Raw genomic sequence first — 56443 nt, 5'->3', positions numbered from 1 at the left:
GGTGAGGATCTCGTGCGCGGGCGCGTGCGGCCGTACGACCGTGCCGCGGGCCGCGTACTCGCCCGAGCCGTACTCGTAGATGTAGTCGCCGAGGTGCAGCCAGGCGTCCAGGTCGGAGCGGGCCGCGAGATGGCGGTACGCCGCGAAGTGACCGGCCTCCCAGTTGGCGCAGGAGACCACACCGAAACGGAGGTTCGCGACGGCCGCGTCGGCGGCGGGCGCGGTGCGGGTGCGGGCGACGGGGGAGTCGGTGCCGCCGGCGGAGAAGCGGAAGTAGTAGTCCGTGGCCGGTTTCAGGCCGCGCACATCGGCCTTCACCGTGTGGTCCAAGGCGGCGGTCGCGGTGACCGAGCCCTTGGCGACGATGCTCGTCAGCGCCCGGTCCGTGGCGACGACCCACTCGACCTCGGTGTCCGGGCCGGTCCCCGAGCCGGGTATCGCCTCCGGGGTGGGTGTCACCCGGGTCCACAGCAGGATGCCGTCGGGCAGCGGGTCGCCGGAGGCCACGCCGTGCAGGAAGGCGGGCGCGGCGGAGGCGGCACGGGCGGGCAGGGCGGCGGCCAGCGGGCCGGCCAGCACAGCCGTCGCCGCCGCGGCCTTGACGACCGTACGGCGGCGAGGGGCAAGGGAGTTCGCCTCGTGGGCGAGGTCGGAAGCAGCTCTGTATCGACTGGTCACGACCGATCAGGTTACTGATCGGTATGCGCCACAGCGGGCGAACCGGCAAAAGTTCGCCCGCTGTTGGGTTTCCGGTGGGGTGCGCCGGGGACGGCCCCGGCGCACCGGCTCAGCCCTTGAGCGCCTTGTCGATCGCGGTGGTGAACTCGTCCACCGTCATCGGCGCGTTCTTGCCGTCGGCGCCCGTCAGCGTCTTGCCGTCCATCTTCAGGGTCGGAGTGCCCTCGATGCCGTCCTTGTCGAAGACCTTCGACTCCTCCAGCGCCCACCGGTCGTAGGTGCCGTCCTTCACGGCCTTCTGGAAGGCCGCGTTGCCCTTCAGGGCCGGAACGGTGTCGGCGATCTTGATCAGGTAGGCGTCGTCCTTGAACTTGTCGTCCCGCTCGTTGGGGTGGTACTTCACCGAGTACAGCGCGGTCTTGTACTCAAGGAACGCCTCGGGGCTGACGTTGAGCGCGGCACCCAGGGCGCTGAGCGCGTTCTTGGAGCCCTCGCCGCCCAGACCCTTGTCGAGGAAGGTGGCGCCGACGAACTGGATCTTGTACTTGCCCTGGTCCAGGTCCTTCTTGACGTTCCCGCCGACGGCCTGCTCGAACGAGGCGCACACCGGGCAGCGCGGGTCCTCGTACATGACCAGGGTCTTGGCGGCGCTGCTCTTGCCGATGACGACGGTGGTGCCGTCCGTGCCGGTGGTGTTGGCCGGCTTGACGAGCTTGGCGTCCTTGGCGGCCTCCCAGTAGCCCGGCTTGTTGGCCTGGACGACCGCGTAGCCTATGCCGCCGGCCGCGGCGAGGACGGCCACGGCCGACACCGCGACGGTGAGCTGCCGCTTGACCTTCGCCCGCTTGGCCTCACGCTCGCGCTCGGCACGCAGCCGCTCGCGCGCCGCCGTCTTGGCCGCCTGGGTGTTCCGCTTGCTCATGGTGATGATCTCCGGGGATGACGCGCGCGCCGTCGTGCGCGCGGGAAGTGGAAGGGGACTGCCGGTGCTCGGGCGCGCGCCTGACGTGACCGTTCGGCCACGAGGGTCAGGCGAACGCCACCGGGCGGGGCGGTCCGCGTCGTCCCAGGGAGTGCGCGACCAGGGGGCCGCGGACGGCGGCCGTACGGCGGACGGGGCGCGGCAGCCGGCGGACCGGGCCGCCCGGCCGGACGGCCACCGCGGCGACGGCCAGCAGCAGCGGACGGAACGTGGTCGCGGTCACCGCCCGCACCAGCTGGGCCAGGGCCCGCTCGCCCCGGCGCAGCCAGGCGGCGGCCAGCAGGCCGACCCCCACGTGCGCGGCGAGCAGCAGCCAGGCGGTGGCGGGGTCGGCGTGGGCGAGGACCGCCGGGAGCCGGTCGGTGTCCGTGCCGGTCATCCGGGCCAGCGGGGTGCCCACGTTCGCGCGGTTGCCGCACAGCACGTCCCAGCCGACCGAGCGCAAGGGGCCCGCGACCGGGCCGCCCGCCGCGCCGTAGCAGAGGTGCTGCCCCGTGGTGAACAGGGTGTCCGCGGCCAGCTCCAGCGGGATCAGCAGCGCGGCGATCCGGCCGAAGCGCCGCTCACCGCCCGCCAGCGCGTAGGCCAGCGCGAACACGGCCACCGCGACCACGGCCACCGTGCCGGCGGGCAGCGGGACCCGCGACAGCAGCACGTGCGACGCGGAGCTGAGCGTCACGACCAGTGCCGTGAACAACGCCGCGCGCAGCGCTCTGAGGTGGGTCCCGGATATGTCCATAGCAACTCAAGAGTGTGGCACGAGCTCCGGTAAGGGACCCCTAAAGGGTCCCTGTGAGAGCTCACACGCCCAGCGGGCCCCTCACAGCCCCGGAATCCGGCCGTTGCGGAACAGGTCGACGAAGATCTGGTGGTCGGCACGGGCGCGTGCGCCGTAGCTGTGCGCGAAGTCCACCAGCAGCGGGCCGAAGTCCTCCTCGTCGGCGGCGATCGCCGCGTCGATGGCCCGCTCGGTGGAGAACGGCACCAGCGACTCGCCCGAGGTGTCGTCGGCGGCCGCGTGCATCGTGGCGGTGGCCCGGCCGAGGTCCGCGACGACGCTCGCGATCTCCTCCGGGTCGTCGATGTCGCCCCAGTCCAGGTCGACCGCGTACGGCGAGACCTCGGCGACCAGCTGTCCGGCGCCGTCCAGCTCGGTCCAGCCCAGCCACGGGTCGGCGTGCGCCTGCAGGGCGCGCTGCGAGATGACCGTGCGGTGGCCCTCGTGCTGGAAGTAGTCGCGGATCGCCGGGTCGGTGATGTGCCGCGAGACGGCCGGGGTCTGGGCCTGCTTGATGTAGATCACGACGTCGTTCTCCAGGGCGTCGCTGTGCCCCTCCAGCAGGATGTTGTACGACGGCAGACCGGCCGAGCCGATGCCGATCCCGCGCCGGCCCACGACGTCCTTGACCCGGTAGGAGTCCGGGCGGGCCAGGGAGGTCTCCGGCAGCGTCTCCAGATAGCCGTCGAAGGCGGCCAGCACCTTGTAGCGGGTGGCGGCGTCCAGCTCGATGGCGCCGCCGCCGGAGGCGAAGCGGCGCTCGAAGTCGCGGATCTCGGTCATCGACTCCAGCAGCCCGAACCGGGTCAGCGAGCGGGCGTCGCGCAGCGCGTCCAGCAGCGGGCCCTGCGCGGTGTCCAGCGTGAACGGCGGCACCTCGTCGCTCTTGGCGCCCGTGGCCAGGGCGTGGATGCGCTCGCGGTAGGCGCCCGCGTAGATCCGCACCAGCTCCGTGATCTGCTCGTCACTGAGCGCCTTCGCGTACCCGATGAGGGCGATGGAGGCGGAGAAGCGCTTCAGGTCCCAGGTGAAGGGGCCGACGTAGGCCTCGTCGAAGTCGTTGACGTTGAAGATCAGCCGACCGTTGGCGTCCATGTAGGTGCCGAAGTTCTCCGCGTGCAGATCGCCGTGGATCCACACGCGCGAGGTGCGCTCGTCGAGGTAGGGCCCGCTGAGTATCCGCTCACCGGTCCCGGTGCCCTCGGCGTCGAGGTCGTGGTAGAAGAGGCACGCCGTCCCCCGGTAGAACGCGAACGCCGAGGCCGCCATCTTGCGGAACTTCACCCGGAACGCGGCCGGGTCGGCGGCCAGGAGCTCGCCGAAGGCGGTGTCGAAGACGGCGAGGATCTCCTCGCCGCGCTGCTCGCCGTTGAGCTGGGATGCCGACATCGCTGGGTGCCTCCTGGTGCAGGTGGTGCAGTGGGTGTGCGAAGCGTCTCTGCCGCTTCCAACGGATGAAGGTACGCCCGAGTGCCCGCCCGCCCGTCACCCGGCCGCCGCCCCTCATCGGCGCGCTTCGCGCGGCAGTAATCATCTCCAGTGTCAGTCCCGAGGCATAGACTTCGACGCTGAATCCCCAACCGTCCGCCGATCCGTCGCCGAGTGTTTCCACCGGAGGGCACACAGTGTCGAAGCCGCCGTTCACGCACCTGCACGTCCACACCCAGTACTCGCTGCTGGACGGTGCCGCGCGGCTGAAGGACATGTTCAACGCGTGCAACGAGATGGGCATGACGCACATCGCCATGTCCGACCACGGCAACCTGCACGGCGCGTACGACTTCTTCCACTCCGCGAAGAAGGCCGGAATCACCCCGATCATCGGGATCGAGGCGTATGTCGCCCCCGAGTCCCGGCGCAACAAGCGCAAGATCCTCTGGGGCCAGCCGCACCAGAAGCGGGACGACGTCTCCGGTTCGGGTGGCTACACCCACAAGACGATGTGGGCCGTGAACAAGACCGGCCTGCACAACCTCTTCCGGCTCTCCTCCGACGCCTACGCCGAGGGCTGGCTGCAGAAGTGGCCCCGGATGGACAAGGAGACCATCGCCCAGTGGTCCGAGGGCATCGTCGCCTCCACCGGCTGCCCCTCCGGCGAGGTGCAGACCCGGCTGCGCCTCGGCCACTTCGACGAGGCCCTCAAGGCGGCGGCCGACTACCAGGACATCTTCGGCAAGGACCGCTACTTCCTGGAGCTGATGGACCACGGCATCGAGATCGAGCGCCGGGTCCGCGACGGCCTGCTGGAGATCGGCAAGAAGCTCGGCATCCCTCCGCTGGTCACCAACGACTCGCACTACACCTACGCGCACGAGGCCGGCGCCCACGACGCGCTGCTGTGCATCCAGACCGGCAAGAACCTCTCCGACCCGGACCGCTTCAAGTTCGACGGCACCGGCTACTACCTGAAGTCCACGGACGAGATGTACGCCATCGACTCCTCGGACGCCTGGCAGGAGGGCTGCGCCAACACGCTCCTGGTCGCCGAGATGGTCGACACCACCGGCATGTTCGAAAAGCGCGACCTCATGCCGAAGTTCGACATCCCGGAGGGCTACACCGAGGTCACCTGGTTCAAGGAGGAGGTCCGCCGCGGCATGGAGCGCCGCTACCCGGACGGCATCCCCGAGGACCGCCAGAAGCAGGCCGACTACGAGATGGACACCATCATCTCGATGGGCTTCCCCGGCTACTTCCTCGTGGTCGCCGACTTCATCATGTGGGCCAAGAAGCAGGGCATCGCGGTCGGCCCCGGCCGAGGCTCCGCGGCCGGCTCGATCGTCGCCTACGCCATGGGCATCACCGACCTCGACCCGATCCCGCACGGCCTGATCTTCGAGCGGTTCCTCAACCCCGAGCGCATCTCCATGCCCGATGTCGACATCGACTTCGACGAGCGCCGGCGCGTCGAGGTGATCCGGTACGTGACCGAGAAGTACGGCGCCGACAAGGTCGCCATGATCGGCACCTACGGCACCATCAAGGCCAAGAACGCGATCAAGGACTCCGCGCGCGTGCTGGGCTACCCGTACGCGATGGGCGACCGCATCACCAAGGCCATGCCCGCCGACGTCCTCGGCAAGGGCATCCCGCTGTCCGGCATCACCGACCCCAGCCACCCGCGCTACTCGGAGGCCGGCGAGGTCCGCTCGATGTACGAGAACGAGCCGGACGTGAAGAAGGTCATCGACACCGCGCGCGGCGTGGAGGGCCTGGTCCGGCAGATGGGTGTGCACGCGGCCGGCGTGATCATGTCCAGCGAGACCATCACCGAGCACGTCCCGGTCTGGGTGAGGCACACCGACGGCGTGACCATCACGCAGTGGGACTACCCGAGCTGTGAGTCGCTCGGCCTGCTGAAGATGGACTTCCTGGGCCTGCGCAACCTCACGATCATGGACGACGCCGTCAAGATGGTGAAGGCGAACAAGGGGATCGACATCGATCTCCTGAGCCTCCCGCTCGACGACCCGACGACCTTCGAGCTGCTCCAGCGCGGCGACACCCTCGGCGTCTTCCAGTTCGACGGCGGGCCCATGCGCTCGCTGCTGCGGCTGATGAAGCCGGACAACTTCGAAGACATCTCCGCCGTGTCGGCCCTGTACCGCCCGGGCCCGATGGGCATGAACTCCCACACCAACTACGCGCTGCGCAAGAACGGGCAGCAGGAGATCACGCCGATCCACCCGGAGCTGGAGGAGCCGCTCAAGGAGGTCCTGGACGTCACCTACGGCCTGATCGTCTACCAGGAGCAGGTGCAGAAGGCCGCCCAGATCATCGCCGGCTACTCGCTCGGCGAGGCCGACATCCTCCGCCGCGTGATGGGCAAGAAGAAGCCGGAGGAGCTGGAGAAGAACTTCGTCATCTTCCAGGCCGGCGCCCGCAAGAACGGCTACAGCGACGAGGCGATCCAGGCGCTGTGGGACGTGCTGGTGCCCTTCGCCGGCTACGCGTTCAACAAGGCGCACTCCGCCGCGTACGGCCTGGTCTCCTACTGGACCGCCTACCTCAAGGCGAACCACCCGGCCGAGTACATGGCCGCGCTGCTCACCTCGGTCAAGGACGACAAGGACAAGTCGGCCGTCTACCTCAACGAGTGCCGCCGCATGGGCATCAAGGTGCTCCCGCCGAACGTCAACGAGTCCGAGGCGAACTTCGCCGCCCAGGGCGACGACGTGATCCTCTTCGGCCTGTCCGCCGTCCGCAACGTCGGCACCAACGTCGTCGAGTCGATCATCAAGTGCCGCAAGGCCAAGGGGAAGTACACCTCCTTCCCCGACTACCTCGACAAGGTCGACGCGGTCGTCTGCAACAAGCGCACCACCGAATCGCTGATCAAGGCCGGCGCCTTCGACGAGATGGGCCACACCCGCAAGGGGCTCATGGCCCAGTACGAGCCGATGATCGACAACGTGGTCGCGGTCAAGCGCAAGGAGGCCGAGGGCCAGTTCGACCTCTTCGGCGGCATGGGCGAGGAGACGTCCAGCGAACCGGGCTTTGGACTCGACGTGCAGTTCACGGACGAGGAGTGGGACAAGACCTACCTCCTCGCCCAGGAGCGGGAGATGCTCGGTCTGTACGTCTCCGACCACCCGCTGTTCGGCCTGGAGCACATCCTGTCCGACAAGGCCGACGCGGGCATCTCCCAGCTCACCGGCGGTGAGCACGCCGACGGCGCGGTCGTGACCATCGGCGGCATCATCTCCGGCCTGCAGCGCAAGATGACCAAGCAGGGCAACGCCTGGGCCATCGCCACCGTGGAGGACCTCGCGGGCTCCATCGAGTGCATGTTCTTCCCGGCGACCTACCAGCTGGTGTCCACCCAACTCGTCGAGGACGCCGTGGTGTTCGTCAAGGGCCGGCTCGACAAGCGGGAGGACGTGCCGCGGCTGGTCGCCATGGAGCTGATGGTTCCCGACCTGTCCAACGCGGGCACCAACGCGCCCGTGGTCCTCACCATCCCGGCCACCAGGGTCACCCCGCCCATGGTCAGCCGGCTCGGTGAGATCCTCAGCCACCACAAGGGCGACAGCGAGGTCCGGATCAAGCTCCAGGGCCCGACCAAGACGACCGTGCTGCGCCTGGACCGGCACCGGGTCAAGCCGGACCCGGCCCTCTTCGGCGACCTGAAGGTGCTGCTCGGGCCGTCCTGCCTGGCGGGCTGAGCGGCACACACGCGTGAGGGGCGCACCTGGTACCGGGTGCGCCCCTCGTCGTTTCCTGGGTCACAACAGACCCGTCATGCGCATTCAGTTGTGGCCGAAGCTGCGCTTCCGCTTGCGGGTGGCCACGTCGCCGGGGGTCGCTTCCACCTCGGACTGGGACTCCGTGTCCATCGCCGGCTGCCGGGTCGCCTGCTGGCCACGCTCGGTCGGGCGCTGCTTACGATCACGGTTCTTGTTCTTGGCCATGGTGATGCCTCCTGTGGGGGATCTAGGGGCCAGGGCCGCGACCAGATTCACATAGACTGACAACAAGCGCATATCGAACAATTACCGTGCGTGACACGGACTCTGGAGCCGCGCGAACCCGAAACGCCACGCCGAAGATCGAGTTCCGGCCGTTAACCCCCGCGTGGTCGGGCAGACTCGAAGGAAGCCCGAAGCAAACCTCCCAGGAAGAGGGTGAGTCGCGTGGACCGCTGCATCGTCCTGGTGGACGCCGGGTATCTGCTGGGGGCCGCCGCCAGTCTCCTCGCCGGGGAGCCCTCCCGGTCCCGGATCACCGTCGACCACGCCGCCCTCATCCAGGGCCTGCGCGAACGCGCCGAGGCCGACACCCAGCAGCCGCTGCTGCGCATCTACTGGTTCGACGGCGCCCCCGACCGCGTCCCCCAGCCCGAACACCGCCGACTGCGCGTGATGCCCCGGGTCACCGTCCGGCTGGGCGCCCTCACCCGCAGTGACGGCCGCTGGGCGCAGAAGGGCGTGGACGCCGCCATGCACGCCGAGCTGACCGAGCTGGCCCGCAACCGCGCCTGCTCCGACATCGTCCTCGTCACCGGCGACGGCGACCTGCTGCCGGGCATGATGGCCGCCAAGGAGCACGGCGTCGCCGTCCACCTCTGGGCCGTCCAGGCAGCCGACGGCGACTACAACCAGTCCGAGGACCTGGTCGCCGAGGCCGACGAACGGCGCGTGCTGGACCGCACCTGGATCACCCGGGCCGTCCGCGCCAAGGAGCTCACCGGCATCTGCGCCCCGCCGCCCGTGCCCCGGCCCGAGATCGCCGCGATCCTCTCCGCCCCGCTGCCCGAGTCCGCGCTCGGCACCGCCGAGCGCCCCGCGCCCGAGCCCCGGCACGCCCCGGCGGCCGCCACGCAGAACGGCGCGGCGGAGCGCGGCCCCGCCGCCAAAGGCGTCCCCACCCCCAAGGACCTCGCCGAGCTGCGCGCCGGGGCGCACGCCCCCCAGCCGCCCACGAGCGCGACCCTGCGCTGGTCCTCCGACAAAGGCTGGGTCGACCGCCCCGCGGTCCCCTCCGAGCCCGCGGAGGTCGCCTCGATGCCGACCCTCGCCCAGCTCACCACCGCCGAGCAGCGCTGGGCCGACCGCGAGGAGGACATCACCACGGTCGGCGGCGACCCCTACGAGGTCGGCCAGGTCTTCGCCCGCCGCTGGATGTCCCGCCTCGGCGACCAGACCCACCTGCAGCGGCTGTCGGCCATGTACCCCCGCATCCCGCACCGCATCGACGGCGAGCTGCTGCGCTACGCCGCCCGCTTCGGCCTGCTCGCCCACAAGGACGACCAGATCGACGAACGCGACCGCTACGCCATCCGGGCGGGCTTCTGGCGCGAGATCGACGTCCCGGCAGCCGCGGAACACGCCACGGCGGGGGAGTGACCCCGCAGGGAATCGCGACGGCGCCGCAGGCAGCGGCCCCATGCCTGCGGGAGTGACCCCCGTAGGCCGACCCAACGGCGAGCAAAGGGCCCCGACCCCGTAGTCTCGTCCCTTGTGAGTACGCGCGCGGCACCCTCGGAACGACCCCTCGGCGAGGTCGTGTGCGCGGTGCGCGGACTGACCAAGACCTATCCGGCCGTGCGGCCCCGCCGCGGCACTCCCGGCACGCCCGAGCTGCGTGCCACCGACGACGTGAGCCTGGACATCCGGCGAGGCGAGATCTTCGGCCTGCTCGGCCCCAACGGCGCCGGCAAGTCCACCCTCGTACGCCAGCTCACCGGCCTGATGCGGCCCGACGCCGGCAGTGTGGAGATCCTCGGCCACGACATCGTGCGCCACCCCGAGCGCGCCGCGCGCATCCTCGCCTACCTCGGCCAGGAGTCCACCGCACTGGACGAGCTGACCGTGTCGCTGGCCGCCGAGACCACCGGCCGGCTGCGCGGACTGGACGTCCGTCAGGCACGCGCCGAGCGGGACGCGGTGCTGGACGAACTGGGCCTGGCGCCGATCGCCGCCCGCCCGCTGAAGAAGCTGTCCGGCGGCCAGCGCCGCCTCGCCTGCTTCGCCGCCGCGCTCGTCGGGGAACGTCAGCTGCTGGTCCTCGACGAGCCCACCACCGGCATGGACCCCGTGGCCCGCCGCGCGGTGTGGTCCGCCGTCGACCGCCGCCGAGCCGAACGCGGGACGACCGTCCTGCTGGTCACCCACAACGTCATCGAGGCCGAGACCGTCCTGGACCGGGTCGCCGTGCTCGACCGGGGCCGGATCATCGCCTGCGACACACCCGCCGGCCTCAAGGAACAGGTCGCCGACGAGGTGCGGGTCGAGCTGGTGTGGCGCGAGCGCGCCCCCCTCGACGTGCCCGAGGTGGCCGCGCTGCGCGACCGGGCCGCCGAGTCCGGGCGCCGCTGGACGCTCCGGCTCGCGCCCGAGGAGGCCCGCGCGGTCGTCGCCACCGTCACCGGCGGGGCCGCCTTCGCCGCCCTGGACGACTTCACGCTCGCCACGCCCAGCCTGGAGGACGTCTACTTGGCGCTCGGCGGGGCCGCACGGCAGGGGCTGGTGAAGGCGTGAGCGCACCGGCCTCGGCCCCGCGTATGGGTCCACGCGACCGCCGTACGGAGAAGGAGCAGCTCCACGTGAGTGTCGTACCCGCCGAGAGCCTGTCGGGCAGCGCCCGGGAGGTGGAACGGCCCGCCGCCCCGGCCCCGGCCGCGCTCGGGCCGCGCGCCCGGCTGTGGCCGTCGTTGGGCGCCGTGTACCGGGCACAGCTGTCCCGGGCCCGGGTCGCGCGGATCCCGCTGCTGTTCGTGGCGACCTTCCAGTCCGTCGGCATCCTGATCATGATGCGCGGGGTGGTGGACGGCGGCAGCGAGGCCGAGTCCGTCGTCGCCGGTTCCGCCGTCCTCGTCGTCGCGTTCGTCGCGCTGAACCTGCTCGCCCAGTACTTCGGGCAGCTGCGCGCCAGCGGGGGGCTCGACCACTACGCCACGCTTCCGGTGCCGCCGGCGGCGGTGGTGCTGGGCGCGGCGGCGGCGTACGCCTCCTTCACGGTGCCCGGGACGGTGGTCACCGCGGTCTTCGGCTGCGTGCTGTTCGGACTGCCGCTGACCCACCTGTGGGTGCTCGTCGCGGTGATCCCGCTCGCCGGTGCCGCGCTGTCCGGGCTCGGCGCGGCCTGCGGGCTGCTCGCCCCGCGCCCGGAACTGGCGACGCTCCTCGGCCAGTTGGGCATGTCCGCGGCGCTGCTGCTGGGCGTGCTGCCGGCCGACCGGATGCCCGAGGTCGTACGGCTGGCCCGTGACCTGCTGCCGTCCACCTACGGCGTCGAGGCCCTCGCACGCACCTTCTCGGCGCATCCCGACTGGGCGTTCGTGCTCGGCGACCTCGCCGTGTGCGCCGGGGTCGGCGTGGCGTCGCTGGCCGCCGCGACGTGGGCGTACCGTCGGGCCGCCGTCCGGTGACGCGGCGCGCGGGCGTACCTGGCACGATGTGGGGGTGACCGCACCGCTGACACCGCCCTCCGGGCCGCACAACCGCTCCTCGCACCCCGCCGGCCGGCCGTTCCCGCCTGCGGCGGACGGATACGGGTACGTGACTCCTGCGCCGCAGGACGCCGTGTACGGACAGGACGGGCCCGGGATGAAGACGGAACTGCGTGAGGCTGCGGTGGTCACCGTGGCGTCGACGGTCGCCGGTGTGCTGTTCGGGGTGCTGTGGTGGTGGCTCGCGCCGCATGTGCCGCTCGTGGGGAGCGTGGTGGACGACAGCTGGGTCGTCTACCTCAAGGACAGCGAGGGCGAGCAGGCGATCGGCGTGGACGGCACGTTCACCCTGCTGGCGCTGGGCTTCGGCGTGCTCAGCGGTGCCGCGGTGTTTCTGTGGCGGCGGCGTGGGGGTGTGCCGCTGGTGGCCGGACTGGGCCTCGGGGGCCTGCTCGGCTCGCTGGTGGCGTGGCGGCTCGGGGTCTGGCTGGGCCCGGCGGGAGACGTGATCGCGCACGCCAAGGCCGTGGGGCAGGGTGTCACGTTCTCGGCGCCGCTGAAGCTCGGAGCGAAGGGCGCGCTGCTGGCGTGGTCCCTGTCGGCCCTGGTGATACACCTCGGCCTGACAGCCCTCTTCGGCCCCCGAGACCCAGACCCCCTGGGCGGCTACGGAGTACCTCCGGCGTAGCCCGGCGTCCACTGACACCCGGCACTGCGGCGGGCCGGGGGTGGGAAGCGCAACCCGGCGCGACGGGGCGCCCGGCGTTGTTGCTGGCCGGGGGTGGGATGCGCAGCCCGGCGCGACGGGGCGCCGCTGCGCCCACCCGTGCCGCCCCAGCGGCACGACTGCCCGCAGCTACGTGGGGGTACCCCCGCCCCGGCGGGCCGCCGCAGGCATTTCGGGGCGCGGGGAACTGCGCGACCAGCCACCCACCCACCCGCAGACGAACTGAACCTACGCCCGCCCCACCGGCGCCAGCACCGCCCCCGTCAGCTTGGCCAGGTCCCCCGGGGCCAGTTCGACCTCCAGCCCCCTGCGCCCCGCCGAGACACAGATCGTCTCGAACGCGGAGGCCGACACGTCCAGCACAGTCCGCAGCCGCTTCCGCTGCCCCAGCGGCGAGATCCCACCCCGCACATACCCCGTCGTGCGCTCCGCGAGCGCCGGATCGGCCATCGTCGCCCGCTTGCCCCCCACCGCAGAGGCCAGCGCCTTGAGGTCCAGCTGCCCGGCCACCGGCACGACCGCCACCGTCAGAACGCCGTCGACGTCCGCGACCAGGGTCTTGAACACCCGCTCCGGGGAGACCCCCATCGCCTCGGCCGCCTCCTCGCCGTACGAGGGATGGTTCGGGTCGTGCTCGTAGGCGTGGACCGTGAAGTCCACCCCCGCGGCCGCCAGGGCCACCGTCGCCGGCGTCCCACCGGACTGCTGCTGCTTCTTCGACTTCTTCGCCATCTTCGCCATTTCCGGCAGTCACCAGAGATCAGTTGAGACTCGTCGGCCCGCGCGTCAGATCCGCCGCGGGCAGCGACGGCAGCGTACGAATGATCGCCGTCTCCGCGCGAAGCAGTTTCAGCTCGTCCCGCAGCCGCGACGCCGTGTCCGGCGCCTGCAGTAGCCGCTGCTTGGCCGGCGTGTCGAGCATCATCGCCGCCGCGACCAGGTACGACACCACCGACGGCTCGTCCGGCAGGTCCGCGCCGGTCGACAGCGACCGCTCCCGCGCCCCCGCCAGCCGCTTCTGGTACTGCCGGAAGGCCCGCAGCACGCCCTCGGCCAGCGCGCCGGCCTCGTCACCCGGTTCCTCGGTCAGTTCCTCGAACTCCGCGCTCAGATAGGGCCCCGAGGCGTCCACGGACAGCAGCCGCACCCGGGTCGTGCCGGTCGCCAGCACCTCGAACGTGCCGTCGGCCCGTTCCCGGATGGTCGCGGCGTCCGCGATGCAGCCCACCTTGTGGAAGGCCTTCATCGGATCCGCTCCGAAGCCGGCCGCCGGACCGCGTTCGGGCAGCGCCGTCTGGTCCGGCATGCCGGGCGCGCTGGGCGCGACCTCATGGCCGTCGCGGATCGCCACGACGGCGAACCGGCGCGGTTCGTCCTCGGGGGTCTTCAGCAGCTCGCGCATCATGGCGCGATATCGCTCCTCGAAGACGTTCAACGGGAGGACGAGCCCGGGATACAGCACCGAGTTCAGGGGGAAGAGCGGGAGCCGGACGGTGGTCACGGCGCCAAAGCCTAATGGCCGACTCGGTGCACGTGTCCGCCGCGACCGCGCTACGGACGCCGCGGCGCCGGCGCGGACCCCTCCGCGGCCGCCTCCAGCAGCTCCCCACGGACCTGCAGAAAGCGGCCCAGCGGGTCCTCCGACTCGCGCTCCCACGGGAAGGAGGTGGCGTACGGGCCGTTCAGCCGCAGCTGTTCCAGCGCGTCGGAGGGACGGTCCAGCCGAGCCAGCACATGGATCAGCAGGTTCCGGACGGGCGCCGGCCACGGGTCGGCGGGCCCGAGCAGCGCCGACAACGCGATGCCCCGGTCGGCCGCCGCGTCCAACCGCTCCCGCTCCACCCACGCGGCCCGCCCGTCGGCCAGGCAGGCGAAGGCCACCCGCAGCGGCAGCGCCTGGACGAAGGAGTCGGCCGGGGCGTCCTGCGCGGCCCGGTCGGCGAAGTCGAAGCAGGCCCGGTGGGCGTCGCGCCCGGAAGCGGCCAGATAGCGCAGCGCGGCCACATGGCAGCCGTAGTGGTGCGGGGCGCGACGCACCGCGGCCTCCCACAGCTCCTCGAAGTACCGGTGCCCGGCCCGCGCGCCCCGCGCGTGGTCCAGCGCGATGCGCCACGGCACCGGGTCGCGGTCGTCGCTGCGCGCGGCCCGGGTGATCAGCGGGCTCACCTCGCGCAGCGCCTCGGTGCGGGCCGGGGAGCGCCAGGCCCGGTCGACCGCCAGCTGGGCCTCGACGAGCAGGGCGTCGGGGGAGTGCGGGGCGGCGGCCCGCCAGGTCTCCAGCCACTCGGGGCGGGAGCGGGCGAACGCGGCGAGCCGTACGGCGTACCGGTCCCGGCGCTCCCACTCGGCGGCGGCGCGGGTGGCGCCGAGCAGTGCGGCGGCGGGCGTGTGCTCCCCGCGCGCGGCCGCGACCAGCACCGGGGCCAGCCGGGAGTCGGCCGCGTCGAGGAGCACCTCCTCGTCACCGACGTGGGGGGCGTCCGGTTCGGGCCCGGCGGAGTGCGCGGCGGTGGGGGTCATCCGGCCCGAGCGGATGAACGGCAGCAGCAGAGCCATGGTGCCGACCATTGAAAAGCCGCAGGTCCGGGCGGCGCCAGTGGCTACACGGAACCTCCCGAAAGTTGTACGTCCGAAGGTCAAGGAAGCGCAAAACGTGATTCTTTCTCAACTTATCGAACCCCTGTGCTGCGTACCGAGGGTAATCCCAGGTGGGGGCGTTCCGGCCTACCCTCGCCGCAACAGCCGGGTCGCACCGGCCGCCACAGCCGTCGCCAGCACCCAGCCGAGCAGCACCATCGCCGCGGCCAGCCACTGCCAGCCGCCGCGCAGCTGCCATTGCCCCGCCTGGCCCAGATCGATCACCGGAAGCAGCAGGTCCAGCGCGAACAGCGCAGGGTCCCACGCGGGATGCCCGTCGCGCTGGACCGGCGGGGGCCCGGCGTGCGCGAAGGCCAGCGAGCCCGCCGCCCACAGCACCGCCATCCACACCGCGGCCCGCCCCGGCCGGTAGCCGTAGGCCACCGTCCAGTCCTGGGCGTACCCCCACAGCTTCGCGGCGAGCGGCAGCGTCTCGCGGCGGCGGCGCTGCTTGGCCAGCAGCACCTCCCGGGCGTCCTCGTCCTCACCCGCGCCCCGCAGCACCGCCGCCAGGCGCTCGTACGGCTCCGGGTTGTACTCGGCGGTCGCGGCGGCCACCCAGCCCAGCCGCTCGGCCAGCGGGAACGGGCCGTGCGGCACCAGGCTCTCGTAGGTGAAGCCGCCCATCTGCAGCCGGCCCGCGCCCGGCCAGGCGCTCGCCCGGTCGATCAGGGTGACGATCCGCGCCCCCGACAGCACCACCCGCCCGAGCCGCGGCCGCTCCCCGAGGAAGCGCAGCTCCGGCGTCTGCACCCGGCGCAGCGACACCTCCTGCTCCTCGGTGAGGGTGAAGCGGGCCCGCTCGAAGTCCACCGCGTCCCCGAACCGCCCGTCGTCCAGCCGCACCCCGCCCCGGCACTCGAACGCCTGGATCCGCGTCCCCTGCGCCGGTGTCACGCCCATCAGCGCCTGGCCGATTCCCGCCGGGGTCAGATACAGCGTGCGCTCGACCGTCAGCTGCGGTGCGTTCAGCGCGTGCCGGGCGGTGGGGTTGGCCAGCCGCGCCCCGCGCAGGCTGAGTGACACCCCGACCTTCGCGCCGCGCAGGCTCAGCTCGCCGTGCGACTGCAGCAGCTCCGCCTGCAGGTCCTGGCCGACGGTCAGGCCGTCCCCGGCGATGGACCGGCCGGTGCGGTCGCGGTGCACGACCGCCTGGTTGAGCAGCAGGTCGGTGCCTATGTGCGCGTCGGTCAGCCGGATGCCCCGGTGGAACCGGCAGCGCGGCAGATGCAGATCGCCCTCGGTGTGCAGCCGTGCCGCCTCCAGCCGCGGCACGGAGCAGTTCACCAGCCGCACGGTCGTGCAGCGGGCCTCCGGCAGCCGCACCTCGTGCTCGAAGCGGCAGCCGGTCAGCTCGACGTAGGGCGCGACCGTGCCGCCCGCGAGGTCCAGCGAGCCGGTGAGCCGCACCCCGGCCAGCTTCAGCGCGGACACGCGGCCCGCGAGGGCGGGCGGCCCGTCCAGCAGCAGCCAGGCCACGATCCGCGCCCGCACCGTGCGCTCCGGCCCCCACGGATGCTCGCCGTGCGGGTCGTCGACGACCGGATCGCCGCTGCTCAGGTCGTACACGCTGCCGTTGCGGAAGGCCAGCCACATCCCGGCTTCCGCGGCGGTCAGGTCGTCCGGCAGATCGCCGGTGTCGTGGAGGCCCACCTCCTCGGTCACGGCGCTCACTTCCTCCCCGGCTACTCGCGGGTTGCGCTCTTCGTACAGGCGTTCATGCCCGGTGGGTGACCTCTCGAACACTCAAAGTGACGGTCGTCTTCCGGTCAGTCCGCGCGCCCGCGGCCCCGTGCGGTATCACGTCGTGTATCAGCCATTGATACGGCCGCACGGCGCGCATCCCGGGTCTGAGAGAATTGAGTCCGTGATCTCCCGAATCGATCTGCGCGGCGACGCCCTTCCTGAGGGCCCCGCCCTGCGTGACCTGCTGCCCCGAGCCGACTTCGACGTTCAGGCCGCCCTGGAGAAGGTGCGTCCGATCTGCGAGGCCGTGCATCATCGCGGCGACGCGGCACTGATCGACTTCGCGGAGAAATTCGACGGCGTCCGGCTGGAACAGGTCCGGGTGCCGGCCGAGGCCCTCACCAAGGCCCTCGACGAGCTCGACCCGGCCGTGCGCGCGGCCCTGGAGGAGTCCATCCGCCGCGCCCGCCTCGTCCACCGCGCGCAGCGCCGCTCCACGCACACCACCCAGGTCGTCCCCGGCGGCTCGGTCACCGAGAAGTGGGTGCCGGTCGAGCGGGTGGGCCTGTACGCGCCCGGCGGCCGGTCCGTGTACCCGTCGTCCGTGGTGATGAACGTCGTCCCGGCCCAGGAGGCCGGTGTCGAGTCCATCGCGCTCGCCTCGCCCGCCCAGGCCGAGTTCGGCGGCCTGCCGCACCCGACGATCCTGGCCGCGTGCGCGCTGCTCGGCGTCGATGAGGTGTACGCCGCGGGCGGTGCCACCGCCGTCGCGATGTTCGCCCACGGCACCGAGTCCTGCCCGCCCGCCAACATGGTCACCGGCCCCGGCAACATCTGGGTCGCCGCCGCCAAGCGCTACTACACCGGCAAGATCGGCATCGACGCCGAGGCCGGCCCGACCGAGATCGCGATCCTCGCCGACTCCACGGCCGACCCGGTGCACGTCGCCGCCGACCTGATCAGCCAGGCCGAGCACGACCCGCTGGCCGCCGCCGTGCTGGTCACCGACTCCGTGGAACTGGCCGACGCGGTCGAGCGCGAGCTGGAGCCGCAGGTCGCCGCCACCAAGCACATCGACGACCGGATCGTGCCCGCCCTCAAGGGCAAGCAGTCCGCGATCGTCCTGGTCGACGGCATCGACGAGGGCCTGCGGGTGGTCGACGCCTACGGCGCCGAGCACCTGGAGATCCAGACCGCCGGTGCCACCGAGGTCGCCGAGCGGGTGAGGAACGCCGGCGCGATCTTCATCGGCCCCTGGGCGCCCGTCTCGCTCGGCGACTACGCGGCCGGCTCCAACCACGTCCTGCCCACCGGCGGCTGCGCCTGCCACTCCTCCGGCCTGTCCGTCCAGTCCTTCCTGCGCGGCATCCACATCGTCGACTACACGAAGGACGCGCTGGCCGAGGTCGCGCACCACGTGGTGACGCTGGCGGAGGCGGAGGACCTGCCCGCGCACGGCGCGGCGATCAAGGCCCGGTTCGAGTGGAAGGTACCGGAGAGCAAGTGACGTACGGAATCGACGATCTGCCCGTACGGGACGAGCTGCGCGGCAAGTCCCCTTACGGAGCGCCCCAGCTGGACGTCCCCGTACGGCTGAACACCAACGAGAACCCCTACCCGCTGCCCGAGCCGCTGGTCGAGCGGATCGCGGAGCGGGTGCGCGAGGCGGCCCGCGACCTGAACCGCTACCCGGACCGCGACGCCGTCGAGCTGCGCACCCGGCTGGCCGAGTACCTTACCCGCACCTCCGGGTACGCGGTGGGCCTCGACAACGTGTGGGCGGCCAACGGCTCCAACGAGGTCATCCAGCAGCTGCTGCAGACCTTCGGCGGGCCCGGCCGCACCGCCATCGGCTTCGAGCCGTCGTACTCGATGCACGCGCTCATCGCGCGTGGCACCGGCACCGGCTGGATCTCCGGGCCGCGGGGCGACGACTTCACCATCGACCTCGCCGCCGCCGAGAAGGCGATCGCCGAGAACCAGCCCGACGTCGTCTTCATCACCACCCCCAACAACCCCACCGGTACGGCGGTGCCGCCGGAGACGGTGATCGCGCTGTACGAGGCCGCGCAGGCCGCCAAGCCGTCCATGGTGATCGCTGACGAGGCGTACATCGAGTTCAGCCACGGCGACTCGCTGCTGCCGCTGCTTGAGGGCCGCCCGCACCTGGTGATCTCCCGCACGATGTCGAAGGCGTTCGGCGCGGCGGGCCTGCGCCTGGGCTACCTCGCCGCGCACCCGGCCGTCGTGGACGCCGTCCAGCTGGTGCGGCTGCCGTACCACCTGTCGGCCGTCACCCAGGCGACGGCGCTGGCCGCGCTGGAGCACACCGACACGCTGCTCGGCTATGTCGAGCAGCTCAAGGCCGAACGGGACCGGCTGGTGAGCGAACTGCTCGCCCTCGGCTACGAGGTGACGGCGTCGGACGCCAACTTCGTGCAGTTCGGGCGGTTCGAGAACGCCCACGACGTCTGGCGGCGGATCCTCGACCGGGGCGTCCTGGTCCGGGACAACGGCGTACCGGGATGGCTGCGGGTCACCGCCGGCACCCCGCAGGAGAACGACGCGTTCCTCGACGCGGTCCGTGAAGTGAAGAAGGAGCTTGAGTCATGAGCCGCGTGGGACGCGTGGAGCGTACGACCAAGGAGACCTCGGTCCTCGTCGAGATAGACCTCGACGGCACCGGGAAGACCGACATCGCCACCGGCGTCGGCTTCTACGACCACATGCTCGACCAGCTCGGCCGGCACGGTCTGTTCGACCTGACCGTGAAGACCGACGGCGACCTGCACATCGACTCCCACCACACCATCGAGGACACCGCCCTCGCGCTGGGCGCCGCCTTCAAGCAGGCCCTCGGCGACAAGGTGGGCATCTACCGCTTCGGCAACTGCACCGTCCCGCTGGACGAGTCCCTCGCCCAGGTGACCGTCGACCTGTCCGGCCGCCCGTACCTGGTGCACACCGAGCCCGAGAACATGGCGCCGATGATCGGCGAGTACGACACCACGATGACCCGGCACATCCTGGAGTCGTTCGTCGCCCAGGCCCAGATCGCGCTGCACGTGCACGTGCCCTACGGCCGCAACGCGCACCACATCGTGGAGTGCCAGTTCAAGGCGCTGGCCCGGGCCCTGCGCTACGCCTCCGAGCGCGACCCGCGCGCGGCGGGCATCCTCCCGTCCACGAAGGGCGCACTGTGAACGGTCTGTCCACGATCCTGATCGTCGTCGGCCTGTTCCTGGTCGGCGGGATCATCTCCTTCGTCAAGCAGCAGATGCCGCGGAGCCTGATCGTGCTGCTGTCCATCGGCGCGGCCATGTGCCTGGTCGCGGGCGTGATGCGGCTGGAGGTGTGGAGCTGATGAGCACCCCGAAGAAGGTCGTCGTCTTCGACTACGGCTTCGGGAACGTGCGCTCCGCCGAGCGCGCCCTGGCCCGCGCGGGCGCCGACGTCGAGATCACCCGCGACTACGACAAGGCCATGAACGCCGACGGCCTGCTGGTGCCCGGCGTCGGTGCCTTCGCCGCCTGCATGACGGGGCTCAAGGAGGCGCGCGGCGACTGGGTCGTGGAGCGCCGACTGGCCGGCGGCCGCCCGGTGATGGGCATCTGCGTCGGCATGCAGATCCTCTTCGCGCGCGGCATCGAGCACGGCGTCGAGGCCGAGGGCCTGGACGAGTGGCCCGGCACCGTCGAGCCGCTGCAGGCCGAGATCGTGCCCCACATGGGCTGGAACACCGTGGACGCCCCGGCCGACTCGGAGCTGTTCGCCGGCCTGGACGCCGACGCCCGCTTCTACTTCGTGCACTCCTACGCCGTCCACGACTGGACGCTGGAGAGCAACAACCCGGTCATCGCGGCCCCCAAGGTCACCTGGGCCACGCACGGCAAGCCCTTCGTGGCCGCCGTGGAGAACGGCGCCCTGTGGGCCACGCAGTTCCACCCCGAGAAGTCCGGCGACGCCGGAGCCCAGCTCCTCACCAACTGGATCGGAACACTGTGAGCAAGCTCGAACTCCTCCCCGCCGTCGACGTCCGCGACGGCCAGGCCGTCCGCCTCGTGCACGGCGAGTCCGGCACCGAGACCTCCTACGGCTCCCCGCTGGAGGCCGCCCTGGCCTGGCAGCGCTCCGGCGCCGAGTGGCTGCACCTGGTCGACCTGGACGCCGCCTTCGGCACCGGGGACAACCGTGAGCTGATCGCCGAGGTCGCCAAGGCGATGGACATCAAGGTGGAGCTGTCCGGCGGCATCCGCGACGACGACACCCTGGCCGCCGCCCTGGCCACCGGCTGCACCCGGGTCAACCTGGGCACGGCCGCGCTGGAGACCCCGGAGTGGGTCGCCAAGGTCATCGCCGAGCACGGCGACAAGATCGCCGTCGGCCTCGACGTGCGTGGCACCACCCTGCGCGGCCGCGGCTGGACCCGCGACGGCGGCGACCTGTACGAGACGCTGGACCGCCTCAACAAGGAGGGCTGCGCCCGCTACGTCGTCACCGACATCGCCAAGGACGGCACGCTGCAGGGCCCCAACCTGGAGCTGCTGAAGAACGTGTGCGCGGCCACCGACCGGCCCGTCGTCGCCTCCGGCGGCGTGTCCTCGCTGGACGACCTGCGCGCCATCGCCGACCTGGTGCCGCTCGGTGTCGAGGGCGCCATCGTCGGGAAGGCGCTGTACGCGAAGGCGTTCACCCTGGAAGAGGCCCTGGAGGCTGTGTCGTCATGACGTCCGAAGCCGTGCGGCGGGTGCAGAGCGGAAGTCCCTGGGAGGAGAGTTTCGGTTTCGCACGCGCCGTCGCGGCGGGCGACCGTGTGCTGGTGGGCGGCACCACGTCCTTCAAGGGCAGTGTGCTGTACGGCGAGGGCGACCCGTACGAGCAGGCCAAGGTGGCGTTCACCAGCGCCCTGGAGGCGATCGCGGAGTTCGGACTCGGTCCCGAGTCGGTGCTCCGGACCCGGATGTTCCTGACCCACGCGCGCGATGTCGACGCCGTGGGCCGCGCCCACAAGGAGCTGTTCGACGCCGTGCGCCCGGTCACGACCCTGCTGGTCGTGGAGGGCTTCGTCGACCCGCGCATCCTGGTCGAAGTAGAACTTGAGGCATTCAGAGGAGCCGTGGATTCATGACCCTGGCGGTCCGAGTCATCCCCTGCCTGGACGTGGACAACGGCCGGGTCGTCAAGGGCGTCAACTTCCAGAACCTGCGCGACGCGGGCGACCCCGTCGAGATGGCCAAGGTGTACGACGCCGAAGGCGCCGACGAGCTGACGTTCCTCGACATCACCGCGTCCTCGGGCAACCGGGAGACGACCTACGACGTGGTGCGCCGCACCGCCGAGCAGGTGTTCATCCCGCTCACGGTCGGCGGCGGCGTCCGCACGGCCGAGGACGTGGACAAGCTGCTGCGGGCGGGCGCCGACAAGGTCGGTGTGAACACCGCCGCGATCGCCCGCCCGGAGCTGATCCGGGAGATCGCCGAGCGCTTCGGCCGGCAGGTGCTGGTGCTGTCGGTGGACGCCCGCCGCACCGAGTCGGGTTCGTTCGAGGTCACCACCCACGGCGGCCGCCGCGGCACCGGCATCGACGCCGTCGAGTGGGCCCACCGGGCGGCCGAGCTGGGCGCCGGCGAGATCCTGCTGAACTCGATGGACGCGGACGGCACCAAGGACGGCTACGACCTGGAGATGATCGCGGCCGTGCGCAAGCACGTCACGATCCCGGTGATCGCCTCCGGCGGCGCCGGCAAGCTCGCCGACTTCCCGCCGGCCGTCGAGGCGGGCGCGGACGCGGTGCTGGCCGCGTCGGTGTTCCACTTCGGCGACCTGCGGATCGGCGAGGTGAAGCAGACGCTGAGGGAGGCGGGCCACCCCGTCCGCTGACCCGCTCACCCGAGGAGCCCCGGCGGTACCGCGACCGGCCGGGGCTTTTTCTCGGGCCGATACGAAAGGAAAGTTGCGCAAAATATGTTGTGCAACTTTTCTTTCGCATCTAGCGTGGGAGGTATGGCGGACAAGGAGAGAGACCACCGCATCCGGGACGTGGGCACGCTCAAGGCGCTCGCCCACCCCCTGCGGATGAACCTGTACCGGGCGCTGACCATCGCCCGCACCGCGACCGCGTCCCAGCTCGCCGAACAGGTCGACGAGGCGGTGTCACTGGTCAGCTACCACCTGCGCAAACTCGCCGAGCACGGCCTCATCGAGGAAGCCGAGGCGCAGAGCGCGGACGGCCGCGAACGCTGGTGGCAGCCCGCCACCGACGGCATCACCATCCGCGACGAGGACTTCCGCGACGCCCCGGAGAAGGCCGCCGCGCACACCGCCGCCAGCCGCCTCTTCTTCGAGCAGCGCGCCGACATGTACCGGCGCTTCCTCGACGAGCGCGCCCACTGGGGCGCCGTGTGGAACACCGCCTCCGACTCCTCCGAATGGCTGCTCAAGCTCACCCCGGACGAGCTGTCCCGGCTGTCCAAGGAGATGTACGACCTCGTCCGCAAGTACGAGCAGCTCGGCCGTGCCGCCGCGGAGGCGGGTGACACGGAAGGCCGCGAGAACGTCGCGGTGCACACGTACGGCTTCCCCTTCCGCATCTGAGCTCCCGCGACCCGGGACTCTTTTCCGAGAGGACGGTCCGCGTGACCACCACCCTCGCGTCACCCGCCCGCCCGGCCGGCAGACCCGCCCACCGCGACCCCAACGTGCTGCGCTGGCTCGGCGCCTACGCCTCCTCCGCGATCGGCGACAACGTCTACTACATCGCCCTGTCCTGGGCGGCCGTCCAGACCGGCACCCCCGCCCAGGCCGGGCTGGTCACCGCCGCGAGCGCCGTGCCGCGCGCCCTGCTGATGCTCGGCGGGGGAGTGGTCGCCGACCGCTACGGGCCGCGCCGGGTCGTCCTCGGCTCCACCGCGGCCCGCAGCACCCTCGTCCTCACCGCGGCCGTCCTGCTGTTCGTCACCAGCCCCGGACTGTGGACCCTCGGTGCGGTCGCCGTCGTCTTCGGTGTCGTCGACGCCGTCTTCCTGCCCGCGGCCGGCGCGCTGCCCGGGCGGATCACCTCACGCGACCAGCTCGCCCGCGTCCAGGGCATGCGGGGCCTGGCCACCCGGCTCGCCAACGTCCTCGGCGGACCCCTCGGCGGCCTCGGCGTCGCCGTCGGCGGCACCGCCGGCGCCTTCGGACTGGCCGCGCTGCTCGTCGGGGTGTCGCTGCCGCTGCTGCTGACCGTGCGGGCCGGCGCGCTGCCGCCCGACGAGCGCCAGGAGCGGCGCGCGCCCCTGACCGAGCTGCGCGACGGGCTGCGGCACATCCGGCGCCACCCGGTGCTGCGGCCGCTGGTGATCGCCGCCGCCCTCAGCGACCTCGGCTTCGTCGGCCCGATGAACCTCGGCCTGACCCTGCTCGCCCAGCAGCGCGACTGGGGCTCCTCCGGCATGGGCTGGGTGCTCGCCGGCTTCGGCACCGGCGCGGGCGCCGCCTCCCTGCTGCTCACCTGGCGCGGCCGGATACCCCGCGCCGCGGTCGTGGCCGCCGTGACCAACCTGGTGGCCGCCTTCGCCATCGCCGCGCTCGCCCAGGTCCCGTCCGTCGCCGCCGCGGCCGGCACGGCAGCCGTCATCGGCGTCACCGCCGGACTGTCCGGCGCCCTGTGCGGAGCGCTCGTCCAGGCCCACACCGAGGCCGCCTACCTCGGCCGGGTCATGTCCGTCTCCACGATCGTCGGCTTCGGCATCGCCCCGCTCACCTTCCCCCTCGTCGGCGCGGCCGTGACTTTGTGGGGCACCGGCCCGGTGTTCACGGTGTGCGCGGCGGTCAGCGCCCTCGCCGCCGCCGTCGTCCTGGGCACCCGCGACCTGCGCCGCGCCGAACTGCCGTAGGACGGCGGGGAGGGGCCCTAGGACCCCGCGACGCCGGGATGATCCAAACGACAGGGCCTAGATGCCCAGCTCCTTCGCCGTGTGCAGCCTGGCGATCGCGTCGTCGTCGCCCTCCAGGGACACCTTCGCCGCGCTCTGCCGGCCGTACAGGAACAGCAGCAGCTCCGACGGCTCGCCCGTCGCCGTGACCACCGGTGTGCCGCGCCGGGCCACCGCCGTCTGGCCGTCCGGGCGGCGCAGCACCAGGCCCGTCGGGACGCCGCGGCCCATCAGCCGGGCCGTGCGCTCCAGCCGGGACCACAGGGCGTCCTGGAACACCGGGTCCAGCTCGCGCGCCGACCAGTCCGGCTGGGCGCGGCGGACGTCCTCCGTATGGACGTAGAACTCGATCGTGTTCGACGCCTCGTCGATCTGCTTCAGCTGGAACGGCGAGAAGCGCGGCGGTCCGGTGCGGATGAGCCGGAGCAGTTCCTCGTACGGCTTGGCGGCGAACTCCTCCATCACCTTGTCCAGGCGGGACGCCAGCGGCTTGATCAGGATGCCCCCGGCGGCGTCCGGACGGCGCTCGCGCACCACCACGTGCGCGGCGAGATCACGGGTCAGCCAGCCCTCGCACAGTGTCGGGGCCTCGGGACCGGCCGTCTCCAGGAGGTCGGCGAGCAGAAGTCGTTCACGCTTGGCGAAGGTCGACATACAGTCAGCCTACGACCACCCTGTGGACACGGCACGGGCGTTGTCACCGCCGCGCGGCACAATGGCATCCATGACCAGCGCCAACCTCGACCCGGAGATCGCCGCGCGCATCAAGCGCAGCCCCGACGGCCTCCTTCCCGCCATCGCCCAGCAGTACGACACCGGGGAGGTGCTCATGCTCGGCTGGATGGACGACGAGGCCCTGCACCGCACCCTCACCACCGGCCGCTGCACCTACTGGTCCCGCAGCCGCCAGGAGTACTGGGTCAAGGGCGACACCTCCGGGCACTTCCAATGGGTGAAGTCCGTCGCCCTGGACTGCGACGCCGACACCGTCCTGGTCAAGGTCGACCAGGTGGGGGCCGCCTGCCACACCGGCGCCCGCACCTGCTTCGACGCGGACGTGCTGCTCAAGGACGCCGGTCCCGGCGCCCCCGGCTCGGATCAGTGAGGTCGGCCGCCATGGACCTGGAGACGTTCCGCAAGCTGGCCACCGACCGGCGGGTCATCCCGGTCACCCGCAAGCTGCTCGTCGACGGCGACACACCGGTCGCGCTCTACCGCAAGCTCGCCGCCGAGCGCCCCGGCACCTTCCTGCTGGAGTCCGCGGAGAACGGCCGCTCCTGGTCGCGGTACTCCTTCGTGGGCGTGCGCAGCGACGCCACCCTCACCGCACGCGACGGGCAGGCGCACTGGCTCGGCACCCCGCCCGTCGGCGTGCCCACCGACGGCGACCCGCTGGCCGCGCTGCGCGCCACCATCGAGGCGCTGCACACCCCGCGCGACCTCGCCCACGACCTGAACCTCCCGCCCTTCACCGGCGGCATGGTCGGCTACCTCGGCTACGACATCGTCCGCCGCCTGGAGAAGATCGGCCCCGGCGAGCACGACGAGCTGAAGCTGCCCGAGCTGACCATGCTCCTGACCAGCGACCTCGCCGTGATGGACCACTGGGAGGGCTCGGTCCTGCTGATCGCCAACGCGATCAACCACAACGACCTGGACACCGGAGTCGACGAGGCCTACGCCGACGCGATCGCCCGCCTGGACGCCATGCAGGCCGACCTCTCCAGCGCCGTCGCCCAGCCGCCCGCCGTGCTGCCGCCCTCCGAGCTGCCCGAGTACACCGCCCGCTGGGGCGGGACGGACTTCCAGGCGGCCGTGGAGGACATCAAGGAGCGCATCCGGGCCGGCGAGGCCTTCCAGGTCGTCCCCTCCCAGCGCTTCGAGACGCCGTGCACGGCGAGCGCGCTGGACGTGTACCGGGTGCTGCGGGCCACCAACCCCTCGCCGTACATGTACCTGTTCCGCTTCGACGGCTTCGACGTCGTCGGCTCCTCCCCGGAGGCGCTGGTCAAGGTCGAGGACGGGCGGGCCATGGTCCACCCCATCGCCGGCACCCGGCACCGCGGCGCCACCCCGCAGGAGGACCAGGCCCTCGCCGACGAGCTGCTCGCCGACCCCAAGGAGCGCGCCGAGCACCTGATGCTCGTCGATCTCGGCCGCAATGACCTGGGCCGGGTCTGCGAGCCGGGCTCGGTGGAGGTCGTCGACTTCATGTCGATCGAGCGCTACTCGCACGTGATGCACATCGTCTCGACGGTGACCGGCCGGGTCGCCCCGGGCCGTACCGCCTTCGACGTGCTGACGGCCTGTTTCCCGGCCGGCACCCTCTCCGGCGCCCCGAAGCCGCGCGCGATGCAGATCATCGACGAACTGGAGCCGTCCCGGCGCGGCCTGTACGGGGGCTGCGTCGGCTACCTGGACTTCGCCGGCGACTCCGACACCGCCATCGCCATCCGCACCGCCCTGCTGCGCGACGGCACCGCCTACGTCCAGGCGGGCGCCGGCGTCGTCGCCGACTCCGACCCGGTCGCCGAGGACACCGAGTGCCGCAACAAGGCGGCCGCCGTGCTGCGCGCCGTGCACACCGCCAACCGGCTGGGCAAGTAGGGCACGCCCCACCACGGTGGGGTGCTTCTCACGGGACCCCGGGTGACGGTTCACCCGGGGTCCGGGCGATAGTGGAGTACGTGACTGCCGTACCTCACCCCCGTAGCGAAGCCGTCCCCGCCCGGTCGGGCCGCCGCAGCCTCGCCCTCGCCCTGATGTGCGGAGCGCTCGGCGCGGCCGTCGCGCTGCTGTCCACCCGGCAGCGCTGGGCGGAGGGCACCGCGACGGTGGCCGGCGGCGCCTTCCCGCTGACCGCCAAGGGCAGCGACGTCACCGGCGTGCCCGCGGCCCTCGCCATAGTGGGCCTGGCCGCGCTCGTCGCCGTGTTCGCCGTACGCTGCGCCGGCCGGTTCGTCGTGGCCGCGGTCCTCGCCCTGTCCGGCGCCGGGACCGTCGCCGCCGCCCTGGCCGGCGCCTCCGACGGCGGCGCCCTCGACGACAAGGCCGCGGCCGCCTCCGGCGACACCTCCGCCACCGTGGCCGCCCTCACCCACACGGCCTGGCCCTACGTCGCCGCCGCCGGCGGCGCCCTGATCCTGCTGGCCGGTCTGCTCGCCCTGCGCTACGGCCGCCTGTGGCCCGCGATGTCCGGCCGCTACGAGCGCTCCGCCGCACCCCGCCCGCGCCGCGCCGCCCGGGCCGACGACCCCGACCGCCCGGACGAGCTGTGGAAGGCTCTCGACCGCGGCGAGGACCCCACGGGCCCCGACCCGGCCTGACCCGCCCGACGGCCCACCCCGGCGTACGGCACGCGCGCGCGTACGGGACAATGGAGCCGAACACCACGTCCGTCACGGACACGTACGACACGTATACGGCAACGAGGAGCAAGCAATGGCGGGCAGCAGCCACGGACACACCCCGGCCGCCTGGACCGGTGTCATCATCGCCTTCATCGGTTTCTGCATCGCCGGCGCCTTCGTGGTGATGGCCCAGCCGGCCGGCATGTGGGCCGGTCTGGGCGTCGCCGCCCTCGGCGGTGTCGCCGGCGGCGTCATGCGCTCCATGGGCATGGGCGCCCCGAAGTCCGCGTCCGAGCCGCTGGTGATGGCCGACCGCCCCACCGCCAACCGCGAGGCGGCCGTCGCCAAGGGCTGAGCACCACCCACGTCGCCGCGAGGGGCGTCCGGGCACGCACGCGTGCCGGGGCGCCCCTCACGACGTCCTGAGGCACCGGGGAGCACAATGCGAGACGTGACCCACGCACGCCCGGGCCGGCTGGCCGCGCCCGCCCTCGTCCTGGCCGCCGTCGCGGGCGCCTTCGCCTACGTCGGCGCCGTGGACCCCAACGAGCCCGGCCACTACCCCGCCTGCCCGCTGCTGCGCCTGACCGGCCTCTACTGCCCCGGCTGCGGCGGGCTGCGCAGCGCGCACGCCGTCGTGCACGGCGACGTCACGGGCGCGCTGCACGACAACGCGCCGGCCGTGCTCGGCTATCTGGCCTTCGCCGTGCTGTGGACCGTCTGGGTGGTTCACGCCGTGCGCGGACGGCCCTTCAGGCCCGACCTCCGGCCCGCGTACCTGTGGACGCTGGGCGGGCTGCTGCTGGTCTTCACCGTTGTCCGGAACCTGCCGTTCGGCGGCTGGCTCCATCCCTGACCGATCACCGAATGTCCAGGTAGTGGGACCGGCGTCAACCGGATGCGAGGTCATGGCCCGCGGGCGGATACCATCGCAGTGACCAATGGTTCCCCCCTGGTCGCTGGAACTGTCAACCGTCTGGAAGGGGGCCGCTCGCGTGAGTGTGCTCGACGAGATCATCGACGGAGTCCGTGCCGACCTCGCGGAGCGGCAGGCGCGCGTCAGCCTCGACGAGCTCAAGGAGCGCGCGGCCAAGGCCCCCGCGGCCAAGGACGGGGTGGCCGCGCTCAAGGGCGACGGCGTCAAGGTGATCTGCGAGGTCAAGCGCTCCAGCCCCTCCAAGGGCGCGCTGGCCGCGATCGCCGACCCGGCCGGGCTCGCCGCGGACTACGAGGCGGGCGGCGCGGCCGTCATCTCCGTGCTGACCGAACAGCGCCGCTTCGGCGGCTCGCTGGCCGACCTGGAGGCCGTCCGGGCCCGGGTGGACATCCCGGTCCTGCGCAAGGACTTCATCGTCACGTCGTACCAGCTGTGGGAGGCCCGCGCGTACGGCGCCGACCTCGCGCTGCTGATCGTCGCCGCCCTCGACCAGCCGGCCCTGGAGTCGCTGATCGAGCGCGCCGTCTCCATCGGCCTCACCCCGCTGGTCGAGGTGCACGACGAGGAGGAGGTCGAGCGGGCCGTGGACGCCGGCGCCAAGGTCATCGGTGTCAACGCGCGCAACCTCAAGACCCTTGAGGTCGACCGCGGCACGTTCGAGCGGGTCGCCCCGGAGATCCCCGACCACCTGGTCAAGGTCGCCGAGTCCGGCGTCCGCGGCCCGCACGACCTGATCGCCTACGCCAACGCCGGCGCCGACGCCGTCCTGGTGGGCGAGTCCCTGGTCACCGGCAAGGACCCCAAGGCGGCCGTCGCCGACCTGGTCGCCGCTGGCGAACACCCGGCACTGCGCCACGGCCGGGGCTGAGACCCCGCTAGGCTTGCCCCGATGACGTACCAGCTGACCCTGCCGACCAGGGACCCGTACGCCCGCCTCGCGCGCGGCTGCCGTCCCCGGGGCTGCCGCGCACCCGCACGCCGGGTACACGGCCGCAGGGTCCGCTACGTCATCGGAGACGAACCCGGGCAGGTCAACGGGCGTCGATGGCAGCGCGCCCCATAGGGGCGCGGGGAACTGCGCGACAAGCCACATACGGCAGGTAGCCGACAGACGACCCGAGCCCCCACGGCGAATAGTTTTTCCCAGAACACTCACCGTGAGGTACTCGCATGCCCAGCGACTTCTTCATCCCCGACCCGCAGGGTCAGGTCCCCAACTCCGCAGGCTACTTCGGAGAGTTCGGCGGCAAGTTCATCCCGGAGGCCCTCGTGGCCGCCGTGGACGAGGTGGCCGTCGAGTACGACAAGGCCAAGAACGACCCCGAGTTCGCCAGGGAACTCGACGACCTCCTGGTCAACTACACCGGCCGCCCGTCAGCCCTGACGGAAGTCCCCCGCTTCGCCGAACACGCCGGCGGCGCCCGCGTGTTCCTCAAGCGTGAGGACCTCAACCACACCGGCTCGCACAAGATCAACAACGTGCTCGGCCAGGCCCTGCTCACCAAGCGCATGGGCAAGACCCGGGTGATCGCCGAGACCGGTGCCGGTCAGCACGGCGTCGCCACGGCCACCGCCTGCGCGCTGTTCGGCCTGGAGTGCACGATCTACATGGGTGAGATCGACACCCGGCGCCAGGCCCTCAACGTCGCCCGCATGCGCATGCTCGGCGCCGAGGTCGTGGCCGTGAAGTCCGGCAGCCGCACGCTGAAGGACGCCATCAACGAGGCGTTCCGCGACTGGGTCGCCAACGTCGACCACACCCACTACCTGTTCGGCACGGTCGCCGGTCCCCACCCCTTCCCGGCGATGGTCCGCGACTTCCACCGCGTGATCGGCGTCGAGGCCCGCCGCCAGCTCCTGGAGCGGGCCGGCCGCCTCCCCGACGCCGCGATCGCCTGCGTCGGCGGCGGCTCCAACGCCATCGGCCTCTTCCACGCCTTCATCCCCGACGAGGGCGTCCGCCTCATCGGCTGCGAGCCCGCCGGTCACGGCGTCGAGACCGGTGAGCACGCGGCCACGCTGACCGCCGGCGAGCCGGGCATCCTGCACGGTTCGCGCTCCTACGTCCTGCAGGACGAGGAGGGCCAGATCACCGAGCCGTACTCCATCTCGGCCGGTCTGGACTACCCGGGCATCGGTCCCGAGCACTCCTACCTCAAGGACTCCGGCCGCGGCGAGTACCGCGCGGTCACGGACGACGCCGCGATGCAGGCGCTGCGCCTGCTGTCGCGCACCGAGGGCATCATCCCGGCCATCGAGAGCGCCCACGCCCTCGCCGGCGCCCTGGAGGTCGGCCGTGAGCTGGGCGAGGACGGCCTGATCGTGGTCAACCTGTCCGGCCGCGGCGACAAGGACATGGACACCGCCGCGCGCTACTTCGGGCTGTACGACACGGACGCGGAGGTGGCGGCGAACGAGGCCGACACGGCGGAGATCGAGGGGGACGCCAAGTGAGCGGGAACATTCAGCTTCTGACCGACACCCTGGCCGCCGCCAAGGCCGAGGGCCGCTCCGCCCTCATCGCCTACCTGCCGGCCGGGTTCCCGACCGTGGACGGCGGCATCGAGGCGGTCAAGGCCGTCTTCGACGGCGGCGCCGACGTCGTCGAGGTGGGCCTGCCGCACAGCGACCCCGTCCTGGACGGCCCGGTCATCCAGACCGCCGACGACATCGCCCTGCGCGGCGGCGTGAAGATCGCCGACGTGATGCGGACGGTGCGCGAGGCCCACCAGGCCACCGGCAAGCCCGTCCTGGTCATGACGTACTGGAACCCCATCGACCGCTACGGCGTCGAGCGGTTCACCGCCGAGCTGGCCGAGGCCGGCGGCGCGGGCTGCATCCTGCCCGACCTGCCGGTGCAGGAGTCGGCGCTGTGGCGGGAGCACGCCGACAAGCACGGGCTCGCGACCGTGTTCGTCGTGGCGCCCAGCAGCAAGGACAAGCGGCTCGCCGAGATCACCGCGGCGGGCAGCGGCTTCGTCTACGCCGCCTCCCTGATGGGTGTCACCGGCACCCGTGAGTCGGTCGGCGCACAGGCCCAGGACCTGGTGGGCCGCACCCGCGCCACCGGCACCGGCCTGCCCGTCTGCGTCGGCCTCGGCGTGTCCAACCGCGCCCAGGCCGCCGAGGTGGCCGGCTTCGCCGACGGTGTGATCGTCGGCTCGGCCTTCGTCAAGCGGATGCTGGACGCCCCGGACCACGAGGCCGGCCTGGAGGCGGTGCGCGCCCTCGCCGGCGAGCTCGCCCAGGGCGTGCGTGGCCAGGCGTAACGGGACAGACCGCACGGCGTAACGTAACAATCCAGACATACGGTCACTCGAACGGGTGGACCTGGGACCGGGGAGGCGCAATGCGCCTCCCCGGTTCGTTCTGGGGGTGTGAGCGAGAAGAACCGTGACGGAAAGCGCACCGCCAGGGAGCGGCTGGCGGTCGAGCGCGAGAAGCAGAAAGCCGCCGAGAAGCGCAGGCGTGCCCTGATCGTCGGGGCCAGCGTCGTGTGCGTGCTCGGCCTGGCGGCGGTGATCGGCGTCGTCGCCGCGAACGCGGGCAAGGACAAGGGAAGCAGCAGCGCGGGCCCGGTCGTCGCCCCCTCGGGCGCGCAGGGCAAGGACGCCCTGGCCATCCCGGTCGGCAAGGACGGCGCCAAGTCGACGCTCGTCGTCTGGGAGGACTTCCGCTGCCCGGCCTGCCAGGCCTTCGAGGCCGCGTACAGACCGACGATCCACGAGCTCACCGGCGCCGGCCTGCTCAAGGCCGAGTACCACCTGGTCACCCTGATCGACGGCAACCTCGGCGGCAGCGGCTCCCGGCACGCCGCGAACGCCGCGGCCTGCGCCCAGGACGCGGGGAAGTTCACCGCGTACCACGACGTGCTCTACCAGAACCAGCCCAAGGAGACCGACGACGCCTACGCCCAGGACAGCAAGCTGATCGAGCTGGCAGGCAAGGTCCCCGGCCTGGACACCCCCGCCTTCCGTTCCTGCGTCGAGGACGGCAAGCACAACAGCTGGGTCGCCAAGTCCCACCAGGCGTTCCAGAAGGGCGGCTTCCAGGGCACCCCGACCGTGCTGCTCAACGGCAAGAACATCTACCAGGACCAGACGATGACCCCGGCGAAGCTGAAGCAGATGGTCCAGGAGGCCGCCAAGGGCTGAGCGAGGGCGCGGCGGCCACAGCCGGAGGCCGGGCGGCGTCCTGCGGCGTTCTCGCACGGCCCCGTTATGGACCCGTAGCCGGGCCGCCTGCCGTCGGCCGGGTCCGGCACGGTAGCGTCGACCTTGCCATGGAACTTGCCTACATTCCCAGCCCGTCGCGCGGAGTGCTGTACCTCGGGCCCATTCCGCTGCGCGGCTACGCCTTCTGCATCATCATCGGCGTCTTCGTTGCCGTCTGGCTCGGCAACAAGCGCTGGATCGCCCGCGGCGGGCGGGCCGGCACGGTCGCGGACATCGCGGTCTGGGCGGTGCCCTTCGGCCTGGTCGGCGGACGTCTGTACCACGTGATCACGGACTACGAGCTGTACTTCAGCGAGGGCCGTGACTGGGTGGACGCCTTCAAGGTCTGGGAGGGCGGCCTCGGCATCTGGGGCGCGATCGCGCTCGGCGCGCTGGGCGCGTGGATCGGCTGCCGCCGCCGGGGCATCCCGATGCCGGCGTACGCCGACGCCGTGGCCCCCGGCATCGCCCTGGCCCAGGCGATCGGCCGCTGGGGCAACTGGTTCAACCAGGAGCTGTACGGCAAGCCGACCGACCTGCCCTGGGCACTGAAGATCACGTCGTCCTCGGACGGGCGGGTGCCCGGCACCTACCACCCCACGTTCCTGTACGAGTCGCTGTGGTGCATCGGCGTCGCCCTGCTCGTCATCTGGGCCGACCGCCGCTTCAAGCTGGGGCACGGCCGGGCGTTCGCGCTGTACGTGGCCGCGTACTGCGTGGGCCGGTTCTGGACCGAGTACCTGCGCGTGGACGACGCGCACCACATCCTCGGCCTGCGCCTGAACAACTGGACCGCGCTGCTCGTGTTCCTGCTCGCGGTGCTCTACATCGTGCTGTCGGCGAAGAAGCGGCCGGGCCGCGAAGCGGTCGTCGAACCGGGGGCCGTCGCCGAGCAGGTCGGGGAGCCCACCGGCGGCGAGGGCGCCGGTGAGGGTGAGGCCGAGGGCGAGGCGGAGAGCGCCGGGAAGGACGCCGAGGCGGAGCCCGAGGACGCGGTGGACGACGAGGCGAAGGACGAGGCCGGGTCCGCGCCCAAGAAGACCTGACCCCTCACCTCATACGGCCATGAAGGGCGCCCGGAGTCTTCCGGGCGCCCTTCGCCATGCCGGGCGCTCTTCCACATGCTGAAGGCGGTCAGCGGCGGCGGGCCAGGTCCAGGGTGCGGTGGGCCGCCGTCACCGCCGCCGCGTCGATGAAGCGGCCGTCGGGCAGGGCCTGGGCGCCCTGATGGGCGGCCGCCGCCTTGAGCACCTCCTCCGCGTCCTCGATCTCCCGGGCAGTCGGCAGATAGGCCCGCTCGATCACCGGAAGCTGGCGCGGGTGGATCGCCGCGCGCCCCAGGAAACCGAGGGCGCGGCCGTGGGCGCAGCTCGCGGCGAGAGCGTCGAGGTCGCGGATGTCGGGGTGCACGGACTGGGCCGGCGGCGGCAGCCCCGCCGCCCGCGCGGCGACGACCACCCGGGAACGCGGCCAGTCCAGCCCCGCGTCCCCCCGGACCCCCAGATCGCCCCGCAGGTCGGCCTCACCCAGCGCGATGCCGCGCACGGCACGGTGGGCCGTCGCGATGGCGTGGGCGTGTTCGATGCCGAGCGCCGACTCCAGGAGGGCGTACAGCGCGGGCACGCCGCCACCGGCGGCCACCGTGCGCTCGGCGACCCGGACGATCTGCTCGGGCCCGCCGACCTTCGGCAGCCGCAGCCCCGCCGCACCGGGTAGATGGGCCAGGGCCCGCAGGTCGGCCGCCGCGAGCGGGCTGTCCAGCGCGTTGATCCGCACGTGCACCGGCACCGGCTGCGGGTCGGTGAGCAGGTCGGCGGTCGCGGCGCGGGCGTACTCCTTGCGGTCGGGGGCGACGGCGTCCTCCAGGTCGACCACGACCACGTCGGCCCCGCAGCCGAGCGCCTTGGCGACGACGTGCGGCCGGTCGCCGGGCGCGTACAGCCAGGTCAGCGGGAAACCGGTGCGCCTGACGGCGGAGGGCGGGACGCGCGGCGGACTCGTCATACGGCGCCCTCCGCGCGCAGCGCGGCCACCTCGGCCTCGGTCAGGCCCAGCTCGGTGAGGACGGCGTCGGTGTCGGCGCCGTGCGGGCGGCCGGCCCAGCGGATCGCGCCGGGCGTGGCGGACAGCCGGAACAGCACGTTCTGCATGCGCAGCGGGCCCAGCTCCGGGTCGTCCACCGTGGTGATCGTGGAGAGCGCCTGGTACTGCGGGTCGGTCATCACCTCCCGTACGTCCTGCACGGGTGCGACGGCCGCCTCCGCCTTCTCGAACGCGGCGAGCACCTCCTCCCGGGTGCGGGCGCCGATCCACCGGCCGACCGCCTCGTCGAGCACGTCGGCGTGGCGGGCGCGGCCGTCGCCGGTGGCGAACCACGGCTCGTCGATCAGCTCGGGCCGGCCCACCAGCTCCATCACCCGCTGAGCCACCGACTGCGCCGAGGTGGAGACGGCCACCCAGTCGCCGTCGGCGGTGCGGTAGGTGTTGCGCGGGGCGTTGTTGGCGGAGCGGTTGCCGGTGCGCTCCTGGACGTGGCCGAGCTGGTCGTACCAGGTGGGGTGGGGGCCGAGGACGGTCAGGATCGGCTCGATGATGGCCATGTCGACGACCTGCCCGGCGCCGGTGCGCTCCCGGGCGGCCAGCGCGGTCATCACCGCGTAGGCGGTGGCGATCCCGGCGATGGAGTCGGCCAGCCCGAACGGCGGCAGCGTCGGCGGGGCGTCCGGTTCGCCGGTGAGCGCGGCGAAGCCGCTCATCGCCTCGGCGAGGGTGCCGAATCCGGGCCGGTGGGCGTAGGGGCCGAACTGGCCGAAGGCGGTGACCCGGGCGAGCACCAGCCGGGGGTTGGCGGCGGACAGCTCCTCCCAGCCGAGGTCCCACTTCTCCAGGGTGCCGGGGCGGAAGTTCTCCACGATCACATCGGCGCCGGCGGCGAGGCGCAGCAGGGTGGTGCGGCCGCCCGGCGTGGACAGGTCGAGGGTGACGGTGCGCTTGTTGCGGCCGAGCACCTTCCACCACAGGCCGATGCCCTCCTTGGCGGGGCCGTGGCCGCGGGACGGGTCGGGTTTCGCCGGATGCTCGACCTTGATCACCTCGGCGCCGAAGTCGCCCAGCAGCGTGGCCGCGAGGGGCCCGGCGAAGAGGGTGGCGAGGTCCAGCACACGCAGGCCGGTGAGCGGGGCGGCGGTCATGGACGGGATGCCTCCAGGTGCGTGAGGTGGGCGAGCGCGTCGAAGCCGACGCCGTCGAAGCCGCGGACGGAGGTGGCGAGCCGGTTCTTCAGCGGGGCCGTGAAGCGGTCGGGCAGCGCGGCGGGGGAGCCGGCCAGGAGCCCGGCGACGCTGCCGGCCGTCGCGCCGTTGGAGTCGGTGTCCCAGCCGCCGGACACGGCACGGCAGATGGACCCGGCGAAATCGCCGTCGGCGTGGGTGAGGGCGGCGGCGGTCAGGGCGGTGTTGGGCAGGGCGTGCACCCAGTGGTGGGTGGCGGAGTACCGCGCGTGGAGGCGGTCGACGACCGTGTCGAAGCCGGTGTGCGCGTGGGCGAGTTCCACCGCGTGCCGGACCGCCCGCGCGAGCCGGGAGCCGGGCGGCACGACGGTCAGGCCGACGCGCAGACAGGAGTGGACGTCGTGCTCCCCGGTGGCGGCCGCGGCGATGACGGCCGCGGTGAACATCGCCGCGTAGACGCCGTTGGCGGTGTGCGTGAGGGTGGCGTCGCGGTGCGCCTGTGCGGCCGCCGCCGCGGGGTCGCCGGGGTTGGTCCAGCCGTGCATGTCGGCCCGGATCAGGGCGCCGATCCATTCGCGGAAGGGGTTGCGGTACCGGGCGGTCGCCGGGGGCTCGATGCCGAGCAGCAGGTTGCGCAGGGCGATCCGCTCGGCGGTGAAGACCCGGCCGGGCGGCAGCTCGTCGAGCCAGAGCGCGGCGACGTCGGCGGTGGTGAAGGCGCGGCCGTGGCGCTGCAGCAACCGCAGGTTCAGCAGCGGGTAGTCGAGGTCGTCGTCCTCGGGCATTCCCTCGATGGTCTCGGCGAGCGAGGTGGCGGCCGACCGGCGGTTCCACGGGTACGCCGCCAGGAGTTCGGCCGGCACGCCGCGGGCGGTGAACCAGGTGCTCAGCGGCCAGTTGCCGACGGCCTGGGCGAGCGCGCGGATGCCGTCGAGCGGGAGTTTCTCGACGGGCTTGCCGAGCAGGCAGCCGGCGGCCCGGCCGAGCCAGGCGGCCTCCAGGCGCTCCGGTGTGACGGCCGTACGAGGGGCCGGGGCGGGCCAGTCGGGGCACAGCCCCTTGATCCGGTCCAGGCCGGTCGGCTCGTCCAGCCGGCTGGGCAGGTCGGCGAGTTCGTCCAGCAGGTCCTCGGCCAGCTGCCGCAGATAGCGGGACGCGGGCCGTTCGGAGGCGCCCGCCCGCTCGGGGGCGTCCGGGCCGCCGGCCGCCCGCCAGCGTGCCGCGATCGCCTTCGGCTCGCGGCCGTCCAGGGCCGCCTGGCGCAGTTCGTGGCCGATCAGGTCCTCTGGCTGGACCCAGGTCAGTCGGCGCATCCGGCGCCTCCGAGCCGCGCGAACGCCTCCTCGTGGGCCCGCCGGCGCTCCACGTCCCGGCGGAACACCTCCTGGGCGACCTCGGTGAGGGTACGGGCCGGTTCCCACAGGTCCAGGCGGCTGGCCTCGGCCACCGTCTTCGCCCATTCCTCGGGGACCGGGGAGCCGAGGGCGCCGGCCAGGGCGCCCGCCATCGTCGCGATGGAGTCGCAGTCGCGGCCGTAGTTCACCGCGCCGAGCACGGCGTGCCGGTAGTCGCCGCGCGCCACCAGCAACATGCCCAGGGCGACGGGCAGTTCCTCGATCGCGTGCAGCCGGGAGGGGCGGCGGGCGCCCAGCGAGGGGGAGCGGTAGTCGGGGCCCACGGTGTCGTACGGGGCCACCGCCTCCCGCAGCGGCACCAGCGCCGACTCGAAGTCCGTGTAGTGTCCGGCCACTTCGCACACCGCCTCGATCGCCGCCCGGGTGCCGTCCTTGGCCAGCTCCAGACAGGCGCGCACCACCGACTCAGGTGTCGCGCCCGGCGCGCACGCCGCCGCCACGGCCGCGGCGAAGACACCGGCCGCCTCACGGCCGTACGACGACTGGTGGGCGCCCGCCACGTCCAGCGCCTCGGCGTACGCGCCCGCCGGGTTGGCGGCGTTGACCAGGCCGACGGGGGCCATGTACATCGCCGCGCCGCAGTTGACGAGGTTGCCGGTGCCCGCCTCGCGGGGGTCGACATGGCCGTAGTGCAGCCGGGCGACCAGCCACTTCTCCGCCAGGAAGATCCGCTGCAGGGGCAGCGCCTCGGCTTCGAGCTCCGGGATCCAGCGGGGGGTGGTCATCAGGTCCGGGACCAGGTGGTCGGCGACGGCGTAGGCGTCCAGGTGGTCGCGGACCGTGCCGTACACCCGGACCAGGGCGTGGGTCATCAGGGTGTCGTCGGTGACGTGCCCGTCGCCCTTGTGGTACGGCGCGAGGGGGCGGGCGGTGCGCCAGTCGTCGCCGTGCCAGGGGCCGACGATGCCGTGGACGCGGCCGCCGTGGCGTTCGGTGATCTGGTCGGGGGAGTAGCCCTCGACCGGGCCGCCGAGGGCGTCCCCGACGGCCGCGCCGACGAGGGCGCCGGTGATCCGGCCCTCCAGGGCCTCGTCCCCCGGGGTTTTCTCTCCTTTGGGCGTCATGCCCGAATCATCCACCCGGCAGGGCCGGTTGTGCGGCTTCCAGCGACTCGGCGAGTTCCACCAGGTCGGTGCCGGTCAGGCGGGGCAGGGCGCAGCCGGTGAGGGTGCGGCAGGCTTCGCGCCACGTCTCGGGGATCGCCTCCGCGCCACCGAGCGCGCCGGTCAGGGCGCCGGTGAGGGCCGGGGCGGAGTCGGCGACCCGGGACAGGCAGGAGGCGGCGGGCACGGCGGCGGCGATGCGTCCGCCGGCGGCGGTGGCCAGGGCGAGGGCGACGGGGACGGTCTCGGCGGCGGCGATGCCGTAGCTGTAGACGTGGTCGACGATCTGGTGTTCCAGCGGCGGCACCAGGGCGAAGGCGCTGTCGGCGTCGTGGGCGAGGGCGATCGCGTGCCGGGCGTTGCGGCCGATCTCGGTGTCCGGCGGGAGTTCGGCGAGCGCGGCGGTGACACAGGTGCCGGTGTCGGCGCCGGTGAGGGCGAGCGCGAGGGCCGCCGCCATCGCGCGGGCGCCGTGCACGCCGTCGCCGTCCTGGGTGTAGCGGGCATCGAACTCGGCGAGGTCGGCGGCGGCCCGGGGGTCGCCGATGTGGGCGGCGGCCAGCACGCAGGCGCGTACGCAGGCGGCGTCGTCGAAGTAGTGCGGGTTGTCGTGGCCGGTGGCGGGCGGGCGCAGTCCCGCGGCGAGGTTGCCGAGGCCGGCCCGCACGGAGATCCGGGCGCGCAGCGGCAGCACGGCGGACTCGATCTCGGCGGCGCGCTCGGCCGCCGCGGCGACCTCGGCGGCCACGGCGGTCCAGGTCAGGTCGATGGCGGTGCGCACCCGGCGTTCCCGGCTGAGGTCACCGAGGGCGTCGTCGTCACCGGCCCGCAGCACCGCCTCGGCGGCGAAGGCCGCCCACTCGGCGTCGTCGGAGGGGCCGAGCCGCAGCGGCTCGGGGGGCTGGTTGAGGGCGATGGGGACGGGGAGGGTGGTCGTGGCGTTCTGCTCGGCGAAGGTGTCCAGCTCCCGGGTGAGGCGCCGCGTCCACTCCGGCATCCGGGCGGCGCGGTGCCGGGCGGAGGGCCAGCCGGCGGCGTCGCCCGCGGCGAGCCCGAGGAGCAGTCCTTCGATACGGCGGCTCATGACCGGGCCTCGTTGCCGTCGTCACCGGGATCCACCGCGGGCACCAGGGGCCCGGGTGCCCGGACGCCCCGGGCGGCCGGTGCCCACCCGCCGCCCGCCTCGACGGGCTGCCCGGCCGGGGTGGGCGGTTCCTCGCGGGTGTCCGGCACGGGGGCGGTGGATTCCTCCACCGGGTCCGGCAGGGGGGCGGACGGTTCCTCCAGCGTGCCGGGCAGGGGGGCGGACGGTTCCTCCAGCGTGCCCGGCAACGAGGCGGTCGGTTCCTCCGACGTGGCCGCCATCGGGGCGGTCGGTGCCTCCCACGTGGCCGCCGCCGGCATGGTTGGTTCCACCGGCGTGTCCGGCACCGAGGCGGTCGGTGCCTCCCACGTGGCCGCCGCCGGGATGGTCGGTACCTCCCGCGTGTCCGGCACCGGGGCGGTGGGTTCCTGCCGGATGTCCGGCACGGGGACGGCCGGTCCCTCCAGCGTGTCCGGTACGAAGTCGGGCACCAGGATCCGCGTCGCGTCCGTGCCGCTCGCCGCCGGCTCCGCCGCGTCCCGTCCTGCCACCTCCCGTCCCGCCACGTCCCGCCCTGCCACCAGCAGGTCCGCCACCTCCAGCACATGCCGTCCCTTCATCGCCGGCAGGCAGCTGCCCCGGGCCGGGCCGATCGCCGACGCCCAGTCGGCCGGGATCGCGGCCACCCCCTGGGTCGCACCCGCCAGAGCGCCGGCCACCGCCGCCGTGGTGTCCGCGTCGCGGCCCATGTTGACCGCGGTGAGGACCGCGTCGCGGAACTCGCCGTCCGCCGCCGCGTACGCGCCGAAGGCGAGGGCGACCGCCTCGGGCGCGAGGTCCGTCCACGGATAGCCGCCGATGACGACGGCGGAGCGCACCGCGCGTTCCCCGCCGTGGGCGGCCGTGACGGCCCGGCGCAGCGAGCGGGCCGTCCAGGAGTCGTCCGGTACGACGGTGAGGGCGGCCGCGACCACCGCCTCCGGGCTCGCGCCCCCCATCGCCGCGGCGACCCCGGCGGCGACCGCCTGGCCGCCGTAGATGCCCTCGCCGTCATGGCTGACCGAGCCGTCGATCGCGGCGAGCCGGGCCGCCTCGGCGGGGCGTCCCGCGGCGTGCACGCCGGACACCGCCGCGCGCATGGCCAGGCCGTCGCTCCAGGCGTGCCGGTGCTGGGCGGAGATGGGTGCGGCGAGTCCCCGGCGCAGGTTCTCCAGGGTGCCGCGTTCGCTGAAACCGGCGCCCTTGAAGGGGCCCTCGGCGCGGTCGGCGATCCACTCGTGCCAGGCCGCCTCGACGTCGGCCGGGGTGAGGGCCGAGCCGTGCCGGGCGAGCAGCAGTCCGGAGAAGATCGCGTACTCGGTGTCGTCGGTGCCGGCCGGCTCGGCCGCGACGAATCCGGTGACGCGGCCCCAGCGGGCCCGGATCTCGGAGGGCTTGAGGTTCTCCGCCGGCGCCCCGAGGGCGTCCCCGACGGCCAGGCCGAGCAGGGCGCCACGGGCCCGCTCACGGATCGAGGCCATTGCGGCGTCACCTCCGGGGAGTCCCGTCCAGGGTGTGGAACCCTTTGCGCCAGGTGTGCCACGGCGGCCGTACCGTCTCGCGCCCGCGGGCCGGGTGTCACCCGGTCGGAGCGCAAAACCGCAGGTTAGCCCAGCCTTTCCTTGCTGGCGTCGAAGGAATCACCGGCGTAGATTTGGCGTTGTCGGAAATTAGAACGTGTCCAGACTTAGCTTTGCCTAAGCTTTCTTGGGGGACCGCAATGGCCATCATCGAGACCCAGGCGGCGCTGCACGAGGCGCACCGCGACAACCACACCCACCGTGACGTCAACGGAGGGTGGCTGCGCCCCGCCGTCTTCGGTGCGATGGACGGCCTGGTCTCCAACCTCGCCCTGATGACCGGTGTCGCGGGCGGTTCCGTCGGCCAGCACACCATTGTGATCACCGGGCTCGCGGGCCTGGCCGCCGGCGCCTTCTCGATGGCGGCCGGCGAGTACACTTCCGTCGCCTCCCAGCGCGAGCTGGTCGAGGCCGAACTGGACGTCGAGCGGCGCGAGCTGCGCAAGCACCCCGCCGACGAGGAGGCCGAGCTCGCCGCGCTGTACCAGGCGCGCGGCGTGGAGCCGGAGCTGGCCCGCGAGGTCGCCCGGCAGCTGTCCAAGGACCCCGAGCAGGCGCTGGAGATCCACGCCCGCGAGGAGCTCGGCATCGACCCGAGCGACCTGCCGTCGCCGCTGGTCGCGGCCGTGTCGTCGTTCGGCTCCTTCGCGCTGGGCGCCCTGCTTCCGGTCCTGCCGTATCTGCTCGGCGCCACCGCGCTGTGGCCGGCCGTGCTGCTCGCCCTGTTCGGGCTGTTCGCCTGCGGCGCGGTGGTCGCCAAGGTGACCGCGCGGACCTGGTGGTTCAGCGGTCTGCGCCAGCTCGCCCTGGGTGGTGCGGCGGCCGGTGTGACGTACGTCCTGGGCAGCCTGTTCGGAACGGCCGTAGGATGACGGGGCTGGTACTTATGCGATGGGCCGCATAAGTTCTCCATTACCCGCTGGTTTCAGTCGTATGACGGCGGGGCATGAGCCGTAAGCGCTGTGGGCAATGAGGCCTGCGGCACACCCCCGGGGCGTGCGACGACGCCCGCCCCGACCCGGACCGACGGACATCGATCTGTCCGCGTCGGTCCCCCCAAAACCTTCCGCCACGGGGCTGCGTCAACCCCCGCCCGCGCACCCGCGGCGTCCGCATGCTGGAACGGAGTATCCGGTTCCCGAGAACCGCTCCATCATGTAACCTGCACGAAATTTTGAGATCACGCAGAGGGCCAACGTCGTCCCTCGGCACCTGCACATGCCACTTGACGACGACGGGAGAGCCGATGCGTACGCCGCGCCAGCCGTCCCAGCATTCCTCGAACGACAGCGCGACCTGGTCGTTCATGGATGCTCGCCCTGCTGCGCAGGGTATGTACGACCCCCGCAACGAGCACGACGCCTGCGGCGTCGGCTTCGTCGCCACCCTCACCGGCGAGGCGTCCCACACGCTGGTCGAGCAGGCCCTGACGGTCCTGCGCAACCTGGAGCACCGCGGTGCCACCGGCTCCGAGCCCGACTCGGGCGACGGCGCCGGCATCCTCTCCCAGGTCCCGGACGCGTTCTTCCGCGAGGTGGCCGGATTCGAGCTGCCCGAGGCCGGCGCCTACGCCGTCGGCATCGCGTTCCTGCCCGAGGACGGCACCGCCGACGCCGTCTCGAAGATCGAGACGATCGCCTCCGAGGAGGAGCTGACCGTCCTCGGCTGGCGCGAGGTCCCGGTCGCCCCGGAGCTGCTCGGCGCCACCGCCCGCTCCACCATGCCGGTCTTCCGCCAGCTCTTCGTCACCGACGGAGCCTCCACGGGCATCGCCCTGGACCGCAAGGCGTTCGTGCTGCGCAAGCGCGCCGAGCGCGAGGTCGGCGTCTACTTCCCGTCGCTGTCCGCCCGGACGATCGTCTACAAGGGCATGCTGACCACCGGCCAGCTGGAGCCCTTCTTCCCGGACCTGTCCGACCGCCGCTTCGGCTCCGCGATCGCGCTGGTGCACTCCCGGTTCTCCACGAACACCTTCCCGTCGTGGCCGCTCGCGCACCCCTACCGCTTCGTCGCGCACAACGGTGAGATCAACACCGTCAAGGGCAACCGCAACTGGATGCGCGCCCGCGAGTCCCAGCTGGTCTCCGACCTGTTCGGCTCGGACGGCAAGGGCCTGGAGCGCATCTTCCCGGTGTGCACGCCCGACGCCTCCGACTCCGCCTCCTTCGACGAGGTGCTGGAGCTGCTGCACCTGGGCGGCCGTTCGCTGCCGCACTCCGTGCTGATGATGATCCCGGAGGCGTGGGAGAACCACGACTCCATGGACCCGGCCCGCCGCGCCTTCTACCAGTTCCACTCCACGATGATGGAGCCCTGGGACGGCCCCGCCTGCGTCACCTTCACCGACGGCACCCAGGTCGGCGCCGTCCTCGACCGCAACGGCCTGCGCCCCGGCCGCTACTGGGTCACCGACGACGGCCTCGTCGTCCTCGGCTCCGAGGTCGGCGTCCTCGACATCGACCCCGCCAAGGTCGTCCGCAAGGGCCGCCTGCAGCCCGGCCGGATGTTCCTCGTCGACACCGCCGAGCACCGCATCATCGAGGACGACGAGATCAAGCGGGCGCTCGCCGAGGAGCAGCCCTACGCCGAGTGGCTGGAGACCGGCGAGATCGAGCTCGGCGACCTGCCCGAGCGCGAGCACATCGTCCACACCCACGCCTCGGTCACCCGCCGCCAGCAGACCTTCGGGTACACCGAGGAGGAGCTGCGCGTCATCCTCGCCCCGATGGCCCGCACCGGCGCCGAGCCGATCGGCTCCATGGGCACCGACAGCCCCATCGCGGCCCTGTCCGAGCGCCCGCGCCTGCTCTTCGACTACTTCACCCAGCTGTTCGCCCAGGTCACCAACCCGCCGCTGGACGCGATCCGCGAGGAACTGGTCACCTCCCTGCGCTCCTCGCTGGGCCCCGAGGGCAACCTGCTCGACCCGACGGCCGCCTCCTGTCGCTCGGTGACCCTGCCCTTCCCGGTCATCGACAACGACGAGCTGGCCAAGCTCATCCACATCAACGCCGACGGTGACATGCCCGGCTTCAAGGCCGCGACCCTCTCCGGCCTGTACCGGGTGCACGGCGGCGGTGACGCGCTCGCCGCGCGCATCGAGGAGATCTGCGCCGAGGCCGACGCGGCCATAGAGAACGGCGCCCGCCTGATCGTCCTGTCCGACCGCCACTCCGACGCCGAGCACGCGCCGATCCCGTCGCTGCTGCTCACCGCGGCCGTCCACCACCACCTCATCCGCACCAAGCAGCGCACCCAGGTGGGCCTGCTGGTCGAGGCCGGCGACGTCCGCGAGGTCCACCACGTCGCCCTGCTCATCGGCTACGGCGCCGCCGCCGTAAACCCGTACCTGGCGATGGAGTCCGTCGAGGACCTGCTGCGCGCCGGCACCTTCCTGAACGGCCTGGAGCCCGAGAAGGCCATCAAGAACCTGATCTACGCCCTCGGCAAGGGCGTGCTGAAGGTCATGTCCAAGATGGGCATCTCCACCGTCGCCTCCTACCGCGGCGCCCAGGTCTTCGAGGCCGTCGGCCTGGACGAGGCCTTCGTGGAGAAGTACTTCAACGGCACCGCCACCAAGATCGGCGGCGTCGGCATCGACGTCATCGCCCAGGAGGTCGCCGCCCGCCACGCCAAGGCCTACCCGGCCTCCGGCATCGCCCCGGCGCACCGCGCGCTGGAGATCGGCGGCGAGTACCAGTGGCGCCGCGAGGGCGAGCCGCACCTGTTCGACCCGGAGACGGTCTTCCGCCTCCAGCACTCCACGCGCACCGGCCGCTACGACATCTTCAAGAAGTACACCGAGCGCGTGAACGAGCAGTCCGAGCGTCTGATGACGCTGCGCGGCCTGTTCGGCTTCAAGTCCGACCGGGGTCCGATCCCCATCGACGAGGTCGAGCCGGTCTCCGAGATCGTCAAGCGCTTCTCCACCGGCGCCATGTCGTACGGCTCCATCTCGCAGGAGGCGCACGAGACCCTCGCCATCGCCATGAACCAGCTGGGCGGCAAGTCCAACACCGGTGAGGGCGGCGAGGACCCGGAGCGCCTGTACGACCCGAAGCGGCGCAGCGCCATCAAGCAGGTCGCCTCCGGCCGCTTCGGCGTGACCTCCGAGTACCTGGTCAACGCGGACGACATCCAGATCAAGATGGCCCAGGGCGCCAAGCCCGGCGAGGGCGGCCAGCTGCCCGGCCACAAGGTCTACCCGTGGGTGGCCAAGACCCGTCACTCGACGCCGGGTGTCGGCCTGATCTCCCCGCCGCCGCACCACGACATCTACTCCATCGAGGACCTGGCCCAGCTGATCCACGACCTGAAGAACGCGAACCCGCAGGCGCGGATTCACGTCAAGCTGGTCTCCGAGGTCGGCGTCGGCACGGTCGCGGCGGGTGTGTCCAAGGCGCACGCGGACGTGGTGCTGATCTCCGGCCACGACGGCGGCACCGGCGCCTCCCCGCTCACCTCGCTCAAGCACGCCGGCGGCCCCTGGGAGCTCGGTCTCGCCGAGACCCAGCAGACCCTGCTGCTCAACGGCCTGCGCGACCGGATCGTCGTGCAGACCGACGGCCAGCTCAAGACCGGCCGTGACGTGGTCATCGCCGCGCTGCTGGGCGCCGAGGAGTTCGGTTTCGCGACCGCCCCGCTGGTCGTCTCCGGCTGCGTGATGATGCGCGTGTGCCACCTGGACACCTGCCCGGTCGGCATCGCCACCCAGAACCCGACCCTGCGCGACCGCTTCAACGGCAAGGCCGAGTACGTGGTGAACTTCTTCGAGTTCATCGCGCAGGAGGTCCGCGAGCTCCTCGCCGAGCTGGGCTTCCGCTCCATCGAGGAGGCCGTCGGCCACGCTGAGGCCCTCGACGTCACCCGCGCGGTCGACCACTGGAAGGCCCAGGGCCTGGACCTGCAGCCGCTGTTCCACGTGCCCGAGCTGCCCGAGGGCGCGGTGCGCCACCAGGTCATCGCCCAGGACCACGGCCTGGAGAAGGCCCTCGACAACGAGCTGATCAAGCTGGCCGCGGACGCGCTGGCCGCCTCGGACGCGACGGACGCACAGCCGGTCCGCGCCCAGGTCGCCATCCGCAACATCAACCGCACGGTCGGCACCATGCTCGGCCACGAGGTGACGAAGAAGTTCGGCGGTGCGGGCCTGCCCGACGACACCATCGACATCACCTTCACCGGCTCCGCCGGCCAGTCCTTCGGCGCCTTCGTCCCGCGCGGTGTCACGCTGCGCCTGGAGGGCGACGCCAACGACTACGTCGGCAAGGGCCTGTCCGGCGGCCGGATCATCGTCCGCCCGGACCGGGGCGCCGACCACCTCGCCGAGTACAGCGTCATCGCCGGCAACACCATCGGCTACGGCGCCACCGGCGGCGAGATGTTCCTGCGCGGCCGCACCGGCGAGCGCTTCTGCGTCCGCAACTCCGGTGCGACGGTCGTCTCCGAGGGCGTGGGCGACCACGGCTGTGAGTACATGACCGGCGGTCACGCGGTCGTCCTCGGCGAGACCGGCCGCAACTTCGCGGCCGGTATGTCCGGTGGCATCGCCTACGTCATCGACCTCGACCGCGACAACGTCAACGCCGGCAACCTCGACGCGATCGAGGCGCTGGACGAGGCGGACAAGCAGTGGCTGCACGACGTCGTGCGCCGCCACCAGGAGGAGACCGGCTCCACCGTGGCCGAGAAGCTCCTGGCCGAGTGGGACACCGCCGTCGAGCGCTTCAGCAAGATCATCCCCAGCACGTACAAGGCAGTGCTCGCCGCCAAGGACGCCGCCGAGCGAGCCGGTCTGTCCGAGACCGAGATCACCGAGAAGATGATGGAGGCGGCGATCAATGGCTGACCCGAAGGGCTTTCTGAACCACGGCCGCGAGGTCGCCAAGTCCCGTCCGGTCGAGCAGCGCGTCAGGGACTGGAACGAGGTCTACGTCCCCGGCTCCCTGCTGCCGATCATCTCCAAGCAGGCCAGCCGCTGCATGGACTGCGGCATCCCGTTCTGCCACAACGGCTGTCCGCTCGGGAACCTCATCCCCGAGTGGAACGACTACGCCTACCGCGAGGACTGGGGCGCGGCCTCCGAGCGCCTGCACGCCACGAACAACTTCCCGGAGTTCACCGGCCGCCTGTGCCCGGCTCCGTGCGAGTCGGCGTGCGTGCTCGGCATCAACCAGCCGCCGGTCACCATCAAGAACGTCGAGGTCTCGATCATCGACAAGGCGTGGGAGACCGGGGACGTCGTCCCGCAGATCCCCGAGCGCCTGTCCGGCAAGACCGTCGCCGTCGTCGGCTCCGGCCCCGCCGGCCTGGCCGCCGCTCAGCAGCTCACCCGGGCCGGTCACACCGTCGCCGTCTACGAGCGCGCGGACCGCGTCGGAGGCCTCCTCCGCTACGGCATCCCCGAGTTCAAGATGGAGAAGCGGCACATCAACCGCCGTATCGAGCAGATGCGCGCGGAGGGCACCCGCTTCCGCACCGGCATCGAGATCGGCCGCGACCTGAAGGCCACCGACCTGAAGAAGCGGTACGACGCGGTCGTGCTCGCCGTCGGCGCCACCACCGCCCGCGACCTGCCGGTGCCCGGCCGCGAGCTCAAGGGCATCTACCAGGCCATGGAGTACCTGCCCCTGGCCAACAAGGTGCAGGAGGGCGACTTCGTGACGCCCCCGATCTCCGCCGAGGGCAAGCACGTCGTCGTCATCGGCGGCGGCGACACCGGCGCCGACTGCGTGGGCACCGCCCACCGCCAGGGCGCGGCCTCGGTCACCCAGCTGGAGATCATGCCCCGACCCAACGAGGAGCGGAACCCGGTCAGCCAGCCCTGGCCGACCTTCCCGGTCCTGTACAAGGTCACCTCGGCCCACGAGGAGGGCGGCGAGCGGATCTACTCCGCCTCCACCACCCACTTCGAGGGCGACGAGGACGGCAACGTCCAGTGGCTGCACCTGAGCGAGGTGGAGTTCGTCGACGGCAAGCTGACCTCCAAGCCGGGCACCGAGCGCAAGATCCCCGCCCAGCTGGTCACCCTCGCCATGGGCTTCACCGGCACCGACCGGGAGAACGGCCTGGTGGAGCAGTTCGGCCTGGAGCTCGACGAACGCGGTAACATCGCCCGCGACGCCGACTTCCAGACGAACGTGCCCGGCGTGTTCGTCGCCGGTGACGCCGGCCGCGGTCAGTCCCTGATCGTGTGGGCGATCGCGGAGGGCCGCTCGGCCGCCCGCGGCGTCGACCGCTTCCTGACCGGAGCCAGCGACCTGCCGGCCCCGATCCGCCCGACCGACCGCGCCCTGGCGGTCTGACGGCACGGGTGACCCCACGGGGTCACCCGGGGTCACCCCCCAAAAAACGTCCCGTACAACGGCGTGCGGAACACAGACGGCGCCTGCCCTGTCCCCGACCGGACCTTGGGCAGGCGCCGTCGCCTTTCCCTGCTCCTACGGCACCCGGTACGTCTCCCCGTACACCTGCCAGGTCAGCGGCGTGTCCAGGGCCAGGTTGCCCGCCTCCAGCCAGCGGCGCTGGGCCGTGTCGACACGGGAGGTGTCCAGCGTGGACCGGCGCTCCTTCATCGCCGCGCGGCACACGTCCAGGAAGACACCGAGGTACGCCTTCTCGTCGCCGCCCTGCGCCGGCGTCCTCGCCTGCCCCATCGCGCGCTCGCGCAGCACGTAGAAACCGTCGGCGTCGATGCCCGGGCCGTGGAAGACCATCGCGTCGTAGTACACGAACTGCCCGAGCGTGCCCAGGCCGTCCAGCTTCGCCAGGCGCACCGCCGGGTCGAAGTACACCTCGTCCCGCTCGGCCTCCTGCGCCTGCCGGAAGGCGGGCAGCCGCGCCTCCGCCCGCCACGCCGCGGTGAAACCGGGATCGAGCCCCTCGTGGGAATCCGTCCCGTCGACCGCGCGCAGCGCCGGCAGATAACGGGCCAGACCGTTGTCCGGATGGTCCCGGGTGTAGCGCTCGACGAGGCTCAGCAGATCGTGGGTGCCGGTGCAGAAGCCGATGATGCCGGCCGTGTAACCGCAGCCGTCGCCGATGTCCTCGATGGCGCCGTAGGAGGCCCGCCAGTCCAGCGTGGAGTTCTCGGCGCTGGCCACGATCCGCTGCGCCAGCTCCTTCTTCCCGGGCGCGGCAAGCCCCGGCGGGGCGTCGGCCAGCACCTCCGCGTCCTCCGACCGCTGCGCGGGCGCGTGCTCGGCCTTGGCCTTGGCGTCCTTGCGGGACTCCTGCACGGTGGACGCGCCGCCGGACGGGGGACCGGAGTCGCCCGAGGGGTCGACGAAGTAGAACGCCACCACCGCTACGACGGGAAGGGCGGCGAACAGCAGACAACCGGTGCGTTTCATGGTTCTCGTCTCGGTGCGATGGTCCGGCGGCTCAGGCCGCGCCCGACGTCAGCGCGGCAGCCTTGCCCCAGGCACATATCACCAGCAGCGCCAGCACGGCCACACAGGCGCCCGCCTGCACCAGGGCACGCCGGCCGTCCCGGGGCGCGTAGGCATACGCCAGGGCGACCGCGCCGCCGGTCAGCAGACCGCCGAGGTGACCCTGCCAGGACGTCAGACCGGCCGAGATCAGCATCCACACCACCAGGCCGGCCATGAACCGGTTGACCTGCCCCAGGTCACCGCCCAGGCGCCGGGCGAGGACGTAGAACGCCGCGCCCAGACCGAAGATCGCGCCCGAGGCGCCCACGGACTCCTGCGCCGGGTCGGCGGCGAGCAGCTCCAGCACCGAGCCGCCGAGCGCCGACAGCAGATACAGGGCGAGGTAGCGGACCCGGCCCAGCTGGGCCTCCACGACCCGGCCGAGCTGCCACAGCGCGACCATGTTCATCACGATGTGCGCGATCCCGAACGTGCCCTCGGTCGGCCGCAGATGCAGGAACGCGCCGGTCAGCAGCCGCTCCCACTCGCCGGCCACGACCCCCTGGGCGTGGTAGCCGGCCGGGAAGCCGCTGACGTAGACGTAGTAGCCGCCGTCCGGGCCGACCAGCCGGGCGCCGAGCATCGCGAACCGGTCGACGATCCCCGGCCGCACCAGCTCGCCCAGATAGGCCAGCACGTTGAGCCCGATCAGCACGCACGTCAGCACCGGCGTCGCCGAGACCCGCCCGCCGACGACGGTACGGGCCTGCCGCACCGAACGGGCCCCCTCCTTTACGCACTCCACGCACTGGTGGCCGACCGCGGCCTCCCGCATGCAGTCGGGGCAGATGTACCGGTCGCAGCGGGTGCAGCGGACGTGGGACTCCACCTTGGGATGGCGGAAGCAGGTGGTGACGGCGGACTCGGGTTCCACGCCGGCTCCTTGCGGATGTGGGAGGGACGGTGAGCCGGTGGGGACGGCGGCGAACAAAATAGCGAACGCTGTCGGCCGACGGGAGGCCAGGGCCCGCTGTGGCGTACCCTCGCAGCCGGAACCACGAAGCCGACGGGGGAGCGCGCGTGGCAGCGATCAGCCTGACCAAGGTGGAGGAGACCGCACCCGCGCTGGTCAGCCTCTACAAGACGGCCGGTGTCTCACTGACCAAGTACGGCCTGGAGGACCTGAGAGCGGCCGTCTACCTGGTGGTCGACTACTCGGGCTCCATGAAGCCGTACTACAAGGACGGCACCGTGCAGGCCCTGGCCGACCGTGTCCTCGGCCTGGCCGCACACCTGGACGACGACGGCACCGTGCCGGTGGTCCTCTTCTCCACGGACGTCGACGCGGTCACCGACATCGCGCTGGCCGACCACCGGGGCCGTATCGAGCGGATCGTGGCCGGTCTCGGCCACATGGGTAAGACGAGCTACCACCTCGCGATGGACGCCGTCATCGACCACTACCTCGACAGCGGCGCCCGGGAGCCCGCGCTGGTCGTCTTCCAGACCGACGGTGGCCCGATCAACCGGCTCGCCGCGGAGCGCTACCTCTGCAAAGCCGCACGCCTCCCGCTGTTCTGGCAGTTCATCGGCTTCGGCGACCCGCACAGCCGGCAGTTCGACTTCCTGCGCAGGCTCGACGACCTCCCCGTACCGGACAAGCGGACGGTCGACAACGCCGGCTTCTTCCACGCGGGCGCGGACCCGGGCAAGGTCTCCGGCGCCGCCCTGTACGACCGCCTGATCGGCGAGTTCCCCCGCTGGCTGACGGCGGCCCGCGCCCAGGGGATCATCCCGCCACGCGCTTGAACTGCTCCTCGCTCAGCTCCAGTTCCAGCGCCCGGACGTTCTCGGCGAGGTGACCGGGAGAGGACGTGCCCGGAATGGGGAGGACATTGGGGGAGCGGTGCAGCAGCCAGGCGAGGGCCGTCTGGGAGACGGTCGCACCCAGTTCCCCGGCGACCCGCGCCAGCGGGCCGTGCTCGCCGACACTGACCGGGAAGTACGGCACGAAGGCGATGCCGCGCGCCGCGGTGTGGTCGATCACCGCATCGTGACCGCGCTCGGCGAGGTTGTACAGGTTCTGCACACTGGCGATCGGCGCGACCTTCGAAGCCTCCTCGATCTCGGCGACGCCCACCTCCGACAACCCGATGTGCCGCACCTTCCCCTCCTCCTGGAGCTGCTTCAAGGCGCCGACCTGATCCGCGAGCGGATAGGCGGGATCGATCCGATGCAGATAAAAGAGATCGATGCGATCGGTGCGCAGCCGACGCAGACTCAACTCGGCCTGCTGACGCAGATAGGCCGGATGACCGTGGGGGATCCACTCGCCCGGACTCGGCCGCAGCACGCCCGCCTTCGTCGCGATCACCACGTCGTCACGGAACGGCGCGAGGGCCTCGGCCAGCAACTCCTCGTTCGCGCCGAGCGCGTAGGCGTCGGAGGTGTCGAAGAGGTTCACCCCGAGGCCGACCGCCTCGCGCAGCAGGCCGATCGCGGCGGCGCGGTCGGTGGGGGCCGTCCAGATGGGCGCCGTCATGCCGCTCCGCTCGTGCGGCGCACCCGCCAGCCGCATCGCGCCGTAACCGATCCGCCGTACGAACAGGTCGCCACCGACGGGGAATACAGTCGTGTTCGTCATGGCTGCGACGCTACGAGCTCACACCCATGTGAGGTTCAAGCTGGAGTGAGGGGGATCACATGAAGATCGGAGAGCTGTCGCGCACCACCGGAGTGAGCGTGCGCCTCCTGCGCTACTACGAGGAGCAGGGCCTGCTCGACGCCGATCGCACCCCCGGCGGCCAGCGCGTCTACGACACCGACGCGCCCGCGACCGTACGCCGCATCCGCACCCTCCTGGACGCGGGCCTGCCCACCCGGCTGATCCGCGAGGTGCTGGACTGCGTGTGCGGCAGCGACGCGGAGGTCGAACCCTGCCTGACGCCCCTGCTGCTGGAACAACTGCGGGACATCGAGGACCGGATCGCCGGCCTGGAGGGCTCCCGTCGCTCACTGGCCCGCCTGCTGGCCTGAGCCCGCGCCGGGTACGGCCACAATGGACCCGTGCCGACCAAGAAGAAACCGCAGGTGCCCGCCACCCCGGAGCGACGCCGGGAACTCCTCGCCACCGCCGCCGAGGTCTTCGCCGAACAGGGCTACAACGCCACCACCGTGCGCCGGATCGCCGACCACGCGGGCATGCTCGCCGGCAGCCTCTACTACCACTTCGACTCCAAGGAGTCGATGCTGGAGGAGATCCTGCGCACCTTCCTCGACGAGCTCTGGAACGGCTACGACACCGTCCTCGCCGCGGGTCTGACCCCCCACGAGACCCTCCGGGCGCTGGTCACCGAGTCCTTCCGGGAGATCGACCGACACCGCGACGCGGTCGCCATCTACCAGAAGGAGTCCCGCCACCTCGTCACCCAGGAGCGCTTCGCGTTCCTGGCGGACTCGCAGCGCCGCTTCGAACAGGCATGGCTGTCCACCCTGGAACGCGGCGTGGCCGCCGGCGAGTTCCGCGCCGACCTCGACATCCGCCTCACCTACCGGTTCCTGCGGGACACCGTCTGGGTCGCCGCCTCCTGGTACCGGCCCGGCGGCCGCCACACGCCCGAGGAGATCGCCCGCCAGTACCTGTCGATGGTCCTGGACGGCATCGCGGTCAGGACCCGGTGAGGCGGGCCGCCGCAGCGCGCTGCCGCTGAGCCATCACCGTCAGAAACCGGACCACGGTCTCCAGTTCCTCGGTGCTGAACTCCTCGCACGCCTCGACGATGTCGCGGGCCCAGTCCTCGAAGAACCCGGCCAGCTCACCGATCCGGCCCCGCTCCAGCTCCACCAGCACCCGCCGCTTGTCCGTCGGATGCTTGACCCGCCGCGCGAAGCCCTTGGCCTCCAGCCGGTCCACCAGCCCGGTGACGGAGGCGGGGGCCAGCCCCGTCAGCCGCGCCAGATCCTTGGCGGTGAGCGGCCCGTGCCGCTCCAGCAGGTCGAGGGTCTTCTCCTCGGTCGCGTTCAGCCCCTGCTTGGCGGCGACCGCCGAGTGGAACATCACCGTGACGCCGCTGTGCTCCCGGCCGACGGCCATGAGCTGCTCAAGAACCTCGGCCCGCTTGTCATCGGTCATGGGCTCACCCTACTAAAAAACTTAGTTCGCCCAAACGAACTACTTGTCCCGGCGGGCCCATGCCTGCAACTATTTCGTTAGACCGAACGAAATAAATCGAGGCCGGGGAGCCCCCATGTCCACAACCGTCACCACCCCCCAACACCCCCGCAACCCACCCCACCCCCACCGCTGGGCCGCAGCGGTCGTGATGATGACGGCGGCCCTGATGGACCTGCTGGACGTGACCATCGTCAACGTCGCGGTCCCCTCCATCGGCCGCGACCTGCACGCCTCGGCGAGCGATCTGCAATGGCTGATCTCCGCCTACCTGCTGGGCTTCGGGGCCACCCTGATCGTCTCCGGCCACCTCGGCGACCGCTACGGACGCCGCGGCCTCTTCCTCACCGGCACCGCCGGCTTCGGCCTGGCCAGCCTGGCCTGCGGCATCGCACAGTCACCGGGCCAGCTCATCGCCGCGCGAGCCGTGCAGGGCGTGCTGGCGGCCGTCCTGGTCCCGCAGGTCATCGGCTCCTTCCGCACCCTGTTCACCGGCAGGGAACGCGGCGCCGCCTTCGGCATGTACGGCGCGGTCTCCGGCTTCGCCTCCGCGGTGGGCCTGCTGCTCGGCGGCCTGCTGACCGACGCCGACCTGTTCGGCTGGGGCTGGCGCACGGTCTTCCTGGTCAACGTGCCCATCGCTGCGGCCACCTTCATCGGCGGCCTCCTCCTGGTCCCGGCCACCAAAGAGCGCTCGGCCGGCCGCCCCGACCTCTTCGGCAGCGTGCTACTCGCGGCCGGCCTGGTGGCGATCGTGCTGCCACTGGTCCAGGGCCGCGAGAACGGCTGGCCGCTGTGGGGCTGGCTGTGCCTGACCGCCGGCGTGAGCGCGGTGACCGCCCTCGCCCTCCACGAGGCACGCCGCCGCACGGCACACACCACCCCCCTCCTGCCCGCCCGAGCCTTCAAACTCCCCGCGTTCTCCTTCGGCGTCCTCGTCCAACTCCTGTTCTCCCTCGGCATGCAGGGCTTCTTCCTGGCCTTCGCCATCTGGCTGCAGGCGGGCGAGCGCTACACACCGATGCAGGCCGGCCTCGTCACGGTGGCCTTCTCCGCCGGCGGCTTCCTGACCGCGCCCGCCGCGGACGCCCTCGCGGTGAAGTACGGCCGGGCGGTACTGGGCGCCGGCGCGCTGATGATGGCCGGCGGCTTCGGCTGGGTCTGGGCAGCCGTCAGCGACGCGGCCGGCCCGCACACGGGGGCGTGGCCCCTGACACCGGGCCTGCTCGTGGCCGGGGCCGGCCTGGGCTTCCTGGTGGTCCCCCTCGTCAACGTGGTCCTGTCGGCAGTCCCCACCGACCTCGCGGGCGGCGCGTCCGGCATCTTCTCCACGGCCCAGCAGTTCGGGGGAGCGCTGGGGGCGGCGCTGATCGGCACGATCTTCTTCAGCAACACGGGCCAGGGCTTGTCCGACGCGCTGATCTCCACGATGCCGTGGATCACGGCAACGTTCATCGCGTGCGCAGCGCTGACCCTGGCCCTACCGCAACACGCGGTGAGCGACCGGGGTGAGTGAGACGGGCCGGGCGGCCCGGCGTCGGCAGGTGCCCGGCGCGGCAGCGGGCCGGGGGTAGGTGCGCTCACCGGCGCTGGCGGGGTGCCGCTGCGCCCACCCGTGCCGCCCCAGCGGCACGACTGCCCGCAGCTATGCGGATACGGGTGCCGCCCCCCGGCGCGGTGGCCCGCAGCTAGGCGGATACGGGTGTCGCCCCCCGGCGCGGTGGCCCGCAGCTAGGCGGGGACAGGTGCCGCCCCGCGCGGCGGCCGCCAGCTAAGCCGATGGCGGGCCGCAGTCGCCCACGGCGGGGAGGGGACGGGTGGGGGGTGTCCGCCCGCAGCGGCCGGCACCGCCAACGGCACCCGTGTCGGGGACAGTGGGCCGGACCGAGGACGGATACCCCCCACCCCGGCCCGACCCACCCACCGGGCACAAGGCGCTACGCACGCCACGACGCGACCGCAACGGGCCGCCGCAGGCATTCAAGGGGCGCGGGGAACTGCGCGACCAGCCCCCACCCACCCGCAGACGAACAACTACCCGCTAGAACCCCGAACCCGCAGCTCCGGCAAAATCGTCACCCGATGCCGAGCCCGCCCCGGCTCAGCCAGCCGCCGAGCGATCAGATCCACCGCCGCAACCCCCACCGCCCGCTTCGGCGGAGCAACCGCACTCAGCGGAACATCCGCCAACGCCGCGACCTCATCGTCGTACGCCACGAGCGCGCAGTCATCGGGCACCCGCACCCCACGCGCCCGCAACCGCTGCAGCAGCACGATCGCGTCATGGTCGTTGTGCACGAGCGCCGCATCGATCCGCCCGGCCACAACAGCGTCCGTGAACGACCCGAGCACCCGCTCCCGCTCCCGCTCCCCACCCGCCCCTGCGAAGGCAACGGCACCACGAAGTCGCTAGCCAGCCCCACCCCCGCGAGCCCCCCGACAAACCCCTCCCGCACCAGCTCCCGGTGCGGACTGTCCTCCCGCAGCAGCAGCCCGATCCGCTTCCGCCCGAGCCCGGCAAGATGACGAACGGCGATCCGCGCGCCATAGGCATGGTCGCTGCCCACCTGCTCGGCCTCCATGAGGTCGTCAGGCCGCCGCTCGACGAGCACAAACGGCACCTCGATGCCCCCGCCCCCCTCAAGCGCCAACCC

At 72.3% G+C, this 56443-nt stretch carries 55 protein-coding genes (1 of these 55 cut by a window edge); 34 read left to right on the top strand and 21 right to left on the bottom strand.

Annotation, left to right across the window (positions count from 1 at the left end; translation table 11 throughout):
* The 4 genes from C3489_RS18570 to C3489_RS18555 all read right to left on the bottom strand — a co-directional run.
* Positions 1-678 carry the start of an alkaline phosphatase gene (locus tag C3489_RS18570; protein WP_103782979.1) on the bottom strand. It extends 996 nt beyond the left edge of the window, so 678 of the gene's 1674 nt are visible here — the first part of the coding sequence; the start codon lies at positions 676-678; the stop codon falls past the left edge of the window.
* Positions 679-787: 109 nt separating this feature from the next.
* On the bottom strand, positions 788-1600 hold the full coding sequence (locus tag C3489_RS18565) for a thioredoxin domain-containing protein (RefSeq protein ID WP_103782978.1): 813 nt from the start codon (positions 1598-1600) through the stop codon (positions 788-790).
* A gap of 106 nt (positions 1601-1706) precedes the next feature.
* Complete coding sequence (locus C3489_RS18560; protein WP_103782977.1) at positions 1707-2399, bottom strand: hypothetical protein; 693 nt, start codon at positions 2397-2399, stop codon at positions 1707-1709.
* Between the two features lie 81 nt (positions 2400-2480).
* Complete coding sequence (locus C3489_RS18555) at positions 2481-3827, bottom strand: DUF2252 domain-containing protein (protein WP_103782976.1); 1347 nt, start codon at positions 3825-3827, stop codon at positions 2481-2483.
* 236 nt (positions 3828-4063) lie between these two features.
* Here C3489_RS18555 and dnaE point away from each other — a divergent pair, with 236 nt between their 5' ends.
* Entirely contained in the window at positions 4064-7603 is a 3540-nt protein-coding gene (gene dnaE, locus C3489_RS18550; RefSeq protein ID WP_103782975.1) for a DNA polymerase III subunit alpha, read from the top strand.
* Between the two features lie 84 nt (positions 7604-7687).
* Here dnaE and C3489_RS18545 read toward each other — a convergent pair whose 3' ends face one another.
* Positions 7688-7849 carry a hypothetical protein gene (locus tag C3489_RS18545; RefSeq protein WP_258054813.1) on the bottom strand — a complete coding sequence of 54 codons (162 nt, stop codon included), beginning with the start codon at positions 7847-7849 and terminating at the stop codon, positions 7688-7690.
* 222 nt (positions 7850-8071) lie between these two features.
* On the opposite strand from C3489_RS18545, the gene C3489_RS18540 reads away from it, so the two are divergent.
* From C3489_RS18540 to C3489_RS18525, 4 genes are all read left to right on the top strand, one after another.
* Entirely contained in the window at positions 8072-9283 is a 1212-nt protein-coding gene (locus tag C3489_RS18540; RefSeq protein ID WP_103782973.1) for an NYN domain-containing protein, read from the top strand.
* A gap of 159 nt (positions 9284-9442) precedes the next feature.
* Positions 9443-10417 (top strand): ABC transporter ATP-binding protein, encoded by a 975-nt coding sequence (locus C3489_RS18535; protein ID WP_103782972.1) that lies wholly within the window; start codon positions 9443-9445, stop codon positions 10415-10417.
* 65 nt (positions 10418-10482) lie between these two features.
* Complete coding sequence (locus C3489_RS18530) at positions 10483-11307, top strand: ABC transporter permease (protein ID WP_374936752.1); 825 nt, start codon at positions 10483-10485, stop codon at positions 11305-11307.
* Between the two features lie 34 nt (positions 11308-11341).
* Positions 11342-12016 (top strand): AAA family ATPase, encoded by a 675-nt coding sequence (locus C3489_RS18525; RefSeq protein ID WP_103782970.1) that lies wholly within the window; start codon positions 11342-11344, stop codon positions 12014-12016.
* Between the two features lie 267 nt (positions 12017-12283).
* Here C3489_RS18525 and ybaK read toward each other — a convergent pair whose 3' ends face one another.
* The 4 genes from ybaK to C3489_RS18505 all read right to left on the bottom strand — a co-directional run bounded on the left by ybaK (position 12284) and on the right by C3489_RS18505 (position 16357).
* Positions 12284-12787, bottom strand: a complete 504-nt coding sequence (gene ybaK, locus C3489_RS18520; protein ID WP_103783004.1) for a Cys-tRNA(Pro) deacylase — start codon at positions 12785-12787, stop codon at positions 12284-12286.
* A gap of 28 nt (positions 12788-12815) precedes the next feature.
* Positions 12816-13556 (bottom strand): LON peptidase substrate-binding domain-containing protein, encoded by a 741-nt coding sequence (locus C3489_RS18515; protein ID WP_103782969.1) that lies wholly within the window; start codon positions 13554-13556, stop codon positions 12816-12818.
* Positions 13557-13606: 50 nt separating this feature from the next.
* Positions 13607-14623 (bottom strand): hypothetical protein, encoded by a 1017-nt coding sequence (locus tag C3489_RS18510; RefSeq protein WP_181139729.1) that lies wholly within the window; start codon positions 14621-14623, stop codon positions 13607-13609.
* 156 nt (positions 14624-14779) lie between these two features.
* Positions 14780-16357 carry an oxidoreductase gene (locus C3489_RS18505; protein WP_103782968.1) on the bottom strand — a complete coding sequence of 526 codons (1578 nt, stop codon included), beginning with the start codon at positions 16355-16357 and terminating at the stop codon, positions 14780-14782.
* Positions 16358-16559: 202 nt separating this feature from the next.
* Here C3489_RS18505 and hisD point away from each other — a divergent pair, with 202 nt between their 5' ends.
* From hisD to C3489_RS18460, 10 genes are all read left to right on the top strand, one after another.
* Positions 16560-17885, top strand: coding sequence for a histidinol dehydrogenase (gene hisD, locus C3489_RS18500; protein WP_103782967.1), 1326 nt, complete (start codon positions 16560-16562; stop codon positions 17883-17885).
* Positions 17882-18991 (top strand): histidinol-phosphate transaminase, encoded by a 1110-nt coding sequence (locus C3489_RS18495; protein ID WP_103782966.1) that lies wholly within the window; start codon positions 17882-17884, stop codon positions 18989-18991. Before hisD ends, C3489_RS18495 begins: the two co-directional genes overlap by 4 nt.
* Positions 18988-19581, top strand: a complete 594-nt coding sequence (gene hisB, locus C3489_RS18490; RefSeq protein ID WP_100825690.1) for an imidazoleglycerol-phosphate dehydratase HisB — start codon at positions 18988-18990, stop codon at positions 19579-19581. The genes C3489_RS18495 and hisB overlap by 4 nt, the downstream gene beginning before the upstream one ends.
* Entirely contained in the window at positions 19578-19742 is a 165-nt protein-coding gene (locus C3489_RS38725; protein ID WP_181139728.1) for a hypothetical protein, read from the top strand. Before hisB ends, C3489_RS38725 begins: the two co-directional genes overlap by 4 nt.
* Positions 19742-20383 (top strand): imidazole glycerol phosphate synthase subunit HisH, encoded by a 642-nt coding sequence (hisH, locus tag C3489_RS18485; protein WP_103783002.1) that lies wholly within the window; start codon positions 19742-19744, stop codon positions 20381-20383. The genes C3489_RS38725 and hisH overlap by 1 nt, the downstream gene beginning before the upstream one ends.
* Positions 20380-21105 carry a bifunctional 1-(5-phosphoribosyl)-5-((5-phosphoribosylamino)methylideneamino)imidazole-4-carboxamide isomerase/phosphoribosylanthranilate isomerase PriA gene (gene priA / locus C3489_RS18480; protein WP_103782965.1) on the top strand — a complete coding sequence of 242 codons (726 nt, stop codon included), beginning with the start codon at positions 20380-20382 and terminating at the stop codon, positions 21103-21105. Before hisH ends, priA begins: the two co-directional genes overlap by 4 nt.
* On the top strand, positions 21102-21506 hold the full coding sequence (locus tag C3489_RS18475; RefSeq protein ID WP_103782964.1) for a RidA family protein: 405 nt from the start codon (positions 21102-21104) through the stop codon (positions 21504-21506). The genes priA and C3489_RS18475 overlap by 4 nt, the downstream gene beginning before the upstream one ends.
* On the top strand, positions 21503-22258 hold the full coding sequence (hisF, locus tag C3489_RS18470) for an imidazole glycerol phosphate synthase subunit HisF (RefSeq protein ID WP_103782963.1): 756 nt from the start codon (positions 21503-21505) through the stop codon (positions 22256-22258). The genes C3489_RS18475 and hisF overlap by 4 nt, the downstream gene beginning before the upstream one ends.
* Before the next feature lie 123 nt (positions 22259-22381).
* On the top strand, positions 22382-22972 hold the full coding sequence (locus C3489_RS18465; RefSeq protein WP_103782962.1) for a transcriptional regulator: 591 nt from the start codon (positions 22382-22384) through the stop codon (positions 22970-22972).
* Between the two features lie 41 nt (positions 22973-23013).
* Positions 23014-24255: an MFS transporter gene (locus tag C3489_RS18460; RefSeq protein WP_103782961.1), complete on the top strand. Its 1242-nt coding sequence runs from the start codon at positions 23014-23016 to the stop codon at positions 24253-24255.
* Between the two features lie 57 nt (positions 24256-24312).
* On the opposite strand, the gene C3489_RS18455 is transcribed toward C3489_RS18460, so the two are convergent.
* Complete coding sequence (locus C3489_RS18455; RefSeq protein WP_103782960.1) at positions 24313-24948, bottom strand: TIGR03085 family metal-binding protein; 636 nt, start codon at positions 24946-24948, stop codon at positions 24313-24315.
* A 61-nt stretch (positions 24949-25009) separates the two neighbouring features.
* Here C3489_RS18455 and hisI point away from each other — a divergent pair, with 61 nt between their 5' ends.
* The 11 genes from hisI to lgt all read left to right on the top strand — a co-directional run bounded on the left by hisI (position 25010) and on the right by lgt (position 33841).
* Positions 25010-25399 (top strand): phosphoribosyl-AMP cyclohydrolase, encoded by a 390-nt coding sequence (gene hisI, locus C3489_RS18450; RefSeq protein ID WP_103782959.1) that lies wholly within the window; start codon positions 25010-25012, stop codon positions 25397-25399.
* 11 nt (positions 25400-25410) lie between these two features.
* Complete coding sequence (locus C3489_RS18445; protein WP_103782958.1) at positions 25411-26901, top strand: anthranilate synthase component I; 1491 nt, start codon at positions 25411-25413, stop codon at positions 26899-26901.
* 71 nt (positions 26902-26972) lie between these two features.
* A complete protein-coding gene (locus tag C3489_RS18440; RefSeq protein WP_103782957.1) occupies positions 26973-27620 on the top strand; it encodes a TIGR02234 family membrane protein in 648 nt (215 codons plus the stop codon).
* Between the two features lie 115 nt (positions 27621-27735).
* Positions 27736-27999, top strand: a complete 264-nt coding sequence (locus tag C3489_RS18435) for an HGxxPAAW family protein (RefSeq protein WP_103782956.1) — start codon at positions 27736-27738, stop codon at positions 27997-27999.
* Between the two features lie 87 nt (positions 28000-28086).
* Positions 28087-28500: a DUF2752 domain-containing protein gene (locus C3489_RS18430; protein ID WP_103782955.1), complete on the top strand. Its 414-nt coding sequence runs from the start codon at positions 28087-28089 to the stop codon at positions 28498-28500.
* 139 nt (positions 28501-28639) lie between these two features.
* Positions 28640-29449 (top strand): indole-3-glycerol phosphate synthase TrpC, encoded by an 810-nt coding sequence (gene trpC / locus C3489_RS18425; RefSeq protein ID WP_103782954.1) that lies wholly within the window; start codon positions 28640-28642, stop codon positions 29447-29449.
* 21 nt (positions 29450-29470) lie between these two features.
* Positions 29471-29644, top strand: a complete 174-nt coding sequence (gene trpM / locus C3489_RS40035; RefSeq protein ID WP_103782953.1) for a tryptophan biosynthesis modulator TrpM — start codon at positions 29471-29473, stop codon at positions 29642-29644.
* Positions 29645-29751: 107 nt separating this feature from the next.
* Positions 29752-31035 carry a tryptophan synthase subunit beta gene (trpB, locus tag C3489_RS18415; RefSeq protein ID WP_103782952.1) on the top strand — a complete coding sequence of 428 codons (1284 nt, stop codon included), beginning with the start codon at positions 29752-29754 and terminating at the stop codon, positions 31033-31035.
* Complete coding sequence (gene trpA / locus C3489_RS18410) at positions 31032-31850, top strand: tryptophan synthase subunit alpha (protein WP_103782951.1); 819 nt, start codon at positions 31032-31034, stop codon at positions 31848-31850. The genes trpB and trpA overlap by 4 nt, the downstream gene beginning before the upstream one ends.
* A 108-nt stretch (positions 31851-31958) precedes the next feature.
* A complete protein-coding gene (locus tag C3489_RS18405) occupies positions 31959-32735 on the top strand; it encodes a thioredoxin domain-containing protein (RefSeq protein WP_103782950.1) in 777 nt (258 codons plus the stop codon).
* 128 nt (positions 32736-32863) lie between these two features.
* Complete coding sequence (gene lgt / locus C3489_RS18400) at positions 32864-33841, top strand: prolipoprotein diacylglyceryl transferase (protein ID WP_103782949.1); 978 nt, start codon at positions 32864-32866, stop codon at positions 33839-33841.
* A gap of 88 nt (positions 33842-33929) precedes the next feature.
* Here the strand turns inward: lgt and C3489_RS18395 are convergent, their stop codons facing one another.
* The 6 genes from C3489_RS18395 to C3489_RS39405 are packed head-to-tail and all read right to left on the bottom strand — an operon-like array spanning position 33930 to position 41147.
* Positions 33930-34799 carry a CoA ester lyase gene (locus C3489_RS18395; RefSeq protein ID WP_103782948.1) on the bottom strand — a complete coding sequence of 290 codons (870 nt, stop codon included), beginning with the start codon at positions 34797-34799 and terminating at the stop codon, positions 33930-33932.
* Complete coding sequence (locus C3489_RS18390; protein ID WP_103782947.1) at positions 34796-35986, bottom strand: CaiB/BaiF CoA-transferase family protein; 1191 nt, start codon at positions 35984-35986, stop codon at positions 34796-34798. Before C3489_RS18390 ends, C3489_RS18395 begins: the two co-directional genes overlap by 4 nt.
* On the bottom strand, positions 35983-37338 hold the full coding sequence (locus C3489_RS18385; RefSeq protein WP_103782946.1) for an ADP-ribosylglycohydrolase family protein: 1356 nt from the start codon (positions 37336-37338) through the stop codon (positions 35983-35985). The genes C3489_RS18390 and C3489_RS18385 overlap by 4 nt, the downstream gene beginning before the upstream one ends.
* A complete protein-coding gene (locus C3489_RS18380; protein WP_103782945.1) occupies positions 37326-38504 on the bottom strand; it encodes an ADP-ribosylglycohydrolase family protein in 1179 nt (392 codons plus the stop codon). The genes C3489_RS18385 and C3489_RS18380 overlap by 13 nt, the downstream gene beginning before the upstream one ends.
* A gap of 7 nt (positions 38505-38511) precedes the next feature.
* The gene (locus C3489_RS18375; protein WP_103782944.1) at positions 38512-39627 is read right to left on the bottom strand and encodes an ADP-ribosylglycohydrolase family protein; all 1116 of its coding nucleotides are present in this window, start codon (positions 39625-39627) and stop codon (positions 38512-38514) included.
* Positions 39624-41147 carry an ADP-ribosylglycohydrolase family protein gene (locus tag C3489_RS39405; RefSeq protein ID WP_258054800.1) on the bottom strand — a complete coding sequence of 508 codons (1524 nt, stop codon included), beginning with the start codon at positions 41145-41147 and terminating at the stop codon, positions 39624-39626. The genes C3489_RS18375 and C3489_RS39405 overlap by 4 nt, the downstream gene beginning before the upstream one ends.
* A 239-nt stretch (positions 41148-41386) precedes the next feature.
* Here C3489_RS39405 and C3489_RS18365 point away from each other — a divergent pair, with 239 nt between their 5' ends.
* The 3 genes from C3489_RS18365 to C3489_RS18355 all read left to right on the top strand — a co-directional run bounded on the left by C3489_RS18365 (position 41387) and on the right by C3489_RS18355 (position 48550).
* Entirely contained in the window at positions 41387-42118 is a 732-nt protein-coding gene (locus C3489_RS18365) for a VIT1/CCC1 transporter family protein (protein WP_103782943.1), read from the top strand.
* Positions 42119-42492: 374 nt separating this feature from the next.
* Positions 42493-47094, top strand: a complete 4602-nt coding sequence (gltB, locus tag C3489_RS18360) for a glutamate synthase large subunit (protein WP_181139727.1) — start codon at positions 42493-42495, stop codon at positions 47092-47094.
* A complete protein-coding gene (locus C3489_RS18355; RefSeq protein ID WP_103782941.1) occupies positions 47087-48550 on the top strand; it encodes a glutamate synthase subunit beta in 1464 nt (487 codons plus the stop codon). The genes gltB and C3489_RS18355 overlap by 8 nt, the downstream gene beginning before the upstream one ends.
* Before the next feature lie 135 nt (positions 48551-48685).
* Here the strand turns inward: C3489_RS18355 and C3489_RS18350 are convergent, their stop codons facing one another.
* Together C3489_RS18350 and C3489_RS18345 are read right to left on the bottom strand one after the other, a co-directional pair.
* On the bottom strand, positions 48686-49597 hold the full coding sequence (locus tag C3489_RS18350) for a chitosanase (RefSeq protein WP_103782940.1): 912 nt from the start codon (positions 49595-49597) through the stop codon (positions 48686-48688).
* A 31-nt stretch (positions 49598-49628) separates the two neighbouring features.
* Positions 49629-50552, bottom strand: coding sequence for a rhomboid family intramembrane serine protease (locus tag C3489_RS18345; protein WP_103782939.1), 924 nt, complete (start codon positions 50550-50552; stop codon positions 49629-49631).
* A 146-nt stretch (positions 50553-50698) separates the two neighbouring features.
* Between C3489_RS18345 and C3489_RS18340 the strand changes: the two genes are divergently transcribed.
* Complete coding sequence (locus tag C3489_RS18340; RefSeq protein ID WP_181139726.1) at positions 50699-51427, top strand: VWA domain-containing protein; 729 nt, start codon at positions 50699-50701, stop codon at positions 51425-51427.
* On the opposite strand, the gene C3489_RS18335 is transcribed toward C3489_RS18340, so the two are convergent.
* Complete coding sequence (locus tag C3489_RS18335) at positions 51408-52262, bottom strand: aldo/keto reductase (protein WP_103782937.1); 855 nt, start codon at positions 52260-52262, stop codon at positions 51408-51410. The genes C3489_RS18340 and C3489_RS18335 overlap by 20 nt on opposite strands.
* A 59-nt stretch (positions 52263-52321) precedes the next feature.
* Here C3489_RS18335 and C3489_RS18330 point away from each other — a divergent pair, with 59 nt between their 5' ends.
* Both C3489_RS18330 and C3489_RS18325 read left to right on the top strand, forming a co-directional pair.
* Positions 52322-52654 (top strand): MerR family transcriptional regulator, encoded by a 333-nt coding sequence (locus C3489_RS18330; RefSeq protein ID WP_103782936.1) that lies wholly within the window; start codon positions 52322-52324, stop codon positions 52652-52654.
* A 30-nt stretch (positions 52655-52684) separates the two neighbouring features.
* Complete coding sequence (locus C3489_RS18325; RefSeq protein ID WP_103782935.1) at positions 52685-53299, top strand: TetR/AcrR family transcriptional regulator; 615 nt, start codon at positions 52685-52687, stop codon at positions 53297-53299.
* On the opposite strand, the gene C3489_RS18320 is transcribed toward C3489_RS18325, so the two are convergent.
* Positions 53286-53750 carry a MarR family winged helix-turn-helix transcriptional regulator gene (locus tag C3489_RS18320; RefSeq protein WP_103782934.1) on the bottom strand — a complete coding sequence of 155 codons (465 nt, stop codon included), beginning with the start codon at positions 53748-53750 and terminating at the stop codon, positions 53286-53288. The two genes, C3489_RS18325 and C3489_RS18320, sit on opposite strands and share 14 nt — an antisense overlap.
* Before the next feature lie 115 nt (positions 53751-53865).
* On the opposite strand from C3489_RS18320, the gene C3489_RS18315 reads away from it, so the two are divergent.
* Positions 53866-55305 (top strand): MFS transporter, encoded by a 1440-nt coding sequence (locus C3489_RS18315; protein ID WP_103782933.1) that lies wholly within the window; start codon positions 53866-53868, stop codon positions 55303-55305.
* A 518-nt stretch (positions 55306-55823) separates the two neighbouring features.
* Here C3489_RS18315 and C3489_RS18305 read toward each other — a convergent pair.
* Positions 55824-56141, bottom strand: a complete 318-nt coding sequence (locus C3489_RS18305) for a substrate-binding domain-containing protein (RefSeq protein ID WP_103782931.1) — start codon at positions 56139-56141, stop codon at positions 55824-55826.
* Positions 56142-56254: 113 nt separating this feature from the next.
* Between C3489_RS18305 and C3489_RS39070 the strand changes: the two genes are divergently transcribed.
* Positions 56255-56443, top strand: a 189-nt coding sequence (locus tag C3489_RS39070; protein ID WP_219821961.1) for a hypothetical protein, incomplete at its 3' end; no start/stop codon positions are given.

The sequence above is a fragment of the Streptomyces sp. Ru71 genome, assembly GCF_002920535.1.
Lineage (GTDB): Bacteria > Actinomycetota > Actinomycetes > Streptomycetales > Streptomycetaceae > Streptomyces.
This window is presented reverse-complemented; position numbering and strand designations above follow the sequence as displayed.

What these genes read in the sequence shown, in the direction of transcription:
- C3489_RS18565 (WP_103782978.1), bottom strand. Translation starts at nt 1,600, where the DNA reads ATGAGCAAGCGGAACACCCAGGCGGCCAAGACGGCGGCGCGCGAGCGG.
- C3489_RS18560 (WP_103782977.1), bottom strand. Translation starts at nt 2,399, where the DNA reads ATGGACATATCCGGGACCCACCTCAGAGCGCTGCGCGCGGCGTTGTTC.
- C3489_RS18555 (WP_103782976.1), bottom strand. Translation starts at nt 3,827, where the DNA reads ATGTCGGCATCCCAGCTCAACGGCGAGCAGCGCGGCGAGGAGATCCTC.
- C3489_RS18545 (WP_258054813.1), bottom strand. Translation starts at nt 7,849, where the DNA reads ATGGCCAAGAACAAGAACCGTGATCGTAAGCAGCGCCCGACCGAGCGT.
- ybaK (WP_103783004.1), bottom strand. Translation starts at nt 12,787, where the DNA reads ATGGCGAAGAAGTCGAAGAAGCAGCAGCAGTCCGGTGGGACGCCGGCG.
- C3489_RS18510 (WP_181139729.1), bottom strand. Translation starts at nt 14,623, where the DNA reads ATGGTCGGCACCATGGCTCTGCTGCTGCCGTTCATCCGCTCGGGCCGG.
- hisB (WP_100825690.1), top strand. Translation starts at nt 18,988, where the DNA reads ATGAGCCGCGTGGGACGCGTGGAGCGTACGACCAAGGAGACCTCGGTC.
- hisH (WP_103783002.1), top strand. Translation starts at nt 19,742, where the DNA reads ATGAGCACCCCGAAGAAGGTCGTCGTCTTCGACTACGGCTTCGGGAAC.
- C3489_RS18475 (WP_103782964.1), top strand. Translation starts at nt 21,102, where the DNA reads ATGACGTCCGAAGCCGTGCGGCGGGTGCAGAGCGGAAGTCCCTGGGAG.
- hisF (WP_103782963.1), top strand. Translation starts at nt 21,503, where the DNA reads ATGACCCTGGCGGTCCGAGTCATCCCCTGCCTGGACGTGGACAACGGC.
- C3489_RS18465 (WP_103782962.1), top strand. Translation starts at nt 22,382, where the DNA reads ATGGCGGACAAGGAGAGAGACCACCGCATCCGGGACGTGGGCACGCTC.
- C3489_RS18455 (WP_103782960.1), bottom strand. Translation starts at nt 24,948, where the DNA reads ATGTCGACCTTCGCCAAGCGTGAACGACTTCTGCTCGCCGACCTCCTG.
- hisI (WP_103782959.1), top strand. Translation starts at nt 25,010, where the DNA reads ATGGCATCCATGACCAGCGCCAACCTCGACCCGGAGATCGCCGCGCGC.
- C3489_RS18445 (WP_103782958.1), top strand. Translation starts at nt 25,411, where the DNA reads ATGGACCTGGAGACGTTCCGCAAGCTGGCCACCGACCGGCGGGTCATC.
- C3489_RS18435 (WP_103782956.1), top strand. Translation starts at nt 27,736, where the DNA reads ATGGCGGGCAGCAGCCACGGACACACCCCGGCCGCCTGGACCGGTGTC.
- C3489_RS18430 (WP_103782955.1), top strand. Translation starts at nt 28,087, where the DNA reads ATGCGAGACGTGACCCACGCACGCCCGGGCCGGCTGGCCGCGCCCGCC.
- trpM (WP_103782953.1), top strand. Translation starts at nt 29,471, where the DNA reads ATGACGTACCAGCTGACCCTGCCGACCAGGGACCCGTACGCCCGCCTC.
- trpB (WP_103782952.1), top strand. Translation starts at nt 29,752, where the DNA reads ATGCCCAGCGACTTCTTCATCCCCGACCCGCAGGGTCAGGTCCCCAAC.
- lgt (WP_103782949.1), top strand. Translation starts at nt 32,864, where the DNA reads ATGGAACTTGCCTACATTCCCAGCCCGTCGCGCGGAGTGCTGTACCTC.
- C3489_RS18395 (WP_103782948.1), bottom strand. Translation starts at nt 34,799, where the DNA reads ATGACGAGTCCGCCGCGCGTCCCGCCCTCCGCCGTCAGGCGCACCGGT.
- C3489_RS18390 (WP_103782947.1), bottom strand. Translation starts at nt 35,986, where the DNA reads ATGACCGCCGCCCCGCTCACCGGCCTGCGTGTGCTGGACCTCGCCACC.
- C3489_RS18385 (WP_103782946.1), bottom strand. Translation starts at nt 37,338, where the DNA reads ATGCGCCGACTGACCTGGGTCCAGCCAGAGGACCTGATCGGCCACGAA.
- C3489_RS18380 (WP_103782945.1), bottom strand. Translation starts at nt 38,504, where the DNA reads ATGACGCCCAAAGGAGAGAAAACCCCGGGGGACGAGGCCCTGGAGGGC.
- C3489_RS18375 (WP_103782944.1), bottom strand. Translation starts at nt 39,627, where the DNA reads ATGAGCCGCCGTATCGAAGGACTGCTCCTCGGGCTCGCCGCGGGCGAC.
- C3489_RS39405 (WP_258054800.1), bottom strand. Translation starts at nt 41,147, where the DNA reads ATGGCCTCGATCCGTGAGCGGGCCCGTGGCGCCCTGCTCGGCCTGGCC.
- C3489_RS18365 (WP_103782943.1), top strand. Translation starts at nt 41,387, where the DNA reads ATGGCCATCATCGAGACCCAGGCGGCGCTGCACGAGGCGCACCGCGAC.
- gltB (WP_181139727.1), top strand. Translation starts at nt 42,493, where the DNA reads ATGCGTACGCCGCGCCAGCCGTCCCAGCATTCCTCGAACGACAGCGCG.
- C3489_RS18355 (WP_103782941.1), top strand. Translation starts at nt 47,087, where the DNA reads ATGGCTGACCCGAAGGGCTTTCTGAACCACGGCCGCGAGGTCGCCAAG.
- C3489_RS18350 (WP_103782940.1), bottom strand. Translation starts at nt 49,597, where the DNA reads ATGAAACGCACCGGTTGTCTGCTGTTCGCCGCCCTTCCCGTCGTAGCG.
- C3489_RS18335 (WP_103782937.1), bottom strand. Translation starts at nt 52,262, where the DNA reads ATGACGAACACGACTGTATTCCCCGTCGGTGGCGACCTGTTCGTACGG.
- C3489_RS18330 (WP_103782936.1), top strand. Translation starts at nt 52,322, where the DNA reads ATGAAGATCGGAGAGCTGTCGCGCACCACCGGAGTGAGCGTGCGCCTC.
- C3489_RS18320 (WP_103782934.1), bottom strand. Translation starts at nt 53,750, where the DNA reads ATGACCGATGACAAGCGGGCCGAGGTTCTTGAGCAGCTCATGGCCGTC.
- C3489_RS18315 (WP_103782933.1), top strand. Translation starts at nt 53,866, where the DNA reads ATGTCCACAACCGTCACCACCCCCCAACACCCCCGCAACCCACCCCAC.